This window comes from Alcanivorax sp. DP30, assembly GCF_009882945.1.
Taxonomy (GTDB): Bacteria; Pseudomonadota; Gammaproteobacteria; order Pseudomonadales; family Alcanivoracaceae; genus Alcanivorax.
Map to the genome: position 1 here is coordinate 965,102 of NZ_WTUY01000004.1, position 43,419 is coordinate 1,008,520.

Genomic DNA, 43,419 nt, shown 5'->3' on the forward strand with positions numbered 1-43,419 from the left:
GGATNAAGGTTCGGAAAAGTTCCCGGGCTGGCATCTTTTCAAGTGGGAGTTCTCTGCCCATTGGGTAAGTTGGCAAGCGAAAGGTGCTTCGGCCAGCGCGCGGGCCCTTGTGCCAATCCGGGTGCTGGCCAGGCAAGGGTTACTCGTCGCTGTTCCTGTCCATGTTTCTGCGTGCTGCTTCAGCATCTTCCAGGGCGGCGAATTGTTCGGAAATCAGGTTGCCGATGTCGCTGTTGATGCGGCGGATGGTGTCGTAGACCATGCCGATGGTCTTGCGCTGCTTTTCCTTGAGCGAGCTGGCCTGTTCTTCAAGCAATCCCAGATTTTCCAGGGCATCAAACGGCAGGCCAGCAATGTGCTGGTGCACTTCTTCCACGGTGGTGGCGCCGTCGTCGATGGCTTCCTGAATCATGTCCTTGAGTAATTCTGCCCGTTTTACGGCTTTTTTCATGGTTGACCTGCAGGGTTGCGTAATAGGTGACTCTGACCGCGAATGTAGCGGAAAGTGAGCATCTCGACCATACGTGGATTTGCATCAAGACTAGTCGAACACTGACCGATTGTCAGACGGTGGATACGCTTGCCGTTGATGAAGTTGACCTTTGCAAACAAACAGCGGCAATCTGGGAACGGATTCATCTGTGAATCCTGGTCGAACATGGAGTGCGATTATGGAAGACGTGAAAACGATGATTACCGACATCAAGGGCAAACTTGATGAGCTGGAAAGCGAACTGCTGCAGTTGGAAAACAAGGCAGTGGGTGATAGCGGCGACGTGAATACTGAAGCCGAGCGCCACCGTCTGGCCTTGCAGGAAGTGCTGACCGATTTGCAGCAGCGCATTGATGAATACCATGAGCTGGCCGATATCGACAGTCATGATGGTGGCGATCGCTGGCAGCAAATGGACAAGGATCTCAAGGAACTCAGCAGCGACCTTTACGGCGCGAATTAGCATTCGGGGCGAGCGACAAGTCCTCCCCCGGATTGGAACAACCCGAACGTTCCTGAACGGCATGGCTAATTCCGCGTCGCTCCAGAAGAGCCTCTCGAGCCGCAAACCATGTGCGGCGAGAGGCCGGTTCCAGGCAATGGAGCGCACCATGTCTGACTTTTATTTGCGTGGCGAAACCCCGGAAGATATTCCGGCCATTCACACCCTCACTGCGGCGGCATTTGCCAATGTGTCGCACAGCGACCAGCGCGAGCCCTTTATCGTTGATGCGTTAAGGGAAGCGGAGGCACTGTCGTTGTCACTGGTGGCTGAGCTGGATGGCAAGCTGGTGGGGCATATCGCTTTTTCCCCGGTGACGCTTTCCTGTGGCGCCAGCCACTGGTTCGGCCTTGGCCCGGTCTCCGTGTTGCCGCAATGGCAAGGGCATGGGGTGGGCAGCCAGCTGGTGCTGGCGGGGCTCGATGCCCTCAAGAAACAGGGCGCCCATGGTTGCGTGGTTCTGGGCGACCCTGGCTGGTATGTGCGTTTTGGTTTTGTGTCCACGCCCCTGCTTCGTCTGGCCGGTGTGCCGGCTGAATACTTTCAGGCGCTGTTGCTCAACGGTAGCTGGCCGGATGCAGAAGTGCATTATCACCCGGCGTTTCAGGTTTGAGAGCCGTTGAAAGTTTAAAGTTCAAAAGCGCGGTAACGGATATCGCATTTTAACGTCCGTGGCCGCGCCATTAACTGTGAGCGCGGCCATGGCTGGCAAGAAAACATCAACCCATCCGCGTTTCAACGTTGAACTTTCAACTCGTCTCTAAAGAAGCGCGCCCAGCCCCAGTACCGCCACAAACCCCACGCTATACGCCACCAGCAGGTAGAGGAAATAGCGCAGGTAGGAGCCGAACGTGAGCGCGTCCACCTTGCTCATGGCGATAACCCCGGCGGCGGAGCCGATCACCAGCAATGCGCCCCCCACGCCGACCGAGTAGGTCAGGGACAGCCATTCCGGCAGTGTCATCTCGATCCCCGAGTTCAGCAATGCTGCTGTCAGCGGTACGTTATCAAACAGGGCGGAGGCCAGGCCCACCAGGAAGTTGGCCGCCACCGGGGGCAGCACGTCATACAGGGCCGGGAAGTAGGCCAGCATGCCCAGTTCCTTGAGCATGCCCACCAGCAGCAGCACGCCGAGGAAAAACAGCAGGGTGTCGAACTCGATCTTGCGGATATATTCCAGTATCGGTTCATCCTTGTTGGTGAACTGGACCACCATGAACATCAGCGACAGGCCAAACAGGAAACACAAAACCGGGGGGATACCGAATGCCACGTTGGCGCCAATGGTGCCGATGATGGTGGCAAAGAAAAGCAGGGCGATGACCTTGTCACCCCGGTCGGTGGCCTGCACCTTTTTTTCGATTTGGACCTGGCCGTTAAGGCCCAGCGATAACATCACGGCCAACACGGCTACCGCCCCGCCGGCAGGCAGGCTGAGCAACATCAGATCCGGTATGGCGACCTTGCCAGCCAGGAAAATCATCAGGGTGGTGACATCCCCGGTGATCAGCGCAGTACCGCCGGCATTGACCGAAAACACTACCAGCACCAGATAGCGCAGCAGCTTTTTGGTGGGCAGGTCCAGATTCATCAATACCGCAATGCACACCAGGGTGGCGGTGATGTTGTCTGCCATGGAGGAAAACAGGAAGGCGAACAGGCCGGTGAGCAGCATCAGTTTGCGTTCGCTGATCTGTGACGGCAGCAGGCGGTTGACCAGACTGTCGATGATGCCCTTGCCGGACAGGTAAGCCACGAACGTCATGGCTGCCATCAGGAACAGCCACAGGGTGGCGATATCCAACAGGTTTTCATTGAGACGTTCCATCAGTTCGGCGTGGCTGAGATGTGCCGGCGGAGCAATAAAGAACAGCAGCCAGGCAAAGGAACCAAAGAACAGGGTGGTCTTGGCCTTGTCGATGTGAACGATGTCTTCAATGACGATGGACACAAAGCCCAGCGCCACCAGGATGAGGAGCACAGTGGTCATGTGTGGTGTCTCGCAAGGTAATGGGCGGACAGGGATAAAAGGCAGCTGACGCTGCGGGGGGCATTTTAGGCGCTCTTTGAACAGGGTTCACCCAAAATACTCTCTGTATAGCCCGGGTTTGGCCTGAGTTGACCCGCATTTTCCGGCAATCCGTACATTTTTTGCTATTTCCCCTTTAAAATAATGAGAATAATTCGCATTATGGTGTTTTTGCGGGAGCCCCCGAACCCTTGATGAGGGCATCGGTCCCGTTTTGCTGTCGAGTATCAATTGAGGAAATCCTATGTTGACCCGTGTTGCTGCCGGAGGCTTGCTGCTTTCCTCCCTGTGGATTGCCGGTTGTAGTGATGAACAGCCGGCAGCCCCAACTGCCCCCTATGACGAGGCGCAAGCCCGCCAGGTTGTCAGTCACTACGGCGAGCTGGCACTGGCGGTATACAGCGACGCGCTGAGCGAGGCCCGGGCGTTGCAATCGGCCATTGATGCCCTGCTGGCACAGCCCGACGAGGCGACCCTGGCGGCCGCCCGGGATGCCTGGCGCGCGGCGCGGGTGCCCTACATGCAGACCGAGGTCTTCCGCTTTGGAAACCGGGTGGTGGATGAATGGGAAGGGCAGGTAAATGCCTGGCCGCTGGATGAAGGGCTGATTGATTACGTGGACGACGACTATCAGGCGGTGATGGGCAACCCCGGTGCCCGTGCCAATATCATAGCCAGTGAGTCGCTGACCATCGGTGAGCAGCGTCTGGATCTCTCTGACCTGAATGGCGAGCTGCTGGCCAGCCTGAACGAACTGGGTGGCTCTGAAGTGAATGTGGCCACCGGCTACCATGCCATCGAATTCTTGCTCTGGGGGCAGGATCTGAATGGCACCGAGGCGGGTGCCGGCCAGCGTCCGGCCACTGATTTTGCCACCGGTGCGGAGGCCACGGGTGGGCATAATGCCCGTCGTCGTGCCTACCTGCAGGCGGTGACCAACCTGTTGATTGCAGATCTGGAATTCATGGTGGCCCAGTGGCAGCCGGGCGCAGAAAATTACCGCGCCGAGCTGGAAGCGGATGCCGTGAAAAATGGCCTGCGCAAGATGCTGTTCGGCATGGGCAGCCTGTCCCTTGGCGAGCTGGCCGGCGAGCGCATGAAGGTGGCGCTGGCGGCTCATTCCCCGGAAGACGAGCACGACTGCTTCAGTGACAACACCCACTTCTCGCACTTTTATAATGGCAAGGGCATTCGCAATGTCTATCTGGGCGAATATCAGCGGGTCAACGGCGACACCGTCAGCGGCCCGTCCCTGAGTGATCTGGTGGCAGCCAGGGATACGGCAGCGGACCGTGCGCTGAAGCAGGAGCTGACAGCCTCGGAAGCGGCTCTGCAAGGTCTGGTGGACAGCGCCGCCAACGGCACTCATTTTGATCAGCTGATTGCCCCGGGCAATGCCGAGGGGGCTGCGCTGATCAATGGTGCCATCGAGGCGCTGGTGCAGCAGACCGGGGGTATCGAGAAGGCGGCCCTGGTGCTGGATATTCAGGCGCTCAATCCGGATACCGCTGACCATCAGTTCTGAACTGCTACTATGACGCCGCCCACGGGCGGCGTTTCGCTGTGTTGCCGGGCGGTGTCGCCATGGCCGCATGGTTTTCTCACGTTTTTCTGGAAGGATGTCTGTCTTGCGCTACGCTCTGTTGACCCTGTCCCTTGCCGGCCTGCTGGCAGGCTGTGATGCCGGCCCTTCATTTTCCGAGGCTGAGCCTGGTGAGCAGCTGTCTGTTGGTGACGGTACCGTTACCAAGACGGATCAGAATGCCTTTTCCCTGCCGTTGGCCAATCTGTCGCCCACCCGGCGTCTGGATTTCAGTGTCGGCAACAGTTTCTTTCGCAACCCATGGGTGATTGCGCCGGCGTCCACCGACGCCCGCGATGGTCTGGGGCCGCTGTTCAATACCAATGCCTGCCAGAACTGTCATATCAAGGATGGCCGGGGTCATCCGCCCGGGCCGGAGGCTAAGCAGGCGGTATCCATGCTGGTGCGTCTTTCCGTTCCGGCTGGTGAGGGCGATGATCTGACTCGCAGTGGCTTGGTGGCGGAGCCGAATTACGGTGGCCAGTTCCAGGATGCTGCGATTCCCGGCATCGCCCCGGAAGGGCGCGTGCGGGTGGAATATGTGCCTGTGGTCATGACCTTTGCCGATGGACATGAAGTGGAGCTGCGCAAACCGCGTCTTTCGTTCAGCAATCTGGGCTATGGCGAGATGCACCCGGCCACGCTGTTCTCTGCCCGTATCGCCCCACCGGTGATCGGCCTGGGCTTTCTTGAATCCATCAGTGACGCCGACCTGCTGGCCCATGCGGATCCGGATGATGACAATGGCGATGGCATCAGTGGTCGCGCCAACCGGGTATGGGATCGCGCCTCCGGCACCATCAGGATGGGCCGGTTTGGCTGGAAGGCCGGCCAGCCCAGTCTGCGCCAGCAGAATGCGGAAGCGTTTGCCAATGACATGGGGCTGACCAGTCATCTGGTGCCCACGGATTCCTGTGCACCGAGCCAGAAGGATTGCCTGGCATTGCCCGATGGCGGCACCCCGGAAGTCAGCGATGAGATTCTCGATAATGTGACGTTCTATACCCGCAATCTGGCCGTGCCGGCGCGCCGGAACGTGGATGATCCCGAGGTGCTGGCCGGCAAGAGTCTGTTCTTCCAGGCCAACTGCCAGGGTTGTCATGTGCCCAGCTATACCACTGCCGCGGAGGCGCCAGAGCCGGAACTGGCCAGCCAGACCATTCGCCCCTATAGCGATCTGTTGCTGCACGACATGGGGCCGGGCCTGGCGGATGGCCGCCCCGAATTTCTGGCCAATGGACAGGAGTGGCGTACGCCCCCCCTGTGGGGTATCGGCCTGACGGAAGCGGTGAATGGCCACACGCAATTTCTCCATGATGGCCGTGCCCGAAACCTGATGGAAGCAGTCCTCTGGCATGGCGGCGAGGCGGCATCGTCCCGTGACAAGGTGCTGACATTTGATGCTGGCCAGCGCGCTGCCTTGCTGGCGTTCCTCAATTCACTGTGATCGGGTGATGATCATGAATGGGCAAGGAGTAATGTTGATGCGTGCAGTAATGATTGCGCTGGTGGCGGTGCTGCTGAGCGCCTGCAGCAACCCGCGTGAGGAAGTCACGGAGCAGCTTGCGCATCAGGTGCTGTTGCCAGCGCATCAGCAATGGCACGACAGTAATGCCGCCCTGCTGGTGGCGACGCAGGGCTATTGTGCCGATGAACTGGATGGGCCCGCGCTCAAGCAAGGCTTTTATCGTGTGCTGCAAAGCTGGTCCTACCTGCAGCCGCTGATGGTGGGGCCCATGGCGGAAGGTAACCGCAGCTGGCAGGTCCAGTTCTGGCCGGACAAGCGCAACATGGTGGCCCGCCAGGTGGAAGCGCTGCTGGATGCCTCGTCGCCACTGAGCCAGGAGGCGCTGGAAGGCGCCAGCGTGGTGGTGCAGGGACTGAGTGCGTTCGAGTACGTGCTGTTTGATGAGGCCGTGGATCTGGACACCCGGTCCGATCGGTATTGTCCGCTACTTACCGGGATTGCCCGTCACCAGCAGGCGCTGTCGAAAGCCGTGCTGGAACTGTGGGAAGGGCCGCAGGGAATGGCCGCCATGCTGGTCGATTTTCCCAACCAGCGATACGCCAGTGCTGATGAAGCGCTGAGCCTCATTCTGCGAACCCAGATTACCGCCGTGGATGTGCTCAAGAAAAAACTGGGTACGCCCATGGGACGTCTGAATAAAGGGGTGCCGCAGCCGTGGCAGGCCGAGGCATGGCGTAGTCAACATTCCATCGGCAACCTGCAGGCATCCCTGGCCGGTGCCCGCGCAGTCTGGGAGCAGGTGCGTTCGCTGGTGGGCGATGCGCAACTGGTTTCCCGTATCGATTCCGGCTATGAAAATACCGCGCAAAAACTGGCGGGCCTGCCAGCGCCACTGGTGGAGCTGGTGCAGAACAAGGAGAACCTGCCACGGCTGCAATCCCTGTATGACAGCCTGGATAATCTGGAAAATCTTCAGCAGGTAGAGCTGGCAAAAGATCTGGGAATTCAGCTGGGCTTTAATGCCAATGACGGGGATTAAAGACAGTTTCGAGTGACGAGTTTCGAGTTGCGAAAGTCAAAAGCGTAAAAAACTTTGGCGCCTGGCGGGCTTGGGTTTTGCTCTTGGAAACTCGAAACTCGCTGCGCTCCCGCATGTTCTGGCAGGGGCTGTGCCTGGTGAGGAAATCATGACACTGACACGACGACATCTTCTTGGCATGGGTGCCGCTATTGGTGGCGTGGCAGCGCTGGGTGGCTGGGCGTTATGGCAGGGCAGGGGGCAGTCGCCACTGTTGTTGTCGGCTCGTAATGATGCTGCCGGGCAGCATTTTTGTGCGGGCTACTTTCTCGATGGCCGTCGCGCCTTTGCCACTCCGGTGGCGGAGCGCTGTCATGATGTGGCGCGTCATCCGTTTTTGCCGGTGGCGTTGTTTGTGGGGCGTCGTCCTTCCCGGGAAAGTTATCTGGTGGATCTGCGTGACGGGCGCTTGTTGCAGACGGTGCGCAGCCAGCCGCAGCGGCACTTTTATGGTCATGCGGTATTCCATGGTGCCGGCGAGTGGTTGTATGCCACCGAGAATGATCTGGATGAGCCGGGCCGGGGTGTGCTCGGTCGTTACCGTCTGGAATCCGGCTCGTTGCGTTTGATCCATGACGGAGAAGTGCCCACCCATGGTGTTGGACCTCATCAGCTGGCCTGGATGCCGGGTGGAGAATCGCTGGTGGTGGCCAACGGCGGCATCCGCACCGAAGGCAGCCGCGAGAAAACCAATCTGGACAACATGGCGCCGAGCCTGGTGATCATGGATCGCCATGGTGAGTTGCACAGCAAGGAAACCCTGCGCCACCAACAAAGCAGCATTCGGCATCTGGCGGTGGCGGATGACGGCACGGTGATCACGGGGCAGCAGTATCAGGGGGATGCCTGGGAATCTGTGCCGCTGCTGGCGGTAAGGCGCCCCGGTGATGCGTATCAGCCTTTTCCGGTGGCCCCGTCACAGCTGGCCATGATGGACCAGTACACGGCCAGCATTGCCATTCACAGCCGGCGCCGCCAGGTGGCCATGACGGCCCCCCGTGGGAACCGTTTCTTCGTCTGGGATCTGGACAGTGCCGAGACGCTGGTGGATGTGCCCATGGCGGACTGCGCCGGTGTTGGCGTGGTGGATGAAGGCTTTGCCGTGACCTCCGGTCAGGGGCGCTGCCGTTATTTCGGCTATCGGGATGGTCAGCTGCAAAGCCAGTGGCTGGATCTGCCGGGAGGCTGGTGGGATAACCATTTGCGGCTGGGCTGAGAGCTACGAGCTACGAGCTACGAGCTACACTCGATTGGAATAAGAGAGGTCGAAAAGTTCCCCGGATTTCGGCGTTTCTACGAAGCCGCTGTAGGAGCGAGCCTGCTCGCGATCCGAGCCCAAGCGAGGTAAGGATTCCAGAAACGCATTTCAATTTCCTCTCTGCGGAATCGTCACGTCCCACAAAAAGTAGCGCACACCACCTCATCCTCTTTCGGAGGTTGCACATAAGGGTCCTCTGCATCGCGATCCGCGTAAGGATCGCTCAGTGCGGCCAGCAGACGGTTAACCACACTGAGGTCGCCGTCTTCTTCTGCGGCCTGTAACGCCTTTTCCACCTGATGGTTGCGGGGAATGATAGCCGGGTTGTTCTGTCGCATCCGTGCCCAGCTGTCATCAACGTTGCCTTCGTGTTCCAGGCGCGCCAGCCAGCGTGCATGCCAGCTGGCAAAGGCATCATTGTTGTAAGCCTGGCCCTGCGGTTGTTGCCCGCCAATCAGCAGGCGAAAAGTATTGGTGTAATCCGCCTTGTGTAACTGCATCAGGGAGAGCAGATCCGTGATCAGGCTTTCATCTTCTGCCTGCTCGCCTGTCAGTCCCAGCTTGTTTCGCATCATGGCCAGCCAGCTCGCATCATAGGTGCTGCTCCAGCCCTTGAGTCGCTCGGTGGCCATCTCGATGGCGCGGTCTACATCGTCATCCATGCGGCTGAGCAGGGTTTCTGCAAAGCGGGTCAGGTTCCACTGGGTGATTGCCGGCTGGTTGCCAAACGCATAGCGGCCCTGGCGATCAATGGAGCTGAATACGGTGTCCTGGTCGTAACGATCCATGAAGGCACAGGGGCCATAGTCGATGGTTTCACCGCTGAGGGTTACGTTGTCTGTATTGAGAACACCATGGATGAAACCCACCCGCATCCAGTGGGTTACCAGGGCGATCTGCTCAGCTATTACTGCGTCCAGCAGCGCCAGCGCCGGGTTGTCGTTGCCCTGCTGGTCCGGATAGTGGCGGTGCAGGGTGTAGTCTATCAGGGTGTCCATCAGGGCAGGGTCTTGCTGGGCGGCGGCGTACTGGAAGGTGCCCACGCGCAGGTGTGAGGCGGCCACACGGGTAAGGATGGCGCCGGGCAGCGGTTGGTCCCGGTAGACCGGCTCCCCGTTTGCTACCACTGCCAGGCTGCGTGAAGTGGGTATACCCAGGCCATGCATGGCTTCGCTGATGACATATTCCCGGAGCATGGGCCCCAGGGCCGCACGGCCATCGCCGCCGCGGGAAAACGGAGTGCGGCCGCCTCCTTTCAGCTGGATGTCCCGCCGGCGGCCATCTTCTGTGAGGTGTTCACCCAGCAGGATGGCGCGTCCATCCCCGAGCATGGTCAGGTTGCCGAACTGGTGGCCGGCATAGGCCTGGGCCAGGGGGGTGCTGCCGGGAATCTCCGTGTTGCCGCTGAACCAGTCTGGCTGTTGGGCCAGGGCATCTGCGTCCAACCCCAGTTCATCGGCCAGGGCGTGGTTGAACAGCACCATGTCCGGCTTGGCCACAGGCTGGGGGGCACTGAGGGAAAACAGGGCCTCGGGCAGCCGGGCGTAGCTGTTATCAAACTGGAAGCCGTAGGTCGGGCTCATGGTGACTCCATCACGTGACTGGGTGCATCAGCGTAACAGAGGGCGGGTGAGCCCCGCAGTGATTTACCGGCGACAATATTTGCCGTTGGCTCGGTGAACAGTGCGGAAAGGGGATTTGTGTGGGGAAAGGGGCAGGGAGGCCCCGGCCACCGGGGAGTGCCGGTGGCCGGAGCGGGTGGGGTTATTCCACCGGGTTGACGCATTCGGCGCGGGACGGTTCCTGCTTGCAGCGTACCTTGCGCAGCAGGCTCATCATGTCCTTGTTGTAAACGCCATCTTTGGTGAGGGCAATGCGGGCCTCGCGCATCATCTGGTCGTAACGCAGCTTGTCGGCCTCGGGGATGCGGATCCACCATTTGTCATCGATTTCGCTGCTGGCGTTGTCGATCAGCTTCATGGCGCGGTCAAACTGGCCAGACATGAATTTGCGGGATTGCTGACCGAAGCCGTCCGGGAAGCGGTCCTTGCGAATGATTACCTGGGCGCTCAGCTGACCGAGGACGTAATCCAGGATGCCGCCGCTGGGGGCCATGCCCTTGTAGAGTTCCAGAGCGGAATAACCCATTACCGGGGCAAAGCAGATATCCACGGAGCCATTGTTGAAGCGGGTAGAGAAGTTGGTGATATCTGACATGACCGGAGACATGCCCACCCGGGAGGCCATGTTGGCCTGGGCGCTGTCGTACTCCAGAACGGCGATGGATTTACCGGCCAGCTCTTCCACGGTGTCAATTTCCTTGTCCTTGAGGAACAGGAAGGCCGCGCCGAGGGGGAACACGCCACCCACTTCATAGGGGCCAGACACCAGATGCTGGTCCACTTTGCCACTGGCCAGTACCGCGATCACGGTTTGCATGGCGTCGTAGCTGGGAATGGCGCCGATGGAATCCATGCTGCCGGTGTAGCTGTTGAACTGGCGACCGCGGATGCCGGTGAGAACAGCGGCATCACACTGGTTGGCCTTGAGATCTTCAGAGGCGATCTTTTCGTCAGTGTAGGGCTTGAGTTCCACATCCACCCCCCAGGCCAGGGCGGCGGTCTTGTAGTCTTTCATCATGTTGTAGGTGTCGCCACTGGCGCCGATGATGTCGAATACGCAGAAGGTACGCTCCACCGCCGCGAAAGCGGTACTGCTGAGCGTCAGCGCAGCGGCGGCACTCAATGCCTGAAACACTTTTTTTGTTTTGCTCATGGGACTCTCCCGTTAATTCCGGTACAGATATCGAAGTCGCAGCCAGCGCTGCAAAAAATGATGAAATGCATTTTGTTGGGTAAACAGAAAGGGCGCTGTAGTGTCCTTGTTGTGCGCTATCTAACGAATTGTGTCCTTTGTAGAGATAGTGTTATTACTGACGCGTTGTTCACGTCTGGCAGAGGGATGGACAATTTGTCATCTGGGCAGCCCGGAAGAGCCTGATAGTATGGTTATATGGATATTCCTTCAGGAGATATGGAATGGAATTTGACCCCTTCCTGCTGGCGCGCTTGCAGTTTGCCGCCAACATCAGTTTTCACATTCTGTTTCCCACCATCACCATTGGTCTGTGCTGGGTGCTGTTCTACTTCCGCCTGCGTTATACCCTGTCCGGCGACAAGGCCTGGGAATACGCCTATTTCTTCTGGGTAAAGATTTTTGCGCTGAGCTTTGCGCTGGGGGTGGTCTCGGGCATCACCATGAGCTTCCAGTTCGGTACCAACTGGCCTGGCTTCATGGAAAGGGCTGGCAACATAGCGGGCCCACTGCTGGGCTATGAGGTGCTCACGGCCTTTTTCCTGGAGGCCTCCTTCCTGGGCATCATGCTGTTCGGCAAGGACAGGGTGTCCAACCGCACGCACTTGATTGCCACGGCGCTGGTGGCGGTGGGCACCTCATTCTCCGCGTTCTGGATCCTGAGCCTGAACTCCTGGATGCAGACCCCCAGTGGCTATCGCATCGAAGACGGGGTGTTTTTCGTGGAAAGCTGGTGGGCGGTGATCTTCAATCCGTCTTTCCCCTATCGCTTTGCGCACATGCTGAATGCCTCGCTGCTCACTGCAGCGTTCCTGATCATGGGCGTCAGTGCCTGGCGGGCGCTGAAGCAAGTCGATGGTCCCGCCACCTGGAAGGTGATGCGCACCGGTGCCCTGATGGCGGCGGTGTTGGCTCCCCTGCAAGTGTGGATCGGTGACATGCACGGTCTCAATACCCTGGAGCACCAGCCGGCCAAGATCGCGGCCATGGAAGGCATCTGGGAGACCGAGAAAAATGCGCCTCTGACCCTGTTTGGCTTCCCGGACGAAGACGCCAGAACCACGCACATGGCTATCAAGGTGCCGGGGCTGGCCAGCCTGATTCTGACCCATGAGTGGGAGGGCGAGCTGAAAGGGCTGAATGAATTCGAGGGCGAACACCCGCCGGTGGCGCCGGTGTTCTGGGCGTTTCGCATCATGGTGGGTGTGGGCATGCTGATGGTGCTGGTAGGTTGGTGGGCCCTGTGGCGTTTGTTTCGCGACAGAGAGGAAAGCAGTAGCGCCCACCCCTGGTTGTTGCGTGCCATGTCGATCATGACCTTCTCCGGCTGGGTGGCGGTGCTGGCGGGCTGGTACGTCACCGAGATTGGCCGTCAGCCCTGGATCGTGGACGGCCTGCTGAAAACCTCGGAGGTGGTGGCCGACCACAGTAGTGCCACGGTTGCCGGCACCCTGTTTGGTTATGTGTTGCTGTACGCCTTCCTGCTGGTGGCCTACATCGCCGCATTGCGCTATCTGGCCACCAAGCCGGCCCGTTCCCTGTCGCTGACACCGCAGCAACTGGCCATGGACGACGCTCGCACCGAAGGAGACGCATGATGGATCTGGGATACTGGTTGCCGCTGTTTTTCGCCGGGGCCATGGGGTTGGCGCTGCTGATCTATGTGGTGCTGGACGGCTACGATCTGGGTATCGGTATGCTGCTGCCGTTCGCCTCCGACCCGGAAAAGGACGTGATGGTGGCGGCCATCGGACCGTTCTGGGATGCCAATGAGACCTGGATCGTGCTCGGGGTGGGGATTCTCCTGATCGCCTTTCCCCGGGCCCATGGCATTGTGCTGACGTCACTCTACCTGCCGGTGACCATCATGTTGATGGGGCTGATCCTGCGGGGGGTATCCTTCGATTTTCGGGTCAAAGCCGGTGATCAGCACAAGGCCATGTGGAACCGGCTGTTTGCCCTCGGTTCCCTGGTGGCGTCCGTGTCCCAGGGCTGGATGCTGGGCGCCTACGTCACAGGACTCACCGGTGATGCCACCAGCACCCTGTTTGCGGTGCTGATCGGGCTGGCGTTGCCGGCGCTCTATATCATGCTCGGTGCGGCCTGGTTGCTGATCAAGACAGAAGGCGAGCTGTTCCGGAAGGCTGCCCGTTGGGGGCAGCTGGCGGTGTGGCCCATGGGCGCTTTCCTGCTGCTGATTTCCATCGCCACCCCGCTGGTGAGCCAGACCATTGCGGACAAGTGGTTCACTCTGCCCAATGCCATTGGCCTTATGCCGATTCCCATTGCTACCGGGTTGGCCTGGGCGGGCTTGATCTGGATTTTCAACAGCCACCAGATTCTCGACAACGGCTACGGCTGGCTGGCGTTTCTGGCGCTGATTGTGATCTGCGTGCTGGCAGGAATTGGTCTGGCCTACAGCCTGTTCCCGGATGTGGTGCTCGGCCAGCTGTCGATCTGGGATGCAGCCTCGGCCACGGAATCCCTGCTGTTTACCTTCTGGGGGGCGGTGATCGCCCTGCCCATGATTCTTGGCTACACCGTTTTCATTTACCGGGTGTTCCGGGGCAAGGCGACGCACCTGAGCTACGAGTGATGGCAATATCCGACCACTGGTGGCCTGTCCGGGACAGACGTTATTCTGACCACTTCAGGTGGAGGTGCGGCCTGCCATAATGGCAGTGAAGGTGTGAACCAGGTCACGCATAATAATGAAAAAAAAGCCTGCACGCTTATTGGCGATTTACCGATTGCTCGAGTGGAGCGACAGGGACAAGTGTTTGCTGCTTTCCGTGTTGCTCTGGGGCTATATGGGGCTCGTTTACCTCTGGCACCTTTTCACTGTTAATTTCACCGAGTTTGCCACGCAGTTTGTGTCTGCCGAAGGGGCGGAGGTGATGGGGCAGGTGATGCTGTTCAACCAGGCGGGTTGGCTGGTGCTGATCGCCTGGGGCGCATTGTTGCGGCGTATTAAGCGTCATTCCGTCTATTACCCCGTGGTGTTCATGTCGTTCTTCAGTATCGGCTTTCTGTTGCTGGGCTGGACGGTGGGCTTATACAGCCCCATGACCGGGATGGTACTGGTGGGCTCACCACTGGTGGGCTTTGTCCTGTTCGGTTTCCCGCGGGTGGCCTGGAATTTTGCCTTCTCGGTATTGGTGGTGTTACTGCTGGCCTGGTTGTCAGTGCGCGGTTACAGCGCCCACGCGATTTACTTCCTTACCTACCCCATTACCCAGGAGGTGCTGTCCTACTACTGGATTGCCAGCACGGTGGCCTTCATGGTGCCGTTCATCACAGTGGTGATCACGCTGATTGCCCTGTTGCTCGGTCGCTGGGTCTACCGGGAGGCGCAGATTCGCAATCAGGCCCTGCATGACCCGCTCACCGGGTTATCCAACCGCCGTGAGCTGTTCAACCGGTTTGGTCATGAGTTGGCCCGTGCCCGCCGCGGCGGGCAGCCGCTCGGCGTCTGCCTGATGGATCTGGACCATTTCAAACGTATCAATGACACCCATGGACATGGGGTGGGGGACGACGTGTTGGTGCGCGTGGCCAGCGTGTTGCGCCGCTGCCTGCGGGAAACCGATGTCATTGGCCGTATTGGCGGTGAAGAGTTTGTGCTGTTGTTGCCTGAAACCGATGCCAGTGGCGCGGACCGGGTGATCGAACGCTGCCGGGTTGGCATCGAGCGTTCCCCGTTGACGCTGGAGAACGGCGAGGCATTACCCGTCTCGGCCAGCTTTGGTGTGGCAATCTGGCACGTCGCTGATGAAGCGGATGAACGCGAACTGATGGCGAGGGCGGACGCGATGCTCTATCGCGCCAAGGCGCAGGGCCGCAATCGCGCGGAGTTCTGGAGAGCGGTACCGCAAGCGACAGTCTGAGGCGGGGATGTCCCGTTTCCACGGTAAGCTGTCACCAATTGTCCGGGCTTTTGTACCCGGCTTTCTCTTACATTCTTTCCTCTTCTGTAGATAACAATAAAGCCTTCGCCAAAATGGCTGTGGGCCAGGTAAGGGAAAGCACATGCAGCCTGTCTTCGATATCGTGATAAATCATGGTGAAGTCTTCGATGGCTCCGGTGACAGCCGGGGTATTTGTCATCTTGGCATTCGCGATGGCCGGGTGATCAAGATCAGTGATCAGCCATTGCCGGCAGATTCCGCCACGCATTACTACGATGCCACCGGCAAGTGGGTAACGCCGGGCTTTATCGAAACCCATAGCCACTATGATGCCGAGGTGATTGCGGCACCGGCGCTCAAGGAGTCGGTGCGACACGGGGTCACCACGGTGATGATCGGCTCCTGTTCCATCAGCATGGTCAATGCGCAACCGGAAGACTGCTCGGATCTGTTCACTCGGGTGGAGGCGGTGCCCCGGGAGCTGGTATTACCGGTACTGGAAAAGCGCAAACGCTGGAAAAATGCTGCCGGTTATCGTGGCTTCTATGAGCAGCACCCCCTGGGGCCGAACCTGGGTTCTTTCATTGGCCATTCCGATTTGCGCGTGGCGGTAATGGGGCTGGAGCGTGCCACCTCTGACGTGAAACCGTCCGAGCAGGAGCTGCAGCGCATGGAGCAGTTCCTGGAGGAAGCACTGGACGCCGGGTGTGTGGGTTTGTCGCTGATGACTACGAGGCTGGACAAGGTGGACGGTGATCGCGCCTGGTCACGGCCCTTGCCGTCCACCTATGCCCGCTGGAATGAATTCAAGCGTTTGTTTGCGGTGTTGCGTCGTCGTAACGGCGTCATGCAGGGCGCCCCCGATGCGGTCAAGAAAGTAAATGTGCTGCGTTTTCTCTGGCAGGCCCACGGGCTGTTCCGCCGCCCGATGAAGTGTTCCATGCTCACTGCACTGGATCTCAAGTCCAACCCCTGGTTGAACGTGGTCACCCGCCTCAGCGGGTTTCTGGCCAACCGTATCCTGCGCGGCAATTTCCGTTGGCAGACCCTGCCGGCACCCTTCACCGTTTATCTGAGTGGGCTGAACGTCAACGCGTTTGAGGAGTTTGCTTCCGGCGAGTTGCTGCGTGATTACAAGGACGAGGACGCCATGTACGCGAAGGTGGATGACCCGGCCTTCCGCAAGCTGTTCAAGAAGCATGTGAATGCCCTGTTCACCAAGGGGCTGTGGCATCGGGATTTCAGTGATTGCTGGGTGGTGGACTGCCCGGATGCATCCCTGATCGGCAAGAACTTCGAGGAAATCGGTGCCCGGGACGGCAAGGATGCGGTGGATGCCTATTTCGATCTGGCGGTGCAGTACCGCAATGCACTGCGCTGGAAAACCAACTACGGCAACCATCGCCCGGACGTGGTGCGCAAACTGCTGGCCAGCCCCCATACCCATGTGGGGTTTGCCGATTCCGGTGCCCATCTGGAATCCATTGCCCAGTACAACTTTCCGTTACGCCTGCTCAAGTATGTTCGTGATGCGGAGCTGGAAGGGGTGCCTTTCATCAGCGTGGCAGAAGGGGTGCAGCAGGTCACCTCGGACCTGGCGGACTGGTTTGGCCTGTCGGCGGGGCATATCGCCAAAGGGGCCCGGGCGGATGTGGTGATCGTGGACCCGGAGGGGCTCACTGAGGAACTGGATGACGTGCACTGGGCGCCCATGCCCATCGAGGATGCGGAAATCCAGCGTATCGTGAAGCGCAATGACGATGCGGTTACCGCCACTATCATCAATGGCCGGGTGGCCTGGGACCGGGAGAACGGTTTCGATCCGGCGCTGGGTGAAGCGCAGGCGTTTGGCCGCTACCTGCCCGGCAATCAAGTGTTGCCCAGGGCCTGCGTTGGCGTACCCGCTGCTCAGGGCGGCGTGTTGTAACCCTGTTGCTGATAAACCTGCACAGGTTGTGAGGCGCAGTCGCTGTACCCCGCCGGGGTGAGACTCCGGCGGGCAGCGCATCAGTCCAGTCGTTCAAGCAGGGCGTTAACCGCCCGGGCAAACACCACCGGCGAATCTTCCTGAAGAAAGTGCCCGCCCACCAGGGTCTGGTGTGGCTGTCCCTTGGCGCCTGGTACCCGCTCCTGCATATACTTGTCGCCGCCGCGGGTGATGGGGTCGCCATTGCTGAAGGTAGTCAGGAAGGGCTTGTCCCATTGCTCGAGGGATTGCCAGGCCGTTCGGTTGGCGTCACTGGCCGGGTCATTGGGGGTGACCGGCACCAGCTTGGGAAAGGCCCTTGCTCCCGCCTTGTACTTGCGGTTCGGGAAGGGGGCATCGTAGGCGCGGCGTTCGTCCGGGCCGAGTTTACGGAAGGTGCCGCTATCGATGATACGCGCGATGGGGAATACCGGGCTGTAGATGGCAAAGTTCTTCCATAGCTGAAAGGCCTTGGGGGTTTTCTGGTCCCCGGTGGGCAGCATACCGTTACCCACCACGATGGCACGGAAACGGTCCGGGTTTTCTGCTGCCAGGCGCAGGCCCAGCAATGAGCCCCAGTCCTGACACACCAGGGTGATATTGATCAGCTCAAGTTGATCCAGCAGCAATAGCAACCAGTCCATATGACTCTGGTAGCTGTAAGCGTTGATATCGATAGGTTTGTCGGATTTGCCAAAACCGATCAGGTCCGGAGCGATCACCCGGTGACCGGCGGCGGCGCAGACTGGAATCATGTGCCGGTACAGGTAGGACCAGGACGGCTCGCCATGGAGCATGAGTACCGGATCCGCGTCACCGGGGCCCTCGTCCAGATAGTGCATACGCAGACCGCCCACATCCACATAGTGAGGATCGAAGGGATAATCGAGCAAGCGTTCGAAGCGACTGTCCGGGGTGCGCAGGTAATCCATGGGAGCTCCAGATTTCATTGTCCGCCTGGCAATGTGCCCGTGGCGAGGTCTGCTACAGAATAGTGAGTTTGCCGGTTTGCTGATCAGTTGCAACCGTAGCGCTTGAGGCGGGCTGGGCATTTCGCTACTGTGGCCGGCCCCCCGTTTTCCGGTGGCGCCCTTTTTCGCCCCGGCTTTTGGATACAAGACTATGTGGATCAAGAACCTGATTGTGTATCTGGGCGATGAGCCCTTTTCCTTCTCCGTGGCCGAGCTGGATGAAATCCTGGCCAATAACCGCTGCCAGCCCTGTGGCAGTCAGACACTGCGCACGGAAGGCTTTGTGCCGCCGTTGAAGGGGCAGGATCCCATGGCCTATGCGGTGGATGGTTTCATCTATTGCACCTATCAGGAAACAACCCGCTTGCTGCCCGGTCCGGTGATCAAGGAATTGCTGGATGAGAAGGTGGAGCACATTCAGGACGAGGAAGGCCGCAAGGTAGGTCGCAAGGAAAAGGCCGAGCTGAAAGAGCAGATTACCTTTGAGTTGATGCCCCGTGCGTTCACCCGCTCCCGGCGCACCAGTCTGCTGATTGATACCGAACGCAAGCGGGTACTGGTGGATGCGTCCTCCGCCACCCGTGCTGAAGAGGTGGTGGCCTGCCTGCGCAAGGCCATAGGGACTCTGCCGGTGGCCTATCCAGCGCCCAACTCTGCCCCGTACACCAGTTTCAGCAACTGGCTGCGTGACACCAAGCTGCTGCCGGAGGGGTTTACCCTGGGTGACCGTTGCGAGCTCAAAGGCGTAAAGGACGAAGGTGCAGCGGTGAAGTTCACTGCCGTGGATCTGGGCCAGGAAGAGATTCTGGCGCACCTGGAAACCGGCATGGTGGTCACGCGCATTAACCTGGCCTGGCAGGACAACCTGGAACTGGATGTGAACGACAAGCTGGAGATCAAGCGCATCAAGGCGCTGGATCTGCTGCAGGAAAACATCGACGCCATGGACTCGGAGGATGCGGTGGCCGAACTGGAGGCGCGTATCAGCCTGCAGGGGAATGTGCTGCGCGAAGCGCTGGATGGTTTGCTGGGGTACTTCGAGGTGAATCCGGCGTAAGGCAGCTACAAGCCTCAATCTTCAAGCTGCAACGCGCCGGGAAGGTGGGTGCAAACTTCAGCATTCGGGCCGCGCCCGGACACCTGGAGCCACCCAGTGCTACAACCAAACGAAAAAAATCTGATTTCGGCCAGATTTTTTGCTTTAAAACGACCGGGACGCACCAGGATTCTGGACGCGGCCCTGTGTTTCGGTCTTCGCAAGCCCCTATGCCGCGTTGTAGCTTGAAGCTTGTCCTCCCAAGTGGTCAGTCGTCGATGTCCTTGTCGTCTTCCTGATCCTTGTCCAGCTTAAGCGGTGATGTGGCGGTGCAGGTGGGGTCGTGGAGGAAGGTCTCGGTCACATCCAGATAGCCCAGGTGCGACAGGGTGCGGCGGCCCAGGAGAACCGGGTAGATCATGTCGGAGCGGTCATTGAGAGTGAACTGTTCCTCATAGACAGTATCGCCCATGCACAGTTGCATCAGCACTACCGGGCGGCGATCCTCGCCGCCGGCGCCACGAATCAATACCTTGCGATAGCGGGGTTTTTCAAAGGTCTGTGAGACTTTTTCGCCAGTGGCCAGGTCTTCCACATCCACGGTGAAGCGCACCCACTTTTCACCATTGCGCTCAAAAACTTTCACATCCGTAGCATGCAGGGAAGAAGTGAGGGCGCCGCTGTCCAGCTTTGCCTTCAACTTGACGCCCCAGGGCATCAGTGTGGTGTTTTCCACCCAGCCATATACATTCTTGCCCTCGGCAGACTTGCGGGCCATGGCCTGGCTGGTGCTGCACAGCAGGAGCAGGGAGATCAGGGCTACCAGGGTTTTCTGCATGTTTTCCTCTTTTCCGGCTTCAGCCATTGGCTGGTCACTGTGACTGTTGCCGGGCGGTGGTGTTCCCGGGCGGGTCAGTTGAGCCAATCGTCTACCGGACTATTTAACGGTTTTTTTCACAGGGTACCATTCCTGTCATAGCCAGCGTGGTCTGGTGTAACGAATTCGGAGCAGGATGATGACCGACAAGCTGTCGCCGCCCTCAATGGGACTGTTGCTGGGCGAAAGCCGGGCCATGCTAGCCTACGGGCGCTATCTGGCGAAAGGGCTTGGCCACCGGCGTTTGCCGGCGGGCAATGGTCAGCCGGTGCTGGTGCTGCCCGGCTTTGGTGCCAGCGATGTGAGTACCCGGCCATTACGACGCAGCCTCGCACGGCTGGGCTACAGCAGCTACGGCTGGGCCCAGGGCACCAACACCGGCATGAATCGACAGCGACGTGAGCTGCTGGTCAGCCAGCTTCAGGCCATTCATGCCCGGCATGAGCAGCCGGTGGCACTGGTGGGCTGGAGTCTGGGCGGGGTGTTTGCCCGTGAGCTGGCGCGGGTTTTTCCGCAGCGGGTCAGTCACGTGTTTACCCTTGGCAGCCCCATCAATGGCGATCCAGAGGCAAATAATGTGTCGGCCTTGTTCCGGCTGTTCAATCCGCAGCACCAGAATCCTGATCGTGAGGCGTTTTACGACCGCATTGCTCCGCCACCGGTGCCCTGTACGGCGATTTACACCCGCGCGGATGGCATTGTGAACTGGCAGTGCTGTCTGGAGAACGAGGGCCCGCTAACGGAAAATGTGGAAGTGACCGGCACCCATGTGGGCCTGCCGTGGAATCCCCAGGTGCTGGCGGCCATTGCCGAGCGTCTGGCAAGAGGAGAATGACTTGAGTGAAGTAAAACCCGGCCGTTACCGGCACTACAAAGGCAACGATTACCAGGTTATTGGGCTGGCTACCCATTCCGAGACAGAAGAGACGCTGGTGGTCTATTACCCGCTCTACGGCGAACGGGCGCTGTGGGTCAGACCACTGGCCATGTTTGCCGAGACGGTGGAAAAGGACGGGGAGACGGTGCCACGCTTCGCCTGGGTGGCCGATTGAGTTCAAAGTTGAAGCGCGGTCCTGAGATGGCAGGGCTATGCGGTCGAAGTCCGCGTCCATAAAGTGCGGCGCGGGCTGGGCCTTGCAGGAACAGGGGCGCTTCCCGCGCTTTTGAACTTTAAACTTTGAACTTTCAACTCCCCCAGCTGCTACAATGGCACTCTGTATTCAGGAGTCATACCAGCATGTCCAGCTTTGCCGAACTCGATCTTCATGAGCGCCTGGTGCGCGCCCTGTCCGAAATGGAAATTACCAATCCTACCCCGGTTCAGGCGTCTGCCATTCCCGAGGCGATGGCCGGACATGATCTGCGGGTAATCGCCCGCACCGGTAGCGGCAAGACAGCGGCCTTCCTGTTGCCGCTGCTCAATGGCTTGTTGCAGCATTCCCGTCCCCGCACCGATACCCGCGCCCTGATCCTGCTGCCCACCCGTGAGTTGGCTCAGCAGACGCTCAAGCAGGTGGAAGCACTGGCCCGCTATACCTTCGTCAAGGCAGAGCTGCTCACCGGTGGCGAGGACTTCAAGGTGCAGGCGGCGAAGATGCGCAGGAATCCGGAGATCCTGATCGGCACGCCGGGGCGTCTGATCGAGCATCTCGAAGCCGGTAATCTGTTGCTGAAAGATCTGGAAGTGTTGGTGCTGGATGAATCTGACCGCATGCTGGACATGGGTTTCAGTGAGGACGTTTTGCGTCTGGCGGCGGAATGTCCTGCCGAGCGACAAACCCTGCTGTTCTCCGCTACCCGTGGTGGCAACGCCATGGATCGCGTGGTGGAAAATGTGCTGCGTGAGCCGAAGTTCCTGCTGCTGGATACCGTGCGCGACCTGAACGAATCCATCCAGCAGCAGATCATCACCGCCGATGATGTGGCCCACAAGGAGCGCCTGGTGCAATGGCTGCTGGCCCATGAGACCTATGACAAGGCAGTGATTTTCACCAACACCCGTGAGCAGGCGGATCGGCTTGGTGGCGTGCTGCGGACTCCCAATCTGAAGGTGTTTGTCCTCCATGGCGAGAAGGATCAGAAAGACCGCAAGCTGGCCATGGATCGTCTCAAGGATGGTGGCGTTAAGGTGCTGGTGGCCACCGATGTGGCGGCCCGCGGTATTCATGTGGAAGGCCTGGATCTGGTCATCAACTTCGACATGCCCCGTAGCGGCGACGAGTATGTGCACCGCATCGGCCGAACCGGCCGGGTGGGCGGTGAGGGCACCGCGATCTCCCTGATTGCTGCCCATGAGTGGAACTTGATGGCCAGCATCCAGCGCTACCTGCGTCAGCAGTTCGAGTTCCGGATTGTGGAAGCACTGAAAGGCAATTTTCTGGGTCCGAAGAAGCTCAAGTCCAATGGCAAGGCGGCGGGTAGCAAAAAGAACAAGCTGAAAAAGAAAGCGGATGCCAAGAAGGCAGGCAAGAAAGGGCTGAAGAAAAAAGCCGCTGCAAAAAAACCGGCAGGTCGACGCAGCAGCAAGCCTGCCGCACCGGATACCCAGGGTGGCTTTGCCACTGTGAAAAAGCGCAAGACCCCCGGCCCGATAGACTGATAGCTACGAGCTACAAGCTACAAGCTACAAGCTACAAGCTACAAGCTACAAGCTACAAGCTACAAGCTACAAGCTACAAGCTACAAGCTACNCGGTCACCCCGGAAAAGTTCCCGAAATTCTCTGCTGTTCTGCGGAGCCGCTGTAGGAGTGGAGCTCTTGTGCTCGTCAGGGTATGAGCCGCGAACTGTGTGAAGAGCGGAATCGACCGCAGGGCGATCAGGCCTTGCCAGGCTCGACAGGCCTTTGCAGAACGCGCCCTTCGTTGTACTCCGGTTCCTGCAGGTTTTGCTGGAGAGTTGCGGTATGTGTGCTCACTGATTCGGCCAATCCGTTGACCCTGCCACAATCAGCTATCCGTTTCCCCTTTATAAAAATCCGTAAAAACCCCGCTGGTTTTCACAGACGCTGAAATCAGGCAATGTCATTCTGTCTGCTCCCCACAGGAAAGGAGTCGCCGTTGTCAGCGAACCGGGAAGGTTCTCGCCCATCATGTCAGCCGGATACCCTGCAATGCCCGGATTGTCATACCCGTCTGCGCATGCCTGCCGGCAAGGGACGCGGCAGTTGGCGTTGTCCCAGGTGTGACTGTCGGCTCAGCGGTGCCTGGCGGCTGAAGCCAGACTCCCTGCTGGCGCTGTCCGTTGCCACCGCGTTCTTGTGGGTGCCCGCCATGACCCTGCCGCTGCTTCGCCTGGAGAATCTGGGGCTGGATAACAGCGCCAGCCTGCTGGATTGCATCGGCGCACTCATGCATGGCGTTTACCTGCCGGCAGGCCTGCTGTTGCTGTTTACCCTGCTGATCATGCCGCTGGCCAATCTGGTGGTAGTTACCCGGCTGTTATGGGCTGCCCGTCAGCAACAACCGGTGGCATCGCCACGGTGGATGCAGGTTTACCGACAAAGTCGGGAGTGGGCCATGACCGATATATTCTTGCTCGGCATCCTGATTTCCATGACCAAGCTGGGAGATCTGGCCTCGATCACTCCGGGAGCCGGCATTGCCTGTCTGGGAATGGCGGTGGTGTTGCGCCTGATTGTGGAGACCCTGGCTCAACCGGATCAACTGCAACGACTGATTGCAGATCCGTGTGGCGGGGATGCCCATGGCGCATGAATCTCGAGCCCTTTACTGGTCACTGTTGATTGCCGCGCTGGTCTGGTTGGTACCGGCCAATCTGTTGCCGATCATGACGGTGACCCAGGGTGGCCGCAGCAAGACCAGTACCATCGTGGATGGGATCTGGCAGCTATTCGAGGCAGGTATGCCCGGTATCGCCATCATTGTCATGGTGGCGAGTTTGCTGGTGCCATTGTTCAAGGTACTGGTGCTGGCGGTGGTTTACTGGCGTGCTCCTGGTGAAACGGATCCCTTGCTGAGCACGCGAGCCTATCGATTGGTGTACTGGATCGGTCGCTGGTCCATGCTCGATGTCTTTGTTGTGGCGCTGCTGGCAGCCCTGGTGGAGTTCGGTAATCTGGCCAGCGTGAAGCCCGAGCCCGGCATTCTGGCGTTTGCCATGGCGGTGGTGTTGACCATGCTGTCGGCCCACGCGTTTTCCCCCAAACAACTCTGGATAAAGACAATCCCGGATCAACGTGGAGTCTGACCATGGAAGCACCTGAAGTGAAAAAGTCACATTGGCCATCCCCTATCTGGTTGGTGCCGCTGCTCAGTCTGATCGTTGCGGCCTGGTTGCTCTACGATCAGTTGCTGCAGCGAGATGTGCTGATCGAGATCAGCTTCGAGAGCGGAGCGGGTATCAAGCCGGGGGTGGAGCTGCGCTACCGTGGGGTTCCGGTGGGCAGTGTCGACGATATTGTTCTCAGTGACGATCTGAAGACAGTGAATGTGCATGCCAGCCTGAACCGGGATGCGGAGAAGCTGGCGAGAGAGAACAGCAAGTTCTGGATTGTGGAACCGGAATTGGGCATTGCCGGGGCCCGCAATCTGGATACCCTGGTGTCGGGGAAATACATCGCCGTGGAGCCCGGTGACGGCGAACAGCAAAAGGCATTTGTCGGTCTGGAAACGCCGCCGGATCAACAACCGGACCTGGGGTTAAAAATCACCCTGGTGGCTAACGAATTGGGCTCCCTGAAAAAAGGTCGTCATATTTATTATCGCGATATGGAAGTGGGCACTATTGGAGACAGCGCCCTCAGCGAGGGCAGTCGCTATGTGGAAATTCAGGCGATCATCAAGCCGGAATACAGCAAGCTGGTGCGTACCAATAGCGTGTTCTGGAACAGTTCAGGTCTGACTGTCGATGTGGGTCTGTTCAAGGGGGCGGAGGTGCAGTCCAGTTCACTGGAAAATTTGCTGCGTGGCGGCATCAGTTTCGCCACCCCGCCTGAGCCAGGTCCTCTGGCAGAGGAAGGGCGCCGCTTCCCGCTCAACCGCCAGGCCAAAGACGAGTGGCAGGAATGGGCGCCCATCATGCAATGGCGGGAAAGCAATTAATAATGAATAGTTAACAATGAATAACGGAGCGATAGCGTGTTGCGCGTGCTTCTATGCAAGAGGCCGATCCCGGATTTTGGGCGCGGCCTCCAGCGTTATAAAAGAACAACAGCGCTGCTCGCGCAGCTATTAATTATTCATTATTAACTGTTAATTGCTCTTTATTACCCCATCAGCTTATCGACAAGCTTGAGGGGCAGGTTGCGCATGGCGCTGCCCATGGGTGCCCAGGGCCAGGATGGCACGGCGGCATTCATGACTTCCTTCTCGATATTTTTCACCAGTGCCTTGCAGCCGGTTTCGGTGTCAACGATGAAGGGTGTGTTCTTGAGCTTCTCGTTGATCTCCGAACGAATGAATCCGGGGAACAGGGTGGTAACCTTGATGGGAGTATTCATCAGTTCCATCTGCAGTCCTTCTGCCAGCATGGCCACCCCGGCCTTGGTGGCGGCATAGGTGGTGAGGTTTTTCTTCATGCCGCGCATGGCACTGATGGATGACACCACCACAAGATGGCCGTCGTTCTGGGCACGGAAAATTTCCATGGCCGCTTCCATCTGCGCCAGCGCTGCCACAAAGTTCACTTCCGCTGTCTGGCGGTTGGCATAGAAGTAACCGGTGCCAATGGGCTGGCCCTTGCCCATACCCGCGTTGACGATCACACGGTCAATACCGCCCAGTTCAGTGCGGAAGGCATCAAACACAGCGAACACCTGATCGTAATCGGCCACGTCTAGCGGCTTGATCAGTACGCGAATGTCAGGATGTTTTTCTTCCAGTTCCGCCTTGAGTGCTTCCAGACGATCCATGCGCCGCGCACACAAGGCCAGGTTGCGGCCTTTGGCCGCAAAGATGCGAGCCATGCCTTCGCCAAGCCCGGAACTGGCGCCAGTGATCAGGATATTCTTGCGGACGGGCATGGCATTTCTCCAAAGGTCGACTGTTGTTTGCAGGAGCACTGCGTGCGAACCAGCGTTGAGTTTCAAGCTACAAGCTACAACGCGTTAAAGGGCTGAGTGATTTGACACTCCGCCGCCCGCGACGCGAGCCTGAATCGCGGGCACAGCATAGACGCGCTGGAATGCCTGAACCGCGTTGCAGCTTGAAGCTTGCAGCTATCGATACGTCACCTGCTCCGTCGGCAGGTGTAGATGTTCATTCACTGACACTAGCCGCAAAGCCCCTGCATTCACAACCAGTCGTGTCACACTGGTATTGATCAAGGTGCGATTCCAGGTGAGCAGGGCGTCGTCGTCCAGGTTCATGAGATGCTGAATGATTACACTGATGGCGCCGCCGGAGGTGAATACCAGGGCGCTGTCACCCTTGCTCAGGCTGTTGCCCAGGCTGTAGGTGCTGGCCAGTACCCGCTCGCGGAACTGTGACCAGCTTTCACTGTAATTGTCCTCACCCCGTTGCCAGCGTCGTACGGCCTGTTCGAAACGTTGCTGGAACACCTTGCGGGGCTGCTCCTGTTGCATCAGCCATTCGGTGACGGCGGCATGGTCCTCGGCCAGCGGCCAGTCCAGGGCCAGAATTTCCTTGTGGTTGTACTCATTGAAACCGGTATCGGTGCGCCACTGGGCAGGGAGACCCAGTTCGGTCAATGCGGCCTGGGCGGTTTCTGTGTGACGGCGCATGCTGCCACAAATGGCCAGGGGAACGCCCAGGTCATGGTTCTGCATGGCCTGGCCGAGAATGCGACTCTGCGCCCAGCCATTCTCTGACAGCTGGTCATAGTCAGGCTTGCCGAAGCTCGCCTGGCCATGGCGAATCAGATAGATCACCGGCATCAGGCGGATTCCGCTTTCTTGATGTGGCGTTCCAGGCGAGTGGCGCTGTCGCGCATTACGCGGCGGAACAGGGGCGGGACAAAGCGCTTGATGAACCAGGCCCGCCGGGCACTCTTGTGGGGGATCAGCAGGAACTGTTTGCGGTTCACCGCCTGCTTGATCATCTCGGCAATCTGGTTGGCGGTGAGCTCGTCGCTGGAAAGCAGCTTGTCCACCATCTCCACCATGCCCGGTTCCGGCGAGCGCACGGATTCATGCAGGTTGGTGCGAAAGAAACCGGGGCAGACCACGGTGCAGTCAATGTTATGGATGGACAGCTCGTTGCGCAGGGTTTCGGACAGGGCGATGACGCCGGCCTTGGTCACGTTGTAGCTACCCATTACCGGCGCATTCATCAACCCGGCCAGGGAAGCGATATTGACGATATGCCCGTGTCCCTGGCGTTTCATCATCGGCACGAACACCTTGCAACCGCGTACCGGGCCTTTCACGTTGATATCGAAGATCCAGTCCCAGTCGGCCAGGTCGCCGCGATCAATCCGCGCGGCGGCAGCCACGCCGGCATTGTTCACCAGTACGTCCAGACCGCCCCAGTGCTGTTCGATCCATTCACGGGCGGCATTGAAGCTGGCCGCATCCCGCACATCCAGATGCTGAAATTCCACGGTGCCGGGCAGGGAGGACAACTGCGCCGCCGTTTCCCGGCCACGCTCATCGTTGACGTCGCCGATAAATACCCGGGCGCCGTCCTTGAGCCAGGCCTCTGCCATGGCACGGCCCAACCCGGAGGCCCCGCCGGTAATCAGAATACGCTGAGAGGTCTGGTTCATGGTGTCCCCTGTTGTTGTGGTGGTTTTGGCCGCAAGCCGTGCGACATGCGACGAGCATCTGGCGTGCGGCATCTATCCATTGACCGATGCTAGTAACCACGCTTCAATTAATCCAATGAATTAACAACATGGAAATTGATTAATTTCATGCATGTCTCTCGGTTTGATCTCAATTTGTTTGTGGTCTTCGATGCCATCTATACCGAGGGTTCCCTGACCCGCGCCGCCAAGGTGCTCAACCTGACCCAACCGGCGGTTAGTCATGCCCTCGGGCGTCTGCGCGACCGTCTGGATGACCCCCTGTTTGTGCGCCAGGGCAGTCGCATGGTGCCCACCGCCAGGGCGCGGGCAATGATCAGCCCGGTACGACACTCCCTGGGCGGTTTCCAGCGTTGTCTCAGCGATGAGGGTGGATTCGATGCCGCTGAAGCCGAGCGGACTTTTGTGCTGGGTCTGCGTGACGGGCTGGAAGGTTGTCTGCTGCCGTCACTGATGGCGGAACTGGTGGGCGAAGCACCGGGCGTGCGGCTGCAGTCGCTGACCATTCGCCGCCGCCAGATGGCTACGGAGTTGGCCAGTGGCCGGCTGGATCTGGCCTGCGATGTGATGCTCGCCATGCCGGAAACCATCGAACATGTGCCGGTGCTGTCCGGCCCCATGGTGGTGTTGATGCGCGAGGGCCACCCGCTGGCGGAGGGCATGGATCTGCCGGCCTATCTGGCGGCCCAGCATGTGCTGGTGTCGTCGCGCCGGGAGGGGCCAGGACTGGAAGATTTCGGGCTGGCGCGATTGGGGTACCGGCGCCATATCCGCATGCGTTGCCAGCATTATCAGGCGGCCATCAGTACCGTCCAGCAAACCGATCTGCTGTTGTCCCTGCCGGCCACGCTGGCGGGACGTTTGTCCCGTGAAGGCATGACAGTCTGTCCGTTGCCTGCTGAACTCAGCGATCTGGAAATGCACCTGTACTGGCATCGAGACCAGAGCGGCGATCCTGCCCATGGCTGGTTGCGGGAAAAGGTGTTGGGGCTGCTGAAAGAACAGCAAGAAAGCAGTTAATAATTAACAGTGAATAGTTAATAGTTGCGCGATAGCGCGTTGTGGTTGTTTCCAGGAATGAGGCCGCGCCCTGTTTTAGGTGCGGCCTTTTACGTTATAAAAAAGAAAAACAAATTTTTGACAGGGTAAGCCGGTCGGGCAGCCTTCACTGTTCACTGTTCACTGTTCACTGTTCACTGTTCACTGTTCACTAAAAGCTTCCCTTCAAACCCAGGGTTTTCTTTCACCTGTACCTCGTTGGCGTTTACGGTGTTGCCGCAGTGGCCGCATTGCAGCTGGGCATCCAGGGTGTGCCCGCAGGTGGTGTGAATGCGGTGGAGCGGGGCCCCGTGCTCGTCAGCCAGGTATTTGTCTCCCCACTGGGCAAGGTGGACGATCACGGGGTACAGGTCTTTGCCTTTCTCTGTCAGGCGATATTCATGGCGGGTAGGACGTTCCTGATACGCCACCTTTGCCAGAATGCCTCCCTCGGTCAGCTTGCGCAGCCGGTCGCTCAGCACATGGCGGGTGACGCCGAGCCGTTGCTGGAAATCGTCGAAGCGGCGAACGCCCAGAAAGCAGTCGCGCAGCACCAGCAAGGTCCAGTTGTCGCCAATGATGGCCAGGGTGCGAGCCAGTGAGCAGGGCTGTTGGTCGATATCTTGCCAGCGCATGAGGAACTCCCGGAGTGAGATTCCGATCATACCCGCTTGACGGGTTCCAAAAAAGAACCCACTATGAGTTCCAATTGAGAACCTACTGACCCCACCCGGGAGAAAGCCATGCAAAATGCAGCCATGTTGGTGATTGGTGCCGGTGATGCCACCGGTGGGGCCATTGCCCGCCGGTTTGCCCGCGAAGGGTACCGGGTGTGTGTTACCCGGCGCACTGAAGAGGCACTGGCACCATTGGTTGAAAGCATTCAGCAGGACGGCGGCTGGGTGCGGGCCTTTGGTTGCGATGCCCGTGATGAAGACGCCATGACAGCCCTGTTCGATACCATCGAAAAAGAGGTCGGGCCACTGGCGGTGGTGGTGTTCAATATCGGCGCCAATGTGCGTTTCTCGATTCGGGAGACCACCGCCCGGGTGTATCGCAAGGTCTGGGAGATGGCGGCCTTTGCCGGTTTTCTCACCGGCAGGGAGGCGGCACGGGTGATGGTGCCGCGTCAGAAGGGCACGATAATCTTTACCGGCGCCACCGCCTCATTGCGGGGCAGTAGCGGGTTTTCCGCCTTTGCCGGTGCCAAGTTCGCACTGCGAGCCCTGGCGCAAAGCATGGCGCGTGAGCTGGGCCCCCAGGGTATCCATGTGGTTCACCCGATTATCGACGGTGCCATTGATACCGATTTTATTCGCGATAACTTCCCCGCCATGTACGCCAAAAAAGACCAGGATGGCATCCTCAATCCGGAACATATTGCCGACAGCTACTGGATGCTCCACCAGCAGCCCCGCGATGCCTGGACCCACGAACTGGATCTGCGTCCGTGGATGGAAACATTCTAAAAAAGCGCGACACGCAAAACGTAAAGATCGTCGTCGCTGGCGATGTACCGATGGAACAACCTGAAAGGACAAACGCATGAGCAAGAAAGTCGAATTCCTCTTTGATGTGGGCAGCCCCACGGCATACCTGGCCTGGAGTCAGCTCCCGGCCCTGTGCGAGCGTACCGGTGCCGAGCTGGCACTGACGCCGGTTCTGCTGGGCGGTATCTTCAAGGCCACCGGTAATAATCCGCCGGGCGCCGTTCCCGCCAAGGGCATGTACATGATGCGCGATCTCGCCCGTTACGCAGAGCGTTATCAGGTGCCGCTGACCATGAACCCGCATTTTCCAGTGAACACGCTGATGCCCATGCGCATTGCCGCTGCGGCCGCCGGCACCCCGGAGCAGGATGCGGTGGTGCGCGCGTTGTTCGAGGCCATGTGGAAAGCGCCCTGCAAACTATCTGAGCCGGACGTTGTTGAAAGCGTACTCAGTGCCGCCCATCTGGACGCCGGGTACTGGCTGGCGCAGGCGGCGGACGACACCGTCAAGGCGCGGCTAAAGGAGAACACCGAGCAAGCAGTGCGCCGTGGTGTCTTTGGCGCACCCACCCTGTTTGTCGGCGAGGAAATGTTCTTCGGCCAGGACCGTCTGGATTTTGTGGAAGCAGCACTTGCTGGCGCCTGATCAAAAGCTGCGTGAAAACACCAGGCCGCCCCACAGTACGTTTCGGTCGCCTTCTCCCTCGCGAAGTTCTGAGGTATGCCCGCGCAGCACATAACTCAGTCGGTAACCGTCGGCGAATGCCCAGGTATACCCCAGCCAGGCTTCGGCCAGGGCGTGGTTAACCTCGTCGCTGTCATAGCTCACTTCGCTGTCGCGAAACTGCCCCTGCAGGAAGGCGTTGTAGCCTCGCCCTATCAAGGCGATACCGCCCCACACATAGTGCTCGCGAATATGTTCGCGTGTGGTGGGACTATTGCGCTCACCATAGCGCACCAGCTCCGGATTGCTCTGCCACCAAGGGCTGCGCAGCTTGCCCGCACGAAAACTAAGGCTCCAGCGTGCTTCGGTGATGTACCCCAGGGAGCCTTCCATGGTGCTTTTGACTTCCAGATTGTCCGAGGAAACCGGCAGGGTTTTCTGACGCGCCAGTGAGTAGCGAGCGGTGGGTTCGCCTCCGTCGCTGATCTGGTTGCCCCAGCCTTCGGCATGTTTACTGCCAATCACTTTGTGCACACCGTTCTGGACCTTGCCGGCAAGATCCAGGCCCAGTGCGCCCACGGTCAGGGTGCTGTGCCAGGCAACCTGCTCCTGCGGATTGACCTGAATGCGGCTACTGGAGGCATAAAGCATGCTGGCATAAGGGCGATCATCGTATTGAGGTGAAGAGACACTTGTGTCTTCAGGGGTAAAACCGAACAGGCCAGCTTCAAAGCTGTGCCCCTGCACGCTGCTCTGGCCAATGCCGTGGACACCCAAGGTACGGTCGAGCCAGCCCAGCGGAGCATCCAGTGAAAGGATGAAATCCCGGGCCTTGGTACCTGTGGCGGCGGCACTGATTCCGTAGGTGTAATCCTGATCACGTGTGCCGGGGACCAGCGCATCATTATCAAGAGTGAAAGACCAGCTGCCGGTATCTTGCTCATGGTTCGATTGAATCCGGGGCAATGGCGGCCGGTCTGCATCAAATGCCGGCTCGCCCGCTCTTGCCAGCTGCAGTGAATCTCTGTGGCCGGGGAGTGCCTCGGCAGATACGGTGGACGCCATCACCAGCAATGCAATCACCAACGCCGTGATGATTGCAGGGTTTGTCGATGTCGAGTGTTGTGCGGTCCTCATTGTTTGTCTTCACCCTGTGGCTACGTTGTCGGCTTGGGCCGAAACCTGGGTGCTGGACGGGTTTTGAATGCTGCGCTTTGTTGTTCTGCCAGCGGTGCGCGTCGCGCGCACTGTCTTGCTGGTTATGATCATTCCAGCCTTTTTGATAAAAAAGAGGTATAAGTGTTGGGATTTAATCGATTTTTTCGAACTTTATGTTTTTTTACTTAACCCGGGCTGACCGGATTCACAGAGCGGTAAAAAAAGGCGTCATTGAGCGAGGCCCGGCTGCATCGTAGCCTGCTAGCCATATTTCCCGTGGTAATCAGTCAGCAAGATTGAGGAGGCCCAGGTGGCAGAAGCATATATCGTAGCGGCGGTACGTACCGCAGGTGGCAAGAAAAACGGTCGTTTGAGCAAGACGCATCCGGCGGACATGGGCGGCAAGGTCATTGATGCTGTTGTCGAGCGCACCGGCATTCCGGCTGAGAAAGTGGATGACGTGATCTTTGGTTGTGTCAGCCAGATTGGTCCGCAGACGTTCAACGTGGCACGTACCTCCATCCTCAGCTCCTGCCTGCCGGAATCCGTACCGGGTGTGTCCATCGACCGCCAGTGTGGCTCCTCCCAGCAGGCCATCCATTTTGCTGCCCAGGCAGTGATGAGCGGCACCCAGGATGTGATCATTGCCGGTGGTGTGGAATCCATGAGCCAGGTGCCGATTGGTTCCCCGGTAACCGCCGTGAAGGAAATGGGCAACCCGTTTACCGGCATTATCAGCGAGCGTTATCCCGGCGAGAGCTTCAGCCAGTTCAATGGTGCTGAGCGCATGGCAGCCAAGTACGGTGTGAGCAAGGAAGAGCTGGATCAGTTCGCCTATGACTCTCACAAGCGTGGCATGGCAGCTACTGAAGCGGGCCGCTTCAAGGAAGAAATCATTCCGGTCACCGTGACCCTGGAAGATGGTAGCCAGGAAGAGCATCTGGTGGATGAAGGTATTCGCTGGGAAGCTGAGCTTGAGGCCATCAAGGCGCTGAATCCGCTGGTGGAAGGCGGTTATATCAGTGCGGCCAACGCCAGCCAGATTACCGATGGTGCGTCCGCCTTGATGATCGTTAGCGAGAAGGCGCTGAAAGAATTTGGCCTGACGCCGCTGGCGCGCATCCATGCTATGTCCGTGGTTGGTTCTGATCCGACCATGGTGCTGGAAGGTCCGATTCCTGCCACCGAAAAAGTCCTCAAAGATGCCGGCATGACCATTGGCGACATCGATCTTTACGAAGTGAACGAAGCCTTTGGTTCTGTGCCGCTGGCATGGATGAAGGCGATCGGCGCTGACTACGACAAGCTCAACGTCAACGGCGGCGCTCAGGCGCTGGGTCACCCGCTGGGTGCCACCGGTACCAAGCTGATGGGTACCCTGATTTACGAACTGAAGCGTCGTGGTGGCAAGTATGGTCTGCTGGCGATCTGTGAAGGTCTGGGCACTGCCAACGCGACCATCGTGGAAGTGCTGTAAGGCTTAGTTGAAAGTGAAAAGTTGAAAGTTTAAACGCGGGTTGGTGTGTGCCAGCCTCAAGCGATTGGCGCCGCGCTCCCGCGAATGTTCAACTTGATAAAAAGCCGCCCCGGTTATCCGGGGCGGTTTTTTTGTGCGCAGGATTTTATTTGAAGCCGTGCAAGCTTGTTTGGTGAGGGTCAAGCAACGCGTTTCAAGTTGCGAAAATCAAAAGGGTAAAAGAAAAACCTTTTGCACTTGGGCAGCCCGGGTTTTGATTTTCGCAACTCGCAACTCGCAACTCGCAACTCGAATTCGCCTGCAGGCAGGCTCCTGCGGCATTATTTGGTTTTTGATGCTGATTCAATTAAGCCGTTCCACCAGCCATACTCCGGCCAGTACCATGATGGATAGCGACCCTGCCGGCACGAAAATCCGCTGATAAAAGTGCGTTTGCCGCAGCAGGTAAGCGATGGGGACAAAGACCATCACGATGGCGACCTGACCCAGCTCTACGCCCAGGTTGAAACCCAGTAACGGCAGGAAGACGCCGCTGTCGGTGAGGCCAAGATCGGCCAGCACAGAGGCAAAACCCAGGCCGTGAATCAGGCCGAACACGAAGGCCATGACCCAGCGTCGCGGGAAGTAGCGGGGCAGCAGATTGGCGATGGCGCCCAGTGCCACAGTGGCGGCGATGGCGGATTCTACCAACCAGGAGGGCAGCGTGATGATGCCCAGGGTGGCCAGCGCCAGTGTCAGCGAATGGGTCAGGGTAAAGGCGGTGACGATGGAGAGGGTCTGGCCCAGTGCCTGTGTCATGCTCGGTGCCGGTTGCCAGCCCCCGGTGCGCCAGATCAGCACAGCAGGAAACAGCAAGGTGAGCAGAAACAGGATGTGGTCATAGCCGATCAAAATGTGATGAACACCTTGGCCGATAAACCCCTGGAAGGACTGCCAGCCGGAATCGCTGCCGAGTTGCTGGCGACGCTCACCGTCACTGAAGGTGGTGCTGATCACCGCATCATCCTGGCTTAACCGCAGCAGGCCATGGTGATCCGGATCCTGTTGAAACAGGAACTGGTAATCCACGTCCAGGCGTTGCGGTGCCATGTTGCAGTTGCCCTGCAAATGTAGCGCGGCATATTGCCCGTCCACGTGATCGATCACCTGAAGTCGGGTCAGGTTCAAGGGGCAGCCTGCGGTCTGTCCGTCAGCCATGGCATTGACGCTAAGCATGGCGAGCACTTTTCCGTTCAGTGCCGGCTGCTGGCGTTGCAGCTCCCCCCAGGTGATCGCCCCATCCTTGTTGGTATCCAGCGGCAATACCAGATTCAGGTCGCGCAGGGCGATATCCCAACGACCGCTCACCGCTGTGCTGTCAGAACGGGTTTCCAGTTGCAGATAGCTGTCGCTGGGCTTATGGGCCTCAGCCATCCCGGTGACTACCAGCAGCAGGCAGCAAAGCAATCGTTTCATGGTGAGGCATCCTGGAGCGGTTGTGAGGGTGCATCGCTGATGCCATGGAGATCGATGAACTGCATGGCCTGCTGATGGGCATCCTGATCGCCACTGGCCGCAGCGCTGGCGAGCAGAATGCGCAGGTCGCTGATTTCACGCTGCGTTTCCCAGTTGGCTTGAGCGGTTTGCAGGGCGGCCTCGGGGCGCGCTGAAACCTGTAGCTGGAAGCGCGCCTGTTCACGCAGATGAATATCCCGTCCGGACTGCTGCGCAGCGTTCAGCAAATCCTGATACGCCTGTTGCCAGCGATCTGCATCGGGATGGTGGCTGCGCTGTGCGGCAATGGCGAGGCGCAGCAACGCATTCTCCCGATCCTGCCATGGCTGCAATGCCGCAATGACTTTGTCATTGTCGCCCCGCATCAGTCTCAGATCGTTTTGCAGATAGACCAGATAGGGGGGCTGCGGGGCGTCTTGCAAGGCCGCATTGAGGTAGTTATTGGCCTGATCATAGAGACCCTGCTGAATCGCCATTTCGGCAAGCAGGGTGTGCAACCAGCGTTGCTCATTGCCGGGTGAGGCGAGTCCGCTGTCAGCCAGTCGTTGCAGGGTTTGCCAGGCCTTTGGCAGTTGGCCTGTCATGGCCTGGATGCTGCTCTGGCAAATCACCACGGTGGTAGGTGGCAGGGTCGACGCGCCTTGGCGGCAGGCATGTCGGGCATCCTCAAAACGCCCCTGCACCCGGTGAAGATTGGCCAGCATCAGCCAGGCCTGGCCATCATTGGGATGGCGTTCGAGCAGTTTGGTCAGACGGGTTTGTGCCTGAGCAAACTGATGCTGGCGTTGCTCAATCTCTGCCATCAGCAGGGCAATGGGCGGGGATGAAGGGGAACCCAGCCAGGGCGACAGGATGGCCCGTGCATAACCAAGAAAGCGGGAGTCCTCCCGCTGTCGGGCATAGTCAATATACTCGCGGGCCTGACGGATGGCGTTGGCCTCGCTGCCCGCTGAAGCCGGTTGTCCCAGAGCCTGTTCAGCAGGGGACAAGCGGACAAGAATCTGGTCGTCGGAGTTCGGGGTATAGGGTGCCGCACTGGCCAGCCCGGCAAGCAGGCTGAACAGTGCGACAAAAAAACGTGCCACCACAAGATTGCAGTGATGACACGCCCCCCGTTCCGCTCCTTTACTTGTTGCTATCGAGAACACTGTCATAAGCCTGTGGGTTATCCATGTCCCGATTGATGAAACGGATGTTGTTGATGTTCACCGGATCGCGGGTGTCGCGGGTGTTGGCCAACTGCACCTTGACGAACGCGGTGTAGTTGATCGCCGCGTTAGCCTGCGGTGGCGGAACATCATTGTCGTCATCTCCGCCACAGGCGCTTAACGCCAGGGCGGACAACAACAGGGTAACGCTGGGTAATAAACGCATGGTGTCCTCCTGTTATTCCACCGCAACATTGTCAGCACCCGGCAGCGGGGTGTTCAGATACGGGAACACGGTGAGGTAGGCAGCCGGGTCGGGCAATGCGCCATCGTTCACAATGGCTCCGCCATTCACCTGACTATCCTGGGTGCCGCAGTTGCCAAGCTCACCGCCGGCGGCTTCACCATTCAAATCCAGACCACACAGGAAGCCTTCGGCTGCCGTCAGGGCGATATCCACCACGTCATCAATAGGGCGACGGCCATTGGGGAAGCCGGCAAAGTCGCCACCGGCGACGCCAAGATCCACCTGTGCGCCTGCTGCAGTAGCGGGGACACCGGTATTCAGACGTAGCATTTCACTGGCGGTCACGGTTGGCAGCTGAGTCACACCGGGTACGCCGGTCAGGAAAACCGTGACCAGATCATTTCGCGGGGTTTCTGGTGCAGGCACACCAAACAGGATTTCAACCAGTGCGGGCAGCGTAGGGTTGGTCACGTAAGTGGCAAACTGGCCATCGTCTTTGGGCTCGCTGGTATTGAAGCGGTCCTTGTCCTGAAGACCAATTACCACCTCATTCACCAGTGGGTTGCCGAGGCGGGATACCTGGGTATAAGCGCCGCCTTTCACTGCCGGGCCTTTCGCATTGGCGCTGGCCGTGGTGTCAGTGCCTTGCGGGGCAGGGTTGAAGACAGTGGCCTGGCGAACGCTGGCGGTGGTCCAGCCGCCGATCACGGTGTTTTCGCCGGTCAGGCAGGAGGCCGGCACTTCCAGTGCCAGGCTGGTCACGTTCTTGTCGCCAATGGTGTTTCTTCGCGAATCACGAGCGCCCAGTGGGTTCAGGGCGACCAGATCAAACACTTCGCCGAGATTGACCACGAAGCCTTCCTGACGTTGGCCAGCAAATACCTTGCCGGGCATGGGGCAGTCGGGAATGGTCACATCATAAACAAAGGAATCCGCATAGGTGGCGTAGTCCGGAATCGATTGGGTGCCGATATTGTCCAGTGGCTTGGCAAAGGTGTCACTGCCACTGCCAGCGTTGGTGAGCGTTTGTACGTTACCGGTACGACGATCACCGGTGATCATTTTCACCGTGTAGCTTTCCAGCACGTTCTGGGCCGTGTTGTCGGCAGCAGTGATGGCGCCGATATTAATCAACGGAACGGGTACGTTAACGCCGCCCACATCCACCGCCAGGTTCTTGCGTTCCGTGTTGAACTGGAACTGGAAGGTTATGTCTTCCCGGGCATTACCGGTGTTGTCGATATGAATCTCGTAGATGGCATCGTCGTCCAGGGAGAAGTAGTTCGGGCCGCCATAGGCATCCTGCAGGGGCAGGTAGTTGGCAATCAGCGTGACATAACCGTCCCGACCGGATTCATAGCTGTTGAACATGTAGAAATCGGTGCCGTCGACCTTGGGCATACCAGTGATGAAGGGGGCCTCCCGGTGGCTGGAGGCCAGCGATATCGAGCTGGCAAGGAGTGCTGCCAACGTACAGGCAGCGGGTAAAATAAATGAATGGCGTTGCATGGTCTGTCTCCCTTAGTGGGTATTGTGAAGAGAGTTACGCGCGCGGATGGCGAATGGATGCAAAAAATATTTTGTTTTTTTATGCATCCATGTCCGCTTTATTCACGTACTACTGACAGGAGCGATGTCATGACTGAGATCTAATCTTCAGTCAGGTTCAGGTCATGGATTGCGATAACGAACGGTTGGTGACATTGCTGGCAAGGTCCGCTCAGGGAGACCGGCAATCGTTTGCCAGTCTTTATCAGCAAACCAGTGCAGCGCTGTACGGCATGTGCCTGCATCTGTTGCGTAACAAGGATGAGGCTCAGGACGTGCTGCAGGAAACTTACATTCAAGTGTGGCATAACGCAGGCGAGTACCACGCCGACCGGGGTACACCAATCACCTGGCTCATGTCTATCGGGCGTTATCGCTGCCTGGATGCGCTTCGCCGCCGTCGTCATCATGTGGATTTCGACCAGGTGGCATCCGTTAAAATGAGTGAAGATGCGGGGCCGATGGAGCGGGCAGATGCCCAGCTAGACCGGCAGCGGTTAAGCGATTGTCTAAAGGATCTCGACGAACGATATCGCTCTACTATTGAAATGGCCTATTTTCGCGGTTTTACCCATCAGGAGCTCGCAGTCGCCATGGGACAGCCATTGGGAACCACCAAGAGTCTGGTGCGTCGTGGGCTTTCAGTTTTGAGACGGTGTCTCGGCTCATGAAGCCAGACAGTTTCGAGCGCAATCAGGCGCTGGCATCCGAGTTCGTAGTCGGCACGCTGCAGGGCGCCGCGCGCAAGCGTTTTGAACGCTGGATGATGGAGTCCCCCCGGTTGCGTCGGCAAGTATGGTACTGGGAGCGAAGGCTGGAACCGTTCAACAGCAGCCTGCCTGAAACCGAACCGCCGCCGGCCCTGTGGAATGCCATCGAGTCGCGTTTGTTCCCTGCGCCGCCACAAGCTACATCTGAAAGAGGGTTCGGCCTGTCATTCTGGCGCTGGACAGCGAGCCTGGCCATGGCTGCCGTGTTGGCGTTGCTGGTGTGGACGCCGCTGCCTTCACAGCCCGCTTCCGGTTTGGTTGCCGTGGTGCAGTCTGAGCAGGCCCAGCCGTTATGGGTGATGAATGCCTCCGCGGGAGATCACAGCCTTACACTGAAATCCCTGCCTCCAGTGGCAGCCGGCACAGATCAGGATTATGAGTTGTGGTTGTTGTCCGAATCCGGCGTGCCGATTTCGCTCACCGTGTTGCCCACCGAAGGCGCTGAACTCAGGATTACGCTGAATGATGAGCAGGTGCGCGAATTGCTGAAGAGTCGTTCGTTGGCCATCAGTCTTGAGCCCAAAGGCGGTTCGCCCACTGGCCAGCCCACCGGGCCGGTGGTTTACCAGTCGCAGTTGGTAGAGATGTGATTTATGCCTGGCTCCGGTTTCACGTGCGCGTTTTTTTGGGGCAAACCTGAGCTTGCCGGATGAAGGGGTAAGTCACGAGTTTCGAGTTTCGAAGAGCAAGATCCTATCCAACCCAAAAAGGTTCTTGGGTTTTTGATTTTCGAAACTCGAAACTCAGTCGAAGCTTTGCCGGCTAGCCGATCTCCGCTTCTGCTGCCTCTAACGCTTCCATGGCTTCCAGCAATTCGCCTTCCAGCTCATCATGTTGTTTTTTAAGACGTGCCTGATCACCCAGTAGTCCGTTCATTTCGTTCTTGCGGCTGTCATCGGTGTAGAGCGACTCGTCGCCCAGTGCCGTTTCGGTTTTTCCCAGCTGGCTTTCGCACTCGGCCAGTTGTTTCTCGAGTTTCTCCACCTGCTTTTTCAGCGGGCGCAGCTGTTCGCGTTTCTGTGCGGCAAGCTGGCGTCGCGCCTTGGCATCCATGCCGTCATCGATTTTTTCTTCGCGAGCCGGTTTGCCGTCCTTGCGATTCTGTTGCAGCCAGCGGGCGTAGTCGTCCAGATCGCCATCGAAGCGGGTCACGGCCCCATTGGCCACCAACCAGAATTCGTCCACGGTGGTTTCCAGCAAGTGGCGATCGTGAGACACCATCACCACGGCACCTTCGAAAGCCTGGAGGGCCATTGTCAGCGCTTCACGCATGTCCAGGTCCAGGTGGTTGGCCGGTTCATCCAGCACCAGCAGGGCGGGTTTTTCCTGGACGATCATGGCAAGCGCAAGACGGGATTTTTCGCCGCCGGAAAAACGCCCGATGGGGGCAAACACATCATCACCATTGAAGCCGAAGCGGCCCAGTTCGCCACGCAGCTGTGACTCGCTCCACGTGGGATAGAAGCGCGACAGCATCTGGTAGGGCGTGTCACTGTGATCTAGCCGGTCCACCTGTTGCTGGTGGAAGTAGCCGATAGCCAGATCGTTGTCTTTCTCGAAGCGGCCTTTCAATGGCGGCAGCTCGCCAACCAGGGTGCGAATCAGGGTGGATTTGCCGGCGCCGTTGGGCCCCAGCAGGCCAAGCCGGGATTCCGGTCGCAGACTCAGGCTGACGTTATCCAGAATCGCCACATCGCCATTATCGCTGTGATAGCCGCATTGCACCCCCTCCAGATTCTCCATCGGGTTGGGCAGCTTTTGCGGCGCGTGAAAATCGAAACTGAAGCCGGAATCCACATGGGCCGGGGCAATCATTTCCAGCTTTTCCAGTGCCTTGACGCGGCTCTGGGCCTGCTTTGCCTTGCTGGCCTTGGCCTTGAAGCGGGCAATGAATTTTTGCAGATGCGCTACCTGAACCTGCTGCTTGTCGTGCATTTTCTGTTGCAATGCCAGCTGCTCGGCGCGCTGACGTTCAAAGTCGGAATAGCCGCCGCTGTAGTGATGCAGTTTCTGTCGTTCAATATGCAGGATCTGATTGACCGTGGCATCAAGGAAAGAGCGATCGTGGGAAATCACCAGCAGGGCGCCAGCCTGTTGTACCAGATAGCCTTGCAGCCAGAGAATGGCGTCCAGATCCAGATGGTTGGTGGGCTCATCGAGCAGCAGCAAATCGGCATCGCTTAACAATACCTGCGCCAGGTTAAGACGCATGCGCCATCCACCGGAGAAACTGGACACCGGTTGTTGCTGCTGCGCTTCGCTGAATCCCAGGCCGGCCAGCAAGGTGGCAGCACGGGCAGGTTGCTGCCAGGCGTGGAGGGCTTCCAGTTCGCCATGGGCCACCGCGATGGCATGGTTGTCACCCTTGTTTTCTGCATCGGCCAATTTTTGTTGCGCAGCACGCAATGCCTTGTGACCATCAAGCACATAGTCAACTGCCGGCCGCGCCAGCGCAGGGACTTCCTGGGCCATCATCGCCAACCGCCAGTCAGCGGGGAAGTTCAGGTTGCCGCCATCGCTCTCCAGTTCGCCCATGATAAGCTTGAACAGCGAGCTCTTGCCGGTGCCGTTGCGGCCCACCAGCCCAACGCGCCAGCCTTTGTGAAGCACAAAGCTGGTATCTTCGAGAAGAAGATCCGGGCCGCGGCGCAGGTTGATATGTTCCAGAGAGAGCATGAACGACATCCAGTGAAGAAACCGGCGCAGTGTAAGCCAGCTACGCTATGGGGGAAACCGTGGACGATACCGTGAAACAGGATCTGTGGCGTTATGCCCTGCTGCGTTGGCAGGACCGGAAGTTCGAACAGGCCTGTCTGCATTTACAGGATGACTTTCAGGTGCCGGTGTCACTGCTGCTGTGTGGCCTGTGGCTGGCGGAATGCGGCAAGCAGCCGGATGCGCTGGTCGGCCGGCGCATGGCGGAGCTGGCAGGATCCTTCGAAACCGAATATCTGCGTCCGTTGCGAGAGGTTCGCCGCAAGGCATCCACAGACTCGCGCCTGCCGGAATTCAAACGCCAGCTCCAGCAGGTGGAGTTGGAGGGCGAGCGCTGGTTGCTCACCACGCTGCCAGGCCTGTGCGTCAGCCTGTTACCGGCAGGCAAGCCGGTGGATGCCATGGGCTGGATGCTGGTGCTGGTGCCCGAGCTGGCACAGTGCGAGGGGCTGCAGAGGGCGCTTGGCGAGTTAGCGGCACAGTAGGAGCCCCTCTCGAGGTGCGAACAAATTTGTTACTCGCTACCGCTCGGTTCGCACCTCGAGAGGGGCTCCTGCAGGGGCGCGACCTTGAGCTTTGAATTTTCAGTGCCCCCCTGCCATTCTTCCCTTCCACGTATTGCCCGGACGTCCCATGACCACCGATCTCGATTTCGACCGTGACCATCTCTGGCACCCGTATACCTCCACGTCCAAGCCGCTGCCGACTTTTCCGGTGGCCAGCGCCAAAGGCGTTCGATTGACGCTGGAGGATGGCCGTGAGCTGGTGGATGGCATGTCGTCCTGGTGGGCGGCGGTGCATGGTTATAACCATCCAGTGTTGAACCAGGCGGCGAAAGACCAGATAGACCGCATGGCCCACGTCATGTTCGGTGGCCTGACCCACGAACCGGCGGTGGAGCTGGGCAAGAAACTGGTGGCATTAACGCCGGAGCCGCTACAGAAAGTCTTTCTGGCGGACAGCGGCTCGGTGTCGGTGGAAGTGGCCATCAAGATGGCGCTGCAGTTCTGGTTGAGTCAGGGGCACACCGGCAAGGACAAGCTGCTGGCCCTGCGCAATGGCTATCACGGTGACACTTTCGGGGCCATGGCAGCCTGTGATCCGGTCAATGGCATGCATTCCCTGTTCAGCGGTGTGCTGGCGCAGCATCACTTTGCCGAGGCGCCACAGAGTCCGTTCGACGGCCCGCTGGATCCTGCTGATGTGACGGCAGTGCGCACACAACTGGAACAACATGGCGATGAAATCGCGGCGATCATCCTCGAGCCGGTGGTGCAGGGTGCCGGGGGCATGCGTATTTACAGTCCGCAGTACCTGAAAGCGGTACGTGCATTGTGCGACGAGTTCAATGTACTGCTGATCTTCGATGAAATCGCCACCGGCTTCGGTCGTACCGGCAAGCTGTTTGCCCTGGAGCATGCGGGTGTCTGTCCGGACATTCTCTGCCTGGGCAAGGCCATCACCGGCGGCTACATGACCCTGGCTGCGGCCCTGTGCACCGACCGGGTAGCTGCGGGGATTTGTGAGGGCGAGGCCGGCGTGCTGATGCATGGCCCCACCTTCATGGGCAACCCGTTGGCCTGTGCGGTAGCCAATGCCAGCATTCAGCTGTTGCAGGATTCAGATTGGGAGGCGCGGGTCGCAGCCATTGAGGCACAGCTGAAGGCGGAGCTGCTGCCCTTGAAGCAATGCGACAGCGTGGCAGATGCCCGTGTGCTGGGTGCGATCGGCGTGATGGAAATGCAGCAACCGGTGGCCATGGAAGAGGTGCAGAAAACCTTTGTCGAGCAAGGTGTCTGGATTCGCCCCTTCGGCAAGCTGGTCTACATCATGCCGCCGTTTGTGATTGAGCCTGCAGACCTGAGCAAGCTGATCGCGGCCATGCGGGATCTGGCTGAGCGGAGCTGACAGCTACAAGCTACAAGCTACAAGCTACAAGCTACAAGCTACAAGCTACAAGCTAC

General features: G+C 58.9%; 41 protein-coding genes. 25 read left to right on the forward strand and 16 right to left on the reverse strand.

The features are described from left to right. Positions 1–139 precede the first annotated feature (139 nt). Complete coding sequence (locus GQF00_RS10715; RefSeq protein ID WP_161319132.1) at positions 140–451, reverse strand: hypothetical protein; 312 nt, start codon at positions 449–451, stop codon at positions 140–142. Positions 452–671: 220 nt separating this feature from the next. On the opposite strand from GQF00_RS10715, the gene GQF00_RS10720 reads away from it, so the two are divergent. Both GQF00_RS10720 and GQF00_RS10725 read left to right on the forward strand, forming a co-directional pair. Next, positions 672–956 (forward strand): hypothetical protein, encoded by a 285-nt coding sequence (locus GQF00_RS10720; protein ID WP_161319133.1) that lies wholly within the window; start codon positions 672–674, stop codon positions 954–956. A gap of 148 nt (positions 957–1,104) precedes the next feature. Beyond that, positions 1,105–1,608: a GNAT family N-acetyltransferase gene (locus tag GQF00_RS10725; protein WP_161319134.1), complete on the forward strand. Its 504-nt coding sequence runs from the start codon at positions 1,105–1,107 to the stop codon at positions 1,606–1,608. A gap of 147 nt (positions 1,609–1,755) precedes the next feature. On the opposite strand, the gene nhaD is transcribed toward GQF00_RS10725, so the two are convergent. Continuing rightward, the gene (gene nhaD, locus GQF00_RS10730) at positions 1,756–2,985 is read right to left on the reverse strand and encodes a sodium:proton antiporter NhaD (protein ID WP_161319135.1); all 1,230 of its coding nucleotides are present in this window, start codon (positions 2,983–2,985) and stop codon (positions 1,756–1,758) included. A gap of 283 nt (positions 2,986–3,268) precedes the next feature. Here nhaD and GQF00_RS10735 point away from each other — a divergent pair, with 283 nt between their 5' ends. The 4 genes from GQF00_RS10735 (at position 3,269) to GQF00_RS10750 (ending at position 8,368) form a co-directional block, all read left to right on the forward strand. Next, entirely contained in the window at positions 3,269–4,549 is a 1,281-nt protein-coding gene (locus GQF00_RS10735; RefSeq protein ID WP_161319136.1) for an imelysin family protein, read from the forward strand. 103 nt (positions 4,550–4,652) lie between these two features. Next, positions 4,653–6,053 (forward strand): di-heme oxidoredictase family protein, encoded by a 1,401-nt coding sequence (locus GQF00_RS10740; RefSeq protein WP_161319137.1) that lies wholly within the window; start codon positions 4,653–4,655, stop codon positions 6,051–6,053. Positions 6,054–6,090: 37 nt separating this feature from the next. Next, a complete protein-coding gene (locus tag GQF00_RS10745; protein ID WP_202560447.1) occupies positions 6,091–7,113 on the forward strand; it encodes an imelysin family protein in 1,023 nt (340 codons plus the stop codon). A 148-nt stretch (positions 7,114–7,261) separates the two neighbouring features. Continuing rightward, positions 7,262–8,368 carry a DUF1513 domain-containing protein gene (locus GQF00_RS10750; protein ID WP_202560448.1) on the forward strand — a complete coding sequence of 369 codons (1,107 nt, stop codon included), beginning with the start codon at positions 7,262–7,264 and terminating at the stop codon, positions 8,366–8,368. A 173-nt stretch (positions 8,369–8,541) separates the two neighbouring features. On the opposite strand, the gene GQF00_RS10755 is transcribed toward GQF00_RS10750, so the two are convergent. Both GQF00_RS10755 and GQF00_RS10760 read right to left on the reverse strand, forming a co-directional pair. Continuing rightward, positions 8,542–9,993, reverse strand: a complete 1,452-nt coding sequence (locus GQF00_RS10755; RefSeq protein ID WP_161319138.1) for a YdiU family protein — start codon at positions 9,991–9,993, stop codon at positions 8,542–8,544. Positions 9,994–10,174: 181 nt separating this feature from the next. After that, entirely contained in the window at positions 10,175–11,185 is a 1,011-nt protein-coding gene (locus GQF00_RS10760) for a putative solute-binding protein (RefSeq protein ID WP_161319139.1), read from the reverse strand. Positions 11,186–11,448: 263 nt separating this feature from the next. On the opposite strand from GQF00_RS10760, the gene GQF00_RS10765 reads away from it, so the two are divergent. The 4 genes from GQF00_RS10765 (at position 11,449) to GQF00_RS10780 (ending at position 17,059) form a co-directional block, all read left to right on the forward strand. Then, on the forward strand, positions 11,449–12,822 hold the full coding sequence (locus GQF00_RS10765) for a cytochrome ubiquinol oxidase subunit I (RefSeq protein ID WP_161319140.1): 1,374 nt from the start codon (positions 11,449–11,451) through the stop codon (positions 12,820–12,822). Further along, complete coding sequence (locus GQF00_RS10770) at positions 12,819–13,820, forward strand: cytochrome d ubiquinol oxidase subunit II (RefSeq protein WP_237440463.1); 1,002 nt, start codon at positions 12,819–12,821, stop codon at positions 13,818–13,820. Before GQF00_RS10765 ends, GQF00_RS10770 begins: the two co-directional genes overlap by 4 nt. A 115-nt stretch (positions 13,821–13,935) precedes the next feature. Next, positions 13,936–15,111, forward strand: coding sequence for a GGDEF domain-containing protein (locus tag GQF00_RS10775; protein ID WP_161319141.1), 1,176 nt, complete (start codon positions 13,936–13,938; stop codon positions 15,109–15,111). A gap of 142 nt (positions 15,112–15,253) precedes the next feature. Then, the gene (locus GQF00_RS10780) at positions 15,254–17,059 is read left to right on the forward strand and encodes an amidohydrolase family protein (protein WP_161319142.1); all 1,806 of its coding nucleotides are present in this window, start codon (positions 15,254–15,256) and stop codon (positions 17,057–17,059) included. An 80-nt stretch (positions 17,060–17,139) separates the two neighbouring features. Here GQF00_RS10780 and GQF00_RS10785 read toward each other — a convergent pair whose 3' ends face one another. After that, positions 17,140–18,030, reverse strand: a complete 891-nt coding sequence (locus tag GQF00_RS10785; protein WP_161319143.1) for a haloalkane dehalogenase — start codon at positions 18,028–18,030, stop codon at positions 17,140–17,142. Positions 18,031–18,220: 190 nt separating this feature from the next. On the opposite strand from GQF00_RS10785, the gene GQF00_RS10790 reads away from it, so the two are divergent. Beyond that, complete coding sequence (locus tag GQF00_RS10790) at positions 18,221–19,126, forward strand: recombination-associated protein RdgC (RefSeq protein ID WP_161319144.1); 906 nt, start codon at positions 18,221–18,223, stop codon at positions 19,124–19,126. Between the two features lie 247 nt (positions 19,127–19,373). On the opposite strand, the gene GQF00_RS10795 is transcribed toward GQF00_RS10790, so the two are convergent. Next, positions 19,374–19,943, reverse strand: a complete 570-nt coding sequence (locus tag GQF00_RS10795) for an ATP-dependent zinc protease (RefSeq protein WP_161319145.1) — start codon at positions 19,941–19,943, stop codon at positions 19,374–19,376. A 175-nt stretch (positions 19,944–20,118) separates the two neighbouring features. Between GQF00_RS10795 and GQF00_RS10800 the strand changes: the two genes are divergently transcribed. From GQF00_RS10800 to GQF00_RS10825, 6 genes are all read left to right on the forward strand, one after another. Further along, positions 20,119–20,817: a triacylglycerol lipase gene (locus tag GQF00_RS10800; protein WP_237440464.1), complete on the forward strand. Its 699-nt coding sequence runs from the start codon at positions 20,119–20,121 to the stop codon at positions 20,815–20,817. Between the two features lies 1 nt (position 20,818). Continuing rightward, complete coding sequence (locus GQF00_RS10805) at positions 20,819–21,034, forward strand: DUF1653 domain-containing protein (protein WP_202560449.1); 216 nt, start codon at positions 20,819–20,821, stop codon at positions 21,032–21,034. Between the two features lie 185 nt (positions 21,035–21,219). Beyond that, entirely contained in the window at positions 21,220–22,581 is a 1,362-nt protein-coding gene (locus GQF00_RS10810) for a DEAD/DEAH box helicase (RefSeq protein ID WP_161319148.1), read from the forward strand. 459 nt (positions 22,582–23,040) lie between these two features. Further along, positions 23,041–23,697, forward strand: coding sequence for a paraquat-inducible protein A (locus tag GQF00_RS10815; RefSeq protein ID WP_237440465.1), 657 nt, complete (start codon positions 23,041–23,043; stop codon positions 23,695–23,697). Then, the gene (locus GQF00_RS10820) at positions 23,687–24,190 is read left to right on the forward strand and encodes a paraquat-inducible protein A (protein WP_161319150.1); all 504 of its coding nucleotides are present in this window, start codon (positions 23,687–23,689) and stop codon (positions 24,188–24,190) included. The genes GQF00_RS10815 and GQF00_RS10820 overlap by 11 nt, the downstream gene beginning before the upstream one ends. A gap of 2 nt (positions 24,191–24,192) precedes the next feature. Continuing rightward, on the forward strand, positions 24,193–25,044 hold the full coding sequence (locus tag GQF00_RS10825; protein WP_161319151.1) for an intermembrane transport protein PqiB: 852 nt from the start codon (positions 24,193–24,195) through the stop codon (positions 25,042–25,044). A 164-nt stretch (positions 25,045–25,208) separates the two neighbouring features. Here GQF00_RS10825 and GQF00_RS10830 read toward each other — a convergent pair whose 3' ends face one another. The 3 genes from GQF00_RS10830 to GQF00_RS10840 form a co-directional block, all read right to left on the reverse strand. Further along, positions 25,209–25,964 carry an SDR family oxidoreductase gene (locus tag GQF00_RS10830; RefSeq protein WP_161319152.1) on the reverse strand — a complete coding sequence of 252 codons (756 nt, stop codon included), beginning with the start codon at positions 25,962–25,964 and terminating at the stop codon, positions 25,209–25,211. Between the two features lie 195 nt (positions 25,965–26,159). Next, the gene (locus tag GQF00_RS10835; protein WP_161319153.1) at positions 26,160–26,837 is read right to left on the reverse strand and encodes a histidine phosphatase family protein; all 678 of its coding nucleotides are present in this window, start codon (positions 26,835–26,837) and stop codon (positions 26,160–26,162) included. Further along, positions 26,837–27,667, reverse strand: a complete 831-nt coding sequence (locus GQF00_RS10840; RefSeq protein ID WP_161319154.1) for an SDR family oxidoreductase — start codon at positions 27,665–27,667, stop codon at positions 26,837–26,839. The genes GQF00_RS10835 and GQF00_RS10840 overlap by 1 nt, the downstream gene beginning before the upstream one ends. A gap of 147 nt (positions 27,668–27,814) precedes the next feature. Between GQF00_RS10840 and GQF00_RS10845 the strand changes: the two genes are divergently transcribed. Continuing rightward, positions 27,815–28,726, forward strand: coding sequence for a LysR family transcriptional regulator (locus GQF00_RS10845; protein WP_161319155.1), 912 nt, complete (start codon positions 27,815–27,817; stop codon positions 28,724–28,726). Between the two features lie 173 nt (positions 28,727–28,899). Here GQF00_RS10845 and GQF00_RS10850 read toward each other — a convergent pair whose 3' ends face one another. Further along, positions 28,900–29,379, reverse strand: a complete 480-nt coding sequence (locus GQF00_RS10850) for a helix-turn-helix domain-containing protein (RefSeq protein ID WP_161319156.1) — start codon at positions 29,377–29,379, stop codon at positions 28,900–28,902. A 108-nt stretch (positions 29,380–29,487) separates the two neighbouring features. Here GQF00_RS10850 and GQF00_RS10855 point away from each other — a divergent pair, with 108 nt between their 5' ends. Together GQF00_RS10855 and GQF00_RS10860 are read left to right on the forward strand one after the other, a co-directional pair. Then, entirely contained in the window at positions 29,488–30,213 is a 726-nt protein-coding gene (locus tag GQF00_RS10855) for an SDR family oxidoreductase (protein WP_161319157.1), read from the forward strand. A 76-nt stretch (positions 30,214–30,289) separates the two neighbouring features. Further along, positions 30,290–30,880: a 2-hydroxychromene-2-carboxylate isomerase gene (locus GQF00_RS10860; protein ID WP_161319158.1), complete on the forward strand. Its 591-nt coding sequence runs from the start codon at positions 30,290–30,292 to the stop codon at positions 30,878–30,880. Here the strand turns inward: GQF00_RS10860 and GQF00_RS10865 are convergent, their stop codons facing one another. After that, positions 30,881–32,035, reverse strand: a complete 1,155-nt coding sequence (locus GQF00_RS10865; protein ID WP_161319159.1) for a lipid A deacylase LpxR family protein — start codon at positions 32,033–32,035, stop codon at positions 30,881–30,883. A 331-nt stretch (positions 32,036–32,366) separates the two neighbouring features. On the opposite strand from GQF00_RS10865, the gene GQF00_RS10870 reads away from it, so the two are divergent. Then, complete coding sequence (locus GQF00_RS10870; RefSeq protein WP_161319160.1) at positions 32,367–33,533, forward strand: acetyl-CoA C-acetyltransferase; 1,167 nt, start codon at positions 32,367–32,369, stop codon at positions 33,531–33,533. A 342-nt stretch (positions 33,534–33,875) separates the two neighbouring features. On the opposite strand, the gene GQF00_RS10875 is transcribed toward GQF00_RS10870, so the two are convergent. From GQF00_RS10875 to GQF00_RS10890, 4 genes are read right to left on the reverse strand one after another with little or no spacing between them, the layout of a single operon-like run. Next, on the reverse strand, positions 33,876–34,988 hold the full coding sequence (locus GQF00_RS10875; protein ID WP_161319161.1) for a HupE/UreJ family protein: 1,113 nt from the start codon (positions 34,986–34,988) through the stop codon (positions 33,876–33,878). Further along, positions 34,985–36,112 (reverse strand): tetratricopeptide repeat protein, encoded by a 1,128-nt coding sequence (locus tag GQF00_RS10880; RefSeq protein WP_161319162.1) that lies wholly within the window; start codon positions 36,110–36,112, stop codon positions 34,985–34,987. The genes GQF00_RS10875 and GQF00_RS10880 overlap by 4 nt, the downstream gene beginning before the upstream one ends. Before the next feature lie 40 nt (positions 36,113–36,152). Beyond that, on the reverse strand, positions 36,153–36,401 hold the full coding sequence (locus GQF00_RS10885) for a hypothetical protein (RefSeq protein ID WP_161319163.1): 249 nt from the start codon (positions 36,399–36,401) through the stop codon (positions 36,153–36,155). A gap of 12 nt (positions 36,402–36,413) precedes the next feature. Then, on the reverse strand, positions 36,414–37,931 hold the full coding sequence (locus GQF00_RS10890; RefSeq protein ID WP_161319164.1) for a DUF4331 domain-containing protein: 1,518 nt from the start codon (positions 37,929–37,931) through the stop codon (positions 36,414–36,416). Positions 37,932–38,095: 164 nt separating this feature from the next. Between GQF00_RS10890 and GQF00_RS10895 the strand changes: the two genes are divergently transcribed. Together GQF00_RS10895 and GQF00_RS10900 are read left to right on the forward strand one after the other, a co-directional pair. Then, positions 38,096–38,641, forward strand: a complete 546-nt coding sequence (locus tag GQF00_RS10895) for a sigma-70 family RNA polymerase sigma factor (protein ID WP_161319165.1) — start codon at positions 38,096–38,098, stop codon at positions 38,639–38,641. Then, positions 38,638–39,330, forward strand: coding sequence for an anti-sigma factor domain-containing protein (locus GQF00_RS10900; protein ID WP_161319166.1), 693 nt, complete (start codon positions 38,638–38,640; stop codon positions 39,328–39,330). The genes GQF00_RS10895 and GQF00_RS10900 overlap by 4 nt, the downstream gene beginning before the upstream one ends. A 172-nt stretch (positions 39,331–39,502) precedes the next feature. On the opposite strand, the gene GQF00_RS10905 is transcribed toward GQF00_RS10900, so the two are convergent. Next, positions 39,503–41,416, reverse strand: coding sequence for an ATP-binding cassette domain-containing protein (locus tag GQF00_RS10905; protein WP_161319167.1), 1,914 nt, complete (start codon positions 41,414–41,416; stop codon positions 39,503–39,505). 59 nt (positions 41,417–41,475) lie between these two features. Between GQF00_RS10905 and GQF00_RS10910 the strand changes: the two genes are divergently transcribed. Further along, positions 41,476–41,940, forward strand: a complete 465-nt coding sequence (locus tag GQF00_RS10910) for a TIGR02444 family protein (protein WP_370519486.1) — start codon at positions 41,476–41,478, stop codon at positions 41,938–41,940. Positions 41,941–42,088: 148 nt separating this feature from the next. Continuing rightward, the gene (bioA, locus tag GQF00_RS10915; RefSeq protein WP_161319169.1) at positions 42,089–43,363 is read left to right on the forward strand and encodes an adenosylmethionine--8-amino-7-oxononanoate transaminase; all 1,275 of its coding nucleotides are present in this window, start codon (positions 42,089–42,091) and stop codon (positions 43,361–43,363) included. The last annotated feature ends 56 nt before the right edge of the window (positions 43,364–43,419 follow it).

What these genes read in the sequence shown, in the direction of transcription:
- GQF00_RS10755 (WP_161319138.1), bottom strand. Translation starts at nt 9,993, where the DNA reads ATGAGCCCGACCTACGGCTTCCAGTTTGATAACAGCTACGCCCGGCTG.
- GQF00_RS10735 (WP_161319136.1), top strand. Translation starts at nt 3,269, where the DNA reads ATGTTGACCCGTGTTGCTGCCGGAGGCTTGCTGCTTTCCTCCCTGTGG.
- GQF00_RS10770 (WP_237440463.1), top strand. Translation starts at nt 12,819, where the DNA reads ATGATGGATCTGGGATACTGGTTGCCGCTGTTTTTCGCCGGGGCCATG.
- GQF00_RS10835 (WP_161319153.1), bottom strand. Translation starts at nt 26,837, where the DNA reads ATGCCGGTGATCTATCTGATTCGCCATGGCCAGGCGAGCTTCGGCAAG.
- GQF00_RS10820 (WP_161319150.1), top strand. Translation starts at nt 23,687, where the DNA reads ATGGCGCATGAATCTCGAGCCCTTTACTGGTCACTGTTGATTGCCGCG.
- GQF00_RS10725 (WP_161319134.1), top strand. Translation starts at nt 1,105, where the DNA reads ATGTCTGACTTTTATTTGCGTGGCGAAACCCCGGAAGATATTCCGGCC.
- GQF00_RS10875 (WP_161319161.1), bottom strand. Translation starts at nt 34,988, where the DNA reads ATGAAACGATTGCTTTGCTGCCTGCTGCTGGTAGTCACCGGGATGGCT.
- GQF00_RS10865 (WP_161319159.1), bottom strand. Translation starts at nt 32,035, where the DNA reads ATGAGGACCGCACAACACTCGACATCGACAAACCCTGCAATCATCACG.
- GQF00_RS10840 (WP_161319154.1), bottom strand. Translation starts at nt 27,667, where the DNA reads ATGAACCAGACCTCTCAGCGTATTCTGATTACCGGCGGGGCCTCCGGG.
- GQF00_RS10855 (WP_161319157.1), top strand. Translation starts at nt 29,488, where the DNA reads ATGCAAAATGCAGCCATGTTGGTGATTGGTGCCGGTGATGCCACCGGT.
- GQF00_RS10775 (WP_161319141.1), top strand. Translation starts at nt 13,936, where the DNA reads ATGAAAAAAAAGCCTGCACGCTTATTGGCGATTTACCGATTGCTCGAG.
- GQF00_RS10780 (WP_161319142.1), top strand. Translation starts at nt 15,254, where the DNA reads ATGCAGCCTGTCTTCGATATCGTGATAAATCATGGTGAAGTCTTCGAT.
- GQF00_RS10800 (WP_237440464.1), top strand. Translation starts at nt 20,119, where the DNA reads ATGATGACCGACAAGCTGTCGCCGCCCTCAATGGGACTGTTGCTGGGC.
- GQF00_RS10825 (WP_161319151.1), top strand. Translation starts at nt 24,193, where the DNA reads ATGGAAGCACCTGAAGTGAAAAAGTCACATTGGCCATCCCCTATCTGG.
- GQF00_RS10895 (WP_161319165.1), top strand. Translation starts at nt 38,096, where the DNA reads ATGGATTGCGATAACGAACGGTTGGTGACATTGCTGGCAAGGTCCGCT.
- nhaD (WP_161319135.1), bottom strand. Translation starts at nt 2,985, where the DNA reads ATGACCACTGTGCTCCTCATCCTGGTGGCGCTGGGCTTTGTGTCCATC.
- GQF00_RS10720 (WP_161319133.1), top strand. Translation starts at nt 672, where the DNA reads ATGGAAGACGTGAAAACGATGATTACCGACATCAAGGGCAAACTTGAT.
- GQF00_RS10760 (WP_161319139.1), bottom strand. Translation starts at nt 11,185, where the DNA reads ATGAGCAAAACAAAAAAAGTGTTTCAGGCATTGAGTGCCGCCGCTGCG.
- bioA (WP_161319169.1), top strand. Translation starts at nt 42,089, where the DNA reads ATGACCACCGATCTCGATTTCGACCGTGACCATCTCTGGCACCCGTAT.
- GQF00_RS10765 (WP_161319140.1), top strand. Translation starts at nt 11,449, where the DNA reads ATGGAATTTGACCCCTTCCTGCTGGCGCGCTTGCAGTTTGCCGCCAAC.
- GQF00_RS10860 (WP_161319158.1), top strand. Translation starts at nt 30,290, where the DNA reads ATGAGCAAGAAAGTCGAATTCCTCTTTGATGTGGGCAGCCCCACGGCA.
- GQF00_RS10745 (WP_202560447.1), top strand. Translation starts at nt 6,091, where the DNA reads ATGCGTGCAGTAATGATTGCGCTGGTGGCGGTGCTGCTGAGCGCCTGC.
- GQF00_RS10905 (WP_161319167.1), bottom strand. Translation starts at nt 41,416, where the DNA reads ATGCTCTCTCTGGAACATATCAACCTGCGCCGCGGCCCGGATCTTCTT.
- GQF00_RS10890 (WP_161319164.1), bottom strand. Translation starts at nt 37,931, where the DNA reads ATGCAACGCCATTCATTTATTTTACCCGCTGCCTGTACGTTGGCAGCA.
- GQF00_RS10750 (WP_202560448.1), top strand. Translation starts at nt 7,262, where the DNA reads ATGACACTGACACGACGACATCTTCTTGGCATGGGTGCCGCTATTGGT.
- GQF00_RS10885 (WP_161319163.1), bottom strand. Translation starts at nt 36,401, where the DNA reads ATGCGTTTATTACCCAGCGTTACCCTGTTGTTGTCCGCCCTGGCGTTA.
- GQF00_RS10830 (WP_161319152.1), bottom strand. Translation starts at nt 25,964, where the DNA reads ATGCCCGTCCGCAAGAATATCCTGATCACTGGCGCCAGTTCCGGGCTT.
- GQF00_RS10845 (WP_161319155.1), top strand. Translation starts at nt 27,815, where the DNA reads ATGCATGTCTCTCGGTTTGATCTCAATTTGTTTGTGGTCTTCGATGCC.
- GQF00_RS10900 (WP_161319166.1), top strand. Translation starts at nt 38,638, where the DNA reads ATGAAGCCAGACAGTTTCGAGCGCAATCAGGCGCTGGCATCCGAGTTC.
- GQF00_RS10850 (WP_161319156.1), bottom strand. Translation starts at nt 29,379, where the DNA reads ATGCGCTGGCAAGATATCGACCAACAGCCCTGCTCACTGGCTCGCACC.
- GQF00_RS10790 (WP_161319144.1), top strand. Translation starts at nt 18,221, where the DNA reads ATGTGGATCAAGAACCTGATTGTGTATCTGGGCGATGAGCCCTTTTCC.
- GQF00_RS10795 (WP_161319145.1), bottom strand. Translation starts at nt 19,943, where the DNA reads ATGCAGAAAACCCTGGTAGCCCTGATCTCCCTGCTCCTGCTGTGCAGC.
- GQF00_RS10785 (WP_161319143.1), bottom strand. Translation starts at nt 18,030, where the DNA reads ATGGATTACCTGCGCACCCCGGACAGTCGCTTCGAACGCTTGCTCGAT.
- GQF00_RS10715 (WP_161319132.1), bottom strand. Translation starts at nt 451, where the DNA reads ATGAAAAAAGCCGTAAAACGGGCAGAATTACTCAAGGACATGATTCAG.
- GQF00_RS10810 (WP_161319148.1), top strand. Translation starts at nt 21,220, where the DNA reads ATGTCCAGCTTTGCCGAACTCGATCTTCATGAGCGCCTGGTGCGCGCC.